This is a genomic window from Aeromonas sp. 62-46 (genome assembly GCF_001898585.1).
Lineage (GTDB): Bacteria > Pseudomonadota > Gammaproteobacteria > Enterobacterales > Aeromonadaceae > Aeromonas > Aeromonas caviae.
Genome location: NZ_MKUI01000006.1, coordinates 115343 through 164310, shown reverse-complemented (window position 1 = coordinate 164310; position 48968 = coordinate 115343). Strand labels below are relative to the sequence as shown.

The window sequence follows — 48968 nt, the reverse complement described above, 5'->3', positions numbered from 1 at the left end:
TTAGAGCACTACCTTGACATGGTAGGGGTCGTTGGTTCGAATCCAATTAAACCCACCACTCCCCTGCAATGACACACAAAGTCGCCTTGCGCACCCTGCGTCCTTAGCTCAGCTGGTTAGAGCATCACCTTGACATGGTGGGGGTCGGTGGTTCGAATCCACTAGGACGCACCAGATTTGAAAAGCCCGCTTGATAGCGGGCTTTTTGCATTGGTCGGCTCTGACACCCGCTCTCCCCCGTCATCTGCCTCCTGTCCCCTCTGGCACGCGGGCCGCCATTGTCGTGCCATGGCCGCCGCGTTTACCTCGCGTTGTCAGAAGAGATCGAGCTGCTGGCCGCAGATCCGCTCGAACGACTCCCCCACGAAGGGAAGGATGGCGTCGGCGATGGGCCTGAGCTGCTTGTCGATGTAGTGCTCGTAGTCGACGGCGCTGCGCCGGTACTCCAAAGGCTCGGGGCCGTTCAGGGTCATCAGGTAGGCGATGGTGCCCCTGTGCTGATAGCGCTGGGGCAGGCCGCGGCGCAGATTCTCCTCATCCGCCAGGCGCGCCGCCCGCACATGGGGCGGCACGTTCTTCTGATACTCCTCGAGTTTCTGGCGCAGCCGCTTGCGGTAGATGAGCAGATCGTCGTGACGGCCCGCCCGGGTCTCGTCCACCATGGTGCGCACATAGCTGCTGGGATCCTGGTCGTGGAACACCATTTCGTAGAGCCGGGTCTGGAATGCCTTGGCAAGGGGTGTCCAGTCGGTGCGCACCGTCTCCAGCCCCTTGAACACCAGGTGCTCCCCTTCCCCTTCGCCCACCAGTCCCGCATAGCGTTTCTTGCTCCCCTTCTCCAGCCCGCGAATGGTGGGCATCAGGAAACGGCGGTAGTGGGTCTCGTACTGGATCTCCAGATGGCTCGGCAGGTCGAACTCCCGCCTGATCAGCGCGGCCCAGTTGTCGTTGATCATCTTCGCCAGCCGCTGACCAATCTCGTCCGCCTGTTCGAGACGGATATCGCTCCCCAGGTGCACGAAGGTGGAGTCGGTATCCCCATAGATCACCTCGAACCCTTCTGCCTCTATCCACTCCCGGGTCTGCTGCATGATGCCGTGGCCCCGCAAGGTGATGGAGGAGGCGAGCCTCGGGTCGTAGAAGCGGCAACCCCCCGACCCCAACACCCCGTAGAAGGAGTTCATGATGATCTTGATGGCCTGGGAGAGGGCCTTGTTACTAGCGGCCTTGGCCCGATCCCGCGCCGCCCACAGGGTGGCGATGAGATCCGGCAGGAAGTGGCGGGTTCGGGAGAACAGGGCGCCGCGAAAGCCTGGAATGGCGTTATCCGGATGTTTGAGCCCCTCCACCAGCCCCATGGGGTCGATGCAGAAGGTGCGGATGATGCTGGGGTAGAGGCTCTTGAAGTCGAGCACCAGCACGTGGCGATAGAGCCCCGGCTTGGAGTCCATCACATAGCCGCCGGGGCTTGCGAGCCCGCCGTCTGCCGGCAGGTTGGGCGCCACATAGCCACCGCGGTGCAGCCGTGGCAGATAGAGGTTGGTGAACGCCGCCACCGACCCGCCCACCCGGTCGAGCTCAAGACCGGTGAGGGAGGCGCGCTCGATGGCGAAGGGGATGAGGTGGCAGAAATCGAAGATCTCCCACACCAGCCTGCAATCTTCCAGGTTGTAGCGGGCCAGCGCCTCCTTGTCGGAGTGGAACAGTTCGGTGATCTTCTCCCCCCGGTTGGCCACGTCCTCGATGTCCTTGCCCCGCCCGAGCAGCTCGCTCGCCACCGCATCCAGGCTGTAGCTCGGGAACTGCCAGGTGGCGCTCTTGAGGGTATCGATGCCGTCCAGCACCATGCGCCCCGGGATGATGACGTTGCCGCTCTGGGGGTCGTTTCGGGACGAGCGCCAGAAGCAGAGCTCCCGCCCGCGCCCGAGCCGCAGCCGCCGCTTGTGGAGTTCGGCGCGGCGCAGCAGCAGGCGAAAGTCGAAATTCACCACGTTCCAGCCGATGACGAGATCGGGATCGTGCAGGCTGAACCAGCCCTCCAGGGCACCGAGCAGGGCGGGCTCGTCCGCCACCCACTCGACGGGGGTCTCCCAGTCCTGCGAGTCCGGCTCCGGGGCACCAATCATGATGACCCGCGCGTCCTCTTCGCTATGAAGCCCCACCGAGAAGAGAGTGCCATCCATGGCGCACTCCACGTCCAGGGAGACCCAGGAGAGGGTCGGCGTCACCGCCTGCGGCGCACAGCGCGCCTCGTTTACCTCCCAGTAACCCTGCCTGCCCCCCTTGCGCCTCGCCTTGCCGTCAAAGCGCATCCCGGCGGTGATGAAGCGCTCCATGAGAAAGCGCTCGGGCAGGCGGATATCCGCCTCGAAGTGCTCCAATCCGCGGATGAGCAGCAGCTCGATGGCGCGGTGAAAGGCGCTCAGGGTGGCAAAGTAGCAGCCCACCACCCGGCTCCCCTCGAAGGTGTGCATGGGGAGGCGGCGAAAACGCCCCCTCACCCCGGCCCCCTTGAAGAGCTCTGCCGCCTCCTCCAGGTGGCGCTCCGGCAGGAAGAAGACCGGCTCCTGCCCCGGCACCACCACCCGTACCGGTCCCTGTGCGCTCCAGAGCCACATCACGATCTCGGTACGCCCCTGCACATCCCGACCATGGCGGGTCAGGATGAAGCCGTCGAGCGGCGGGGTCACGGGAGGGAGGGGCTGGATGTCGGTCATGCAGGTGGTCGGGCTCAAGAGTGGAATGGGACTATTGTACGTTCATACAGTACCCGGCTGCAATTGCCGGGCTGGGCCCTCAGGGCAGGCGCTGTGCCCCGTCTTTGCCATCCGGCGCCGGATTGGGGCATAGTAACCTCGGCATCACTCACCGGCACCGGGCGAGACGGCATGTCCAACTCCCGGCAGACGCTGCGGCCTGCGCGCGCGCCAACCTTTTCCTCGACAAGGAGCACCCCATGACACAACAGTGGCAACGCATTGCCTCCCGCCTCACCGATGTGGGCGGCATCCCGGTGGCTCGCGCCATCCCGGTCAAGGAGCGGCGCACCATCGGGCCCTGGTGTTTTCTCGATCATATCGGCCCGACCCGCTTTGCCCCCGGCGCCCCCGGCATGGATGTGGGGCCCCACCCCCACATCGCCCTGCAGACCTTCACCTGGATGCTGGAGGGGGAGATCCTCCACCGGGACAGCCTGGGCAGCAAGCAGGTGATCCGTCCGGGACAAGTGAACCTGATGACCGCAGGACGGGGCATTGCCCACACGGAGGAGTCGGTCCCGAACCAGCCCGATCTGCACGCCGCCCAGCTCTGGATAGCCCTGCCCGAGGCGGATCAGCATACCCCGCCCCGCTTCGATCACTACCCGACGCTCCCCCGCTGGCAGCAAGGGGAGATCACCCTCACCCTGCTCATCGGCGAGCACGGCGGCCGGCGCGCCCCCACTCTGCACTTCTCCCCCATTCTGGGGCTGGATCTGCACGCCCCCGAGGGAGGCGAGATCACCCTCCCCCTGGATCCCGCCTTCGAGCACGGCCTCTTTCCCCTCGCGGGGGAGACCATCGTCGCAGGGGAGGTCCTGGCCCCGGAGCAGCTGCTCTACCTGCCCCCCGGCAACCGGGAGGTGGCGCTGACCCTGCGCCCGGGCGCCCGGCTACTGCTCATCGGCGGCGAGCCCCTGCCCAGACCGCTGCAGATCTGGTGGAACTTCGTGAGCGTCGACAAGGAGGCCATTCGCACCGCCGCCGCCGACTGGGAGAGCGGTCATCCGCGCTTTGGCGAGGTGACGGGTTACCAGGGGCCCCGTCTCAAGGCACCGCCCCTGACCGGACTCTGAGCCAGGGTTCCAAAACAAAAGAGCGCCCATGGCGCTCTTGTTGATTGGAATGAAGGCCCGTCAGGACTCCTCTTCCTGCTCCGCCTGCAACCTGGCCCGGCGGGCCATGGCCTCCTCCTGGGCACTCTCTATCTCGTGCAGCACGCCATCCAGATCGATGGCCTCCCGGCTCTCTTCGAACAGGCCGGTGAGCTCGGTCTCGGGGCCCAGCTTGCCATCCTCGAACAAGGACCACATCTCCCGGGCATACCGGGTCTTGAGCAGCTCGGGGGCATACATGCCGTAGTAGTTGCGCATGTTGTCGACATCCCGCTCCAGCATGGCCCTGGCCTGGTTGTTGGCGGCGGCATCCACCACCTGGGGCAGGTCGATGATGACGGGCCCCTCTTCATCCACCAGCACATTGAACTCCGAGAGATCCCCGTGAATGAGCCCGGCGCAGAGCATGCGCACCACGTAGCGGATCACCTTGCCATGATCCACCAGGGCCTGCTCACGGGTCAGGGCCACGTCGTTGAGACGGGGGGCGACGTTGCCGTCGGCGTCGGTGATGAGCTCCATCAGCAGCACGCCATCGAGGCAGACATAGGGCCTGGGCACCCGCACCCCGGCCGCCGCCAGCTTGAACAGGGCATCCACCTCAGTGTTCTGCCACACCTCTTCGTGCTGCTTGCGACCGTACTTGGAGCCCTTCTCCATGGCGCGGGCATCGCGGCTGCTGCGTACCCGCCGCCCTTCCTGATAGACCACGGCCTGCTTGAAGCTGCGCTTTGACGCCTCTTTGTAGACCTTGGCGCAGCGGATCTCGTCGCCGCAGCGCACCACATAGACGTCGGCCTCTTTGCCGCTCATCAGCCGGCTGATGACATCGTCCACCAGGCCGTCATCAACCAGAGGTTGGATTCGATTTGGAATTTTCATGACCGCCCTTTTACCCTATTTGCACCTTGTTTGCACCTGTTTGCTGGTGGCCTGCCACCCCTGTCAGAAACGGCCCGCAAGGGGGCCGTGTCGATCAAGGTTCCGGTGGCAGCCCCTGGCGGATGCGGCGGATCCCCGCCTCGTAGAGACCGTCCTCGCCCTGATCGTGCTCCTGGGTTTCGAAGATCTTGAGAAACCACATGTACTGCTCGGGGAAGCGGCCAAGCTGCTGCTCCACCATGCGGTTCATCTGGTTGACGTCCGCCACCAGATCCGCGGTGGGATAAGGGTCGAACGGCGCCTCGATCTCCAGCCGGTAGCACCCCTCGTCCTCGTCGTAGCAGGCCAGAATGGGCACGGCGCGGGCACCGGTCAGCTTCACCAGCTTGGGCAGGGCCGGCAGGGTCGCCTTGGGGTGGTTGAAGAAGGGCACGAAGAGGCTCGCCTCCCGGCCGTGATCCTGATCCGGCAGATAGAAAAAGCTGTCGCCGCTGCGCAGGGCCTTGATGGCGGGCTTGATGCCGACGCTGCGCTCGTAGATACGCCCGCCCTTGCTGCGCTCGCGGTTGATATACCAGTCGAACACCGCATCCTTGGGGCTTTTCATCATGGTGCACATCTTGATCCCCTGGAGGGGGAAGTAGCGGCCAATCATGTCCACCGCCCAGGTGTGGGGCACCACGAAGATCATGGGGCGACCGGCTGCCCGCTCCGCTTCCACGTGCTCCCAGCCGCTCACCTTGACGCGCCCCTTGAGGAAGTCGGGGCTGCGCCAGGTCAGCTCGCCAAAGCCCAGGAAGGTCTTGAGCCCCACCCGGATGGATTTCAGCAGCAGGGCCTGACGGCCCGCCTCGTCGAGATGGGGGAAGCAGATCTTGAGGTTGGTGTCGGCGATGTAGGCCTGCTTCCTGGAGACGCGCAGCAGCAGGGGGGCCAGGTAGTCGGCCAGCTTGTCCCGTGCCCTTGCCGGCACCCAGGCCAGCAGGGAGAGCAGGGCGACGGCCAGCCAGCTGCCCCATAGACGGGGGTGCAGCAGGCGCGGATGAAAAGAGGTATCAAACACCGGATCTTGTGCGGACATGGTCGCCATCGAATCATCAAAACAGACCGTCATTTTAGTGATCCTGACAACTTTTTCTACCCTGCCCTGCACAGCACCACCGCGCCAAGTCACTGATCAGACAAGTTAGAAATAAAAAGTGGCCCGCTTGGGGCCACATTTTTGCACCGGGTGAGCGCAAGGCTCAGGGATGAGGAGCAAGGCCCCGGCGGATGCGCCGGATCCCCTCTTCGTAGAGGCCATCCGGCCCCACCTGATCCTCACGGGTGTCGAAGATCTTGAGGAACCACATGTACTGGCCCGGGTGGCGGCAGAGCTGGCGCTCCACGCTGTCGTTCATGCGGCAGGTATCCGCCATCAGATCCGCGCTCGGGTAGTCGGCGTAGGGAGCCTCGACCTCCAGCCGGTAGCCGTGCGCCTGCTCGTCATAGCAGGCCAGCACCGGCAGGGCCCGGGCACCGGTCAGCTTCACCAGCCGTGGCAGGGCCGGCAACGTCGCCTTGGGGTGGTTGAAGAAGGGGGCGAACAGGCTCGCCTCCCGGCCGTGATCCTGATCCGGCAGATAGAAGAAGCTCAGGCCGGATTTCACCGCCTTGATCACCGGCTTGATGCCGGCGCTGCGCTCATAGACGCGGCAGCCGTGCCGGGCCCGCGCGCCGTTGATGTGCCAGTCGAACACCGGGTTGCGGGCGCTCTTCATCATGGTGCACATGGGCAGGCCCCGCTGGGCGAAGTAGTAGCCCGCCGCGTCGATGGGCCAGCTATGGGGCACCACCAGGATCACCGGTCGGCCAGCGGCCTGCTCCGCCTCGATATGCTCCCAGCCGCTGACCTGGATCCGCCCCATCACGTGGGCGGGGCTGCGCCAGGTGAACTCGCCAAAGCCCAGCAGGCTCTTGAGGCCGACCCGGATGGAGGTCATCAGGATGGCCTCCCGCTCGGCCTCGCTCTTCTCCTTGAAGCAGATGGCGAGGTTGGTCCTGGCGATGTAGATCTGCTTCTTCGAGATGGCGCATACCAGGGGCGTCAGAGCATCGGCCAGGCGATCCCGCCAGCGCGGGGGAACGAAGGCGAGCACACCGATGGCGCCGAGGGCGAGCCAGCTCAACCAGTAACGGGGGTGCAGCAGACGAGGCTGGAATCGGGCGTCAAACACGGGATCAGATGAGGACATGGGCACGACAAAACAATGGGAAGATAAAGTGGCGCGCATCGTGACAGGTATTACCAGTTAACGCCAACTGAATGTCGCCTGTATGGGCAACTATTTAAGCCACTTCACGGATTGACAAAATTAATCTGCTTCATTTGATTCCCCTCTGTGTCACTGCATCACGAACGGCAGACCCCGCACGGGCGGGTTCGATGACGAGGGGGGATGAAAACCTTGTGCCTAGCGGCGTGCAGGCTGCCCCGGCAGGTCATCCTGCACGACCGGCAGGAAGAACATCAGGTAACGCAGGGCCACGTAACCCACCACCAGGGTGGCCACCCCCAGCTCCAGATAGGCCAGCTGATGGAGCTGCTCGGCATAGCGGGCCGCCTGTGGCCACTGCGACAGCAGGTGACTCACCTTGAACAGGGCGGTGGCCCCGATCACCAGGGGGAAGGTGAAAGCGGCGTAACCCGGCGAGAACGGCAGGCGCAGCAGCTTGATGAAGGCCAGGTAGATGATGCCGGTCATCAGCACGGCGATCCCGAGCAGCACCGCCACCAGCAGCAGGGAGGGGTCCTGGCTCACGGTGAGGTAGCCGGCCAGCGACAGGCTCGCCGGGGCGGCCAGGATGGCGATGGTGGGCTTGGCGGCATCCGGCACCTCGTGGCTGAAGATGAGGCGATAGAGCATCAGCGGCAGCATCAGGCCATAGCAGGCCATGCCGAACCAGAGCAGGCCGGTGGCCAGGGATGCGAAGGGACCGCCCGGGTAGGCCACGTCAGCCACGATGATCCCCACCGGCGGCACGAACCAGCTCGGCACCATGTGATGGATTTCAAACGCTCTGGCCCTGTGCCAGACGAAGGTGGCGAGGAAGACGAGGTGGATGATGACCGCAAACAGCCAGAGCCCCTGCCCCAGGGTCGGGGCGAGCAGGCCGACCGCCTTGGAGACCACCATGGTCCCCATGGCGTAGGTGGGCACCACGCTGCCCACCACGGGATGGGCGAGATCCTGCCACAGCAGGCGCGGGTGGATCAGAAACTTGAAGGTCAGGACGAGGAGCAGCACGGCGGCGATGGCGGCCCCCAGCAGTTGCAGACGGCCATCGAACTGACCGGCATTTTCCCAGCACCAGCCGAGGCTGGCGATCCCCAGAGCCAGACCGGCCATGGGGGTCGGGGCGGCGGCCAGGGAGCGGCGGGTTCTTGCGATCATGGCGGATACCCTCTTGATGATGACGATGGGTATAGGATAAAGGGGGTCTATCGTTTACGATATCTAAATGAATTGAACTTAGCGTTTAGGAAAATCAAACGATATGAAGCTCACCCTGCAACAACTCAAGGTGTTTGCCACCATCGCCCGCCACGGCAACCTGGGGGGCGCCGCCAATGAACTCTGCCTGAGCAAGGGGGCCGTCTCCCAGTCGCTGCAGGAGCTGGAGCGCCAGCTCGCCACGCCCCTGTTCGACCGGGTGCACCCGAGGCTCCAGCTCAACAGCGAGGGGCGCCTGCTGCAACCGGCCGCCGAGGAGCTGCTGACCCGAATGCAGGAGATAGAGCAGCTCTTCAGCCCCGATGCCGAGCCGAGCGGCCAGCTGCACCTCGGGGCCAGCCAGACCATCGGCAACTACCTGCTGCCCGCCCTGCTGGCGGAGGGGGCCCAGGAGCTGGGGGCCTCCCCCAGGGTCACCATCGCCAACACCCACCTCCTGTGCCATGCCCTCGCCCACTTCGAGCTGGATCTCGCCCTCATCGAGGGGGAGAACCACCACCCGGACCTGGTGAGCGAACCCTGGCTGGAGGACGAGATGCTCATCATCGCCGCCCCCGGTCACCCCCTGGCGGATCAGCTCGAGCTGCCCCTGCGCCGGCTTGCCGGGGAAACCTGGGTGCTGCGCGAGGCGCAATCCGGCAGCCGCGAGCAGTTCGAGCAGCAGCTCCAGCCCCACCTGCCCCGCTGGCAGGCGGGGATAGAGCTCAATACCCTGGAGGCGGTGATGCTGGCGGTGGAGAAGGGGCTCGGCATCTCCTTCATCTCCCGCCTCGCGGTGGCGGACCGGCTGGCACAGGGGCGCCTGGTGGCCCTCACCCCGAGTCGCCGCTTCCCCCGCCAGCTCTCCCTCGTCTGGCACAAGCAGAAGTTCCACTCCGTCGCCCTGCGCCGCTTCCTGGCCTTCTGCCGCGCCCAGACCCTGGCGTGAGAAACCCTTCGGATACGACAAGGGCGCCATTGGCGCCCTTGTCGTTCAGCCGATGCTCCCCTCGGCCCTCAGCCCTTCCCCGGCCTCAGCCGGCGAGTCCCCCTTCAATCCAGCCGAGCACCTGCCGGGTCACGGCCTGGGGCACCCAGGGGGAGTCCAGCAGCCGGTGGCGCAGGCAATCGGCAAAGTGATCCGCCTCGTGCTGCATGCCGCCCCCCTCCACCGGCAGGTAGATGTCCGCCGGCCAGATGACGGGAGCAGGCCCCCCTTGCCAGCGAATGTGCTGGGGATTCCACCACTTGCCCTCGATGACCAGGCGCCACCCCTCCCCGGACAAGGACGCTTCCCGCTCGAGATCCTCGATGATGGAGGCCCCGAGTTCGGCCCGAAACGGCTCATCGAACGTGAAGCTGGCGGCGAGATCCACCTCCCCCGGAGCCCGCGTCAGCGTCACCTCGGGGGCGGGGCAGCCCAGCCCCAGCCGATGGCAGAGGGCGGCATGGAGCCAGAGGGGATAGACCCCCACGTCCCAGGCAGCGCCGCCATCCAGCGCCGGATCGAACAGCTTGCCCACCTTCGGCTGGGCCGAACCGAACGCCGCCCGCAGCTCGCGCGGCGGCGGCAGCAGGGGCAGGCGCTGCAACAGGGCGCGCATGGCGGGGAAGCACATCACCTTCATGGCCTCGAGCAGCAGCAGGCCCCGTGCGTGGGCGAGCGCCACCAGGGCGTCCCAATCCGCCACCCGGGTCACCGCCGGTTTCTCCACCAGTACGTGCTTGCCCGCCAGCAGCATCTGCCTCACCAGGCCCGCGTGCTCCGGGTGGATGACCGCCACATAGACGGCCTCCACCTCGGGGCTGGCGGCCAGGGCCTCATAGCTGCCATAGGCGTGGGGCAGCCCCAGATCCCGGGCGAACTCGTCCGCCCGTCCCCGGTCCCGGGCGGCGATGGCCACCACCTCGGCTCCCCTGGCGTGCCCGTTCACATCGCGGCAAAAACGCCGGGCGATGGCCCCCGCCCCGGCAATGCCAAAGCGCAGGGGCGCCCTTGTCTCGTCGTGCATCGTCTCTCCTTGCTACCCAATGGTGGACCCCGGCATCACGCCGGGCGCGGGCTCCCGGCCAGGCTGCGCAGCCAGCTTATCTCCTCGCCCCAGATGGACTCGTCGATGGTCTCGAGGATAAGCGGGATGCCGTCAAATCGGTCGTCGTTCATGATGTGGTGGAACACCGCCTCGCCGAGGTTGCCCTCCCGCAGGCTGTGGTGACGGTCGACCCGACTACCGAAGGTACACTTGGCGCCGTTGATATGCATCCCCTTGAGGTACTGGAACCTCACGATGCGGTCGAAGTCGGCAAACACCGCCTCGCACCCCTCGGGGGTACGCAGATCGTAACCGGCGGCGAAGGCGTGGCAGGTGTCAAAGCAGACGCCGACCCGACTCTTGTCCTCTACCCCGTCGATGAGGGTGGCCAGGTGCTCGAACGACCAGCCGAGGTTGGTACCCTGGCCGGCGGTATTCTCGATCACCGCCGTCACCCCTTCACTGCGCTCCAGCGCCCAGTTGATGGACTCGCTCACGAGCTTGAGGCTCACCGCTTCGGGGATCTGCTTGAGGTGGCTGCCCGGGTGGAAGTTCAGGTAGCACAGCCCCAACTGCTCGCAGCGCTTCATCTCGTCCAGAAACGCATCCCGGGACTTGGCGAGGGCGTCGGGGTCGGGATGACCCAGGTTGATGAGGTAGCTGTCGTGGGGCAGGATCTGCTCGGGGCGAAAGCCCTCCTTCTCGCAGGCGGCCTTGAAGGCGCGAATGCTGGCCTCGGAGAGGGGCGCCGCCTGCCATTGGCGCTGATTCTTGGTAAACAGGGCGAAGGCGTTGGCCCCGATGGCTTTGGCCCGGGCGATGGTGTTTTCCACCCCGCCCGCCGCACTGACGTGGGCTCCGATAAATTTCATCTCATCTCCTGTGCACTGTGACCGGGTGCCTGCCGCGCTGGCCACCGCACCCGTTGCCGGGGCGCCATTATGCCCAAGCCAACCCCTTGCGCCAAACCGGGATTGTCGATGGGGACAATGGAAAAGGCGCCCGAAGGTGCCCAGGGACACTCTCTTCCCTGCCCTCGCCGGGCCTTCGCACTAGCCGGGAGTGAATTCCACCCGGTTGCGGCCCCGCCGTTTCGCGGCGTAGAGGGCATCATCCGCCCGCTTGAGAAGGGTGCTGAGGGCGCCGTCTTCAGGTGAGGAGGATGAATACCCGATGCTCGCGGTCAGCCTGATGGACTCGCCCTCGTACTCGATCACCTGGGCCTCGATGAGGGCGCGAAGGCGGTCGAGCACGGAAAACGGGGGCTCGCTGTCACCCCCCGTCATGATCATGGCAAATTCCTCTCCCCCGATTCGGGCGAAGATATCCTCCTGCCTCATGTTGCCCTTGACGAGGCTGGCCACCGCCTTCAATGCATGATCCCCGGCGACATGACCATATCGGTCATTGAGACGTTTGAAATGGTCCAGATCCAGAATGGCGATGATAAAAGGGGTGTCCGTCAGCCTGGACAATATCAGCCGCCGTTCCCCCTCATTCATGAAGGCCCGGCGATTGGCGGTCTCCGTCAGATAATCCGTGCAGGCCTGCTGCTCCATGTCGGCGATTTGAAGGTGCAGCTGGATATTGAGGGCCAGCCAGTTCGCCAGACATTGCAATACCATGGCGTGGTCGGCGGTGTAATAGCCCTTCTCGTGGTGGGCGACATTCAGGGTCCCGATACTGACCGTTCCCTGAATCATGGGGGCATCCATGCAGCAGCCCATGCCGTGCCGGGAGAGCATCTCGCAATCGAGATCCGCGGACTGGGCCAGGTCGTCGCATATTCTCAGCATGCCGGTCGAAAATACCCGGCCCACCATGGTCCCTTGAATGGGCACCAGAAAATCCATGGGAATGGCATTGTTGCCCATCACCGAATAGAGCGTCAGGGAGTCTTCATTCTCCTTGATGGTGATGCTGACCCGTTCGGCAGAAAAAAGATGGAATATCCACTTCGCCATCACGTTCAATACATCCTGAAGGGACGCGGCCCTGGTCAGGTCCTGAATAAAGGTGACCGGGATGGTGATTGTCTTGCCGGGCCCCAGGCTGGACAAAAAATCTGGATCAAATATTTTTTCGTTATTGTGATGGTGCATAGCTACCTCGCCCATTTTTATTATTACCACCCACGCTGTCCGATATGCCGGCCGCCAGGTGTCCAGATATTATTTGCCAGTGCCCCTCTCATGGGTGCCCCAGAGTATAACAACCGGGCTGGTTCTGAAATGCTCCTCATCTGGACCACATTCTCTCCCACCAGCAGCGCTGGCCAACAGGCGTGGCCATCACCACCTCCCCATGAAAAAGGCGCCCGAAGGCGCCTTGATGAGAGACAGAACATCCCTGTCCGTCAATAGGCCAGACCGGCCCCGTAGGGATAGAGCGGGCTTTGTGAGTCTTTGGCCACGTCCGGGGACTGGGCCAGCACTGCCTGCCAGCTGGAGGGCAGCTCGAAGGGGAGCTTGCCGCGTGCCTTCTGGGTGCCGCTCATGACATCGAACAGGGCCTGATCCAGGGCACCGAAGTTGGCGAGCAGCACCCGGGCCGCCGGGGCCACCTCGGTCAGGATGGCGGGCCTGTCCAGATAGACGGAAAGCACCAGGGGCACCCCGGCCTGCTCGATGGCCTGGATGGCCGCATAGTCATCCGCGCCGCGGTAGACCCCATCGTGGGCCGTCTCCTGCACCACCTGATCATTGCTGGCAAAACCGAGCTGGCCAAAGTGGATGCTGCCAAACGGGAAACGGGGATCCTGCTCGCCCGGGGCGTTGACCCGCACGATGGCAAGCTCCGCGTCGGCCAGGTTCGTCACCACCGTATAGCCGTTGGCCCTGGCCACCTCGGCGTTGACATTGTGCAGATAGACCCGCTTGCCGTCCGCCTTCAGCGGCAGCAGGGCCCCCTCGTTCTTCAGCAGTACGTGGGACGCCGCCTGGGCGGCCTGGGCCTCTTGCTGGAACTCGGCCTTGCCCACCAGGGCCACCGCGGCCTCGGCATCCACATAGGGATTCTCGAAGAGCCCGAGGGCGAACTTCTGGGCCAGGATCCGCCCGGCCGAGGTGGTGATGGCCGCCTCGGTCACCAGGCCGCTCTGCACCGCCGCCAGCAGGGGAGCCGGATCTTCCACGCCACCAAACTGATCCACCCCGGCGTCGATGGCCTTGGCATAACGCTCTGCCTTGGTGAGCTTCTCCACGCCCCAGGACATGCCAAAGGGCACGGTCCAGGGGCTCACCCCGGCATTGACTTCATCCAGGGTCAACCCCTGCTCGCAGCGGCTGTCACAGTCATTGACGATGCCCCAGTCGCTCAGCACCACGCCGTCAAACTTGAAGTGACCCCGCAACAGATCCGTGATGATCTGGCGGTTGAAGCCAAACCCCACCTCCTCGACGGGCTGCCCATCCTGGGTCAGGCCCAGGGGCATGGCGTAATAGGGCATCACGGCGGCCACCCTGGCCTCGAAGGCACCCTCGAAGGGCACCAGGTGGTAGGCGAACTGGCCGCCGGGGTAGACCTGCTCCTTGCCCCAGGGGTTGTGGGCATCCAGCCCGTCCTTCTGGGGACCGGCCCCGGCGAAGTGCTTGACCACGGTGACCACGCTCTCCTTGCCTATCCCCTCGCTCCCCTGCTGAAAGCCCTCGATGTAGGCCTTGACCAGAGACTTGGCGAGCAGGTTGTCTTCCCCGAAGGTGCCGTTGATGCGCCCCCAGCGCGGCTCGGTCGCGAGATCCGCCTGGGGCGAGAGGGCCTCGTGGATGCCGACGGCCCGGTACTCCTGACGGGCGATGTCGCCAAATCGCTGCACCAGGGCGGCATCGCCGATGGCGGCCAGCCCCAGGGTCTCAGGCCACTGGGAGAAGGCCCCGGCACCGATGCTGGTGGCGTTGGGATCATGGGTGAAGTGGTTGCGGGGATCCGTGCTCACCGTCATGGGGATGCCGAATCCCACCCCTTCCAGCAGGGCCTGCAGGGTGTTGTTGTCCGCGGCGATGGCCGCCGGATCACCGGCCATGCGGGTGATGAAGGTGTTGACCCCGTCCTCGCGCAGCATCTTGTCCATGGCCGCGAGGTTCACCCGCCCCGCCCCGTCCAGCACCAGGGTGCCGTGCATCATCAGCCCTGCCTTCTGGGCCAGGGTGAGCCTGCCCACCAGATCCCGGGCTCGCTCGGCGGCGCCGAGGCGCCAGTCCTCGTAGGGGGTCAGGGTGCCGCTGCCATCGAGATCCTTGAATTGCAGGCCGTCCTGCTCGATGAGGGTGACAGTGCGGAGGCCCAGAACCGGCTGCTCGGGCTTGGGGGTGGAATCGTTGTCGTTGCACCCTGCCAGCAGCAGGGCCCCGATGGCGAGGGCGACACGGGTTCGGGAGAGCGAGTGGTGTTTCATTGTTGTTATCTTCCTTGTGTGTGTAGGAGTCGCCACTCTATGCAAAAGCGGCCCGCCTCACTTGCCCGTCGGGTGCAGGAAGTTGCCGGTTGGGAGCAGGATTGAAAAGTGTGAAAAGGGTTGCAGGGTTACCCTTGGTTACAAATCTGAAACATGAAAGCGGCGCTGGCTCACGGCAATCCGCCGCCGTTGGTCGATGATGGTGGGCCACCGCTGACAAGGATTTTTGCCGTGAAGACCGTCTCCAACCGGATTGCCCTGCACTGCCTCAACCACTGGCAGGCCCGCGGGCGGGATCCTGCTGCCCTCCTGCACCCCTGCGGCATCGCTCACGAAGAGCTGCTGATCCCCCAGGGGCGGCTCGACACCGGGCGCCACTTCCGGCTGCTGGCCGGGGCAGCCCCCCACGTGGATCTGGCCCTCGACTGGACGCCTCCCGCCCTCCCCGGCCTCTTTGCCGACTTCATGTCGCTGGCGAGCCTGTGCTGCAACGCCGCCACCCTTCGCCAGGCCCTGCACTTCTTCCTCGCCTACCGCCCCCTTATCGGCGAGAGCGACGAGATCCGCCTGCAAGAAGAAGCGGGGCAGGCCAGGATCAGCTACCACTCGGAGTCCGATCACCCGGACGTCATCGCCCTGAGCAGCCTGGCCAACCTCTGCCACCTCTATGCCCTGCTCCAGTTCTACCACCCGGGCCAGGGGCTGCTGGTGCTGCCCACCCCGGTACGCCCCAGGCTGTGGCGTGAGCTGGCAGGCTGGCTGGAAGGGCGGTTGCAGCAGGGGGCAGCCTTCGAGCTGCGCTTTCCCGCCGCCTTGCTCGATCTCGCCCACGGGCAGTGCAACCTGCCCCTGCAACCCCTGCTGCTCGGGGAGCTCGACCGGCAGATGGCCCAGCTTCGCCCAAGCAGCCGCTACCGGGACAGGGTGATGGCACTCATCCGCCAGCAGCTGTGGCAAGAGAGCGCCGAGGCCTCCTCTCTGCTCGATGGGGTGTGCGAGCACCTCAAGCTGACCCGCTGGACCCTCAACCGCCATCTGCGGGAGGAAGGGTGCCACTTCTCGGGCCTGCTGGAGCGGGTACGCCGGGAGGAGGCCTGCCGCCTGTTGCAGGATCCCGCCCTCCCCCTGCAGACAGTGGGTGAGCGCCTGGGTTTTGCCCGCCAGAGCAGCTTTACCCGCTTCTTTCGTGAGGCGTTTGCCCTCTCGCCCCGCGAGTTTCGCTCAAGGCGCAGCCGCCTCTGAGGCGCCCCCGAGATGGGCGGCGAGCAACCCCGCCAGCCAGTGGATGAAGAGCTGGACCCTGGGGGCCAGTTGGCGGCGATGGGCATAGAGGGCGTGGATGGGGAGCGGCGGCGGCTGCCACTGGGGCAGGATGCTCACCAGCTCGCCCCCCGCGAGCAGGGATTCGACCCCCACCCGCGGCATCTGGATGATACCAAGCCCCGCCAGCGCCGCCGCCAGGTAGGTCTCGCTGTCATTGACCATGAGGGCCCCCGCCATGGGCAGCAGGGCGCGGCGGCCATCTTCTGCCAGGTATTCAAAGCCGGGCTCGCTGCGCCCCTGCCCGGCACCAAACCCGGGACCATAGTGCACCAGCCGGTGGCCCGCCAGATCCCCAAGGGTGCGGGGCACCCCGTGGCGAGCCAGGTAGCCTGCGCTGGCACAGTTGATCTGGCGATAGTGACCAAGGGGCCTGGCCACCAGGCTGGAGGGCTCAAGCGCCCCGACCCTCACCACGCAGTCAAACCCCTCGCGCACCAGATCCACCCGCCTGTCCGTGCTGCTCAGCATCAGTTGCAGGGCGGGATGCTGCGCCAGAAAGTCCGGCAGGGCCGGGATCACCAGGTGGCGGGCCATCCGGCTTGGCATGTCGACCCGCAGTTGTCCCGAGATCTGCCCCCCCTGGCGAAACAGGCCGTCAAACTCCTCCATGTCCGCCAAAAGCTCCCGACATCTGGCATAGCAGAGCTGGCCGTCCGTGGTGAGCTGCACCCGCCGCGTGGTACGCAGCAGGAGCCGGGTCCCCATGCGCTCCTCCAGCCGGCGGATGGCGGCAGAGAGGGTCGCCTTGGGGATGCCCGTCTGCTCGGCGCAGCGGGTAAAACTCTCCAGCTCGGCAACCCGCACGAAGGCTCTCATCGCATCCAGTTGATCCATGGCCTGATTGTCTCGATAAACGGAACAGTGATTCTATTATCACGCTATTTATCCAGTTTAAAAGGAACAATACAGTGATCTGGTCGGCTCGTATCGAGCCTGTGTCCGCCACCCTGACAGGAGTCATACCATGACCAGACCCATCGCCCTCATCACCGGGGCCAGCCGCGGCCTTGGCAAGCACGGGGCCCTGGCCCTCGCCGCCAAAGGCGTCGACCTTATCATCACCTATCGCAGCCAGGCCGCAGAGGCGGAGGCTGTAGTGACCCAGGCCCGCGCCCTCGGCGTTCGGGCCCATGCCCTGGCTCTGGACGTGGGCGAGAGCGCCACCTTCGCGGCCTTTGCAGAGGAGGTGACGCAACTGCTCGCCCGGGAGTGGCAGCACACCCATTTCAACTTCCTGGTCAACAACGCCGGGATCGGCATTCATGCCAGCTTCGAGCAGACCACGGAGCAGCAGTTCGACACCCTGCTCAACATCCACCTCAAGGGGACCTTCTTCCTGACCCAGGCGCTCCTGCCCCTCCTGGCAGACGGCGGTCGCATCCTCAACCTCTCCACCGGCCTCACCCGCTTCGCCATGCCGGGTTATGCCGCTTACGCCGCCATGAAGGGGGGCGTCGAGGTACTCACCCAGTATCTGGCCAAGGAGCTGGGCCCCAGGGGCATCGCGGTCAACGTGCTGGCCCCCGGCGCCATCGAGACCGATTTTGGCGGCGGCGTGGTGCGCGACAACAAGGGGGTCAACGACTTTCTCGCGAGCCAGACCGCCCTTGGCCGGGTGGGTCAGCCCGACGACATCGGTGGCGCCATCGCCGCCCTGCTCTCCGATGACTGCCGCTGGATCACCGCCCAGCGCATCGAAGCCTCGGGCGGCATGTTTATCTAGGCGGTCATGATTGCCTGCTGCACAAACAAGGAAGGCCCCCTCCGACGAGGGGGCCTTCCGGCATTGGGCAAACGAGGGGCGGCGCACCGGGCCCGTTACAGGGTCTTGCCACCGCTTGCAATGACCTGGCTGTACCAGTGGAAGCTCTCTTTCTTGATGCGACGAAGAGACCCTCCCTGCTCGTCTCTGTCCACGTAGACAAAGCCGTAGCGCTTCTGGTAGCCGTTGAGCCAGCTCAGGATGTCGGTGAAGGACCAGGCGCAATATCCAATCAGCTCGACCCCGTCCTGCATCGCCTCCTGGCACGCCTTGAGGTGGCTGTGCAGATAGGCGATACGGTAGTCGTCGTTCACCTTGTCCCCGGCTTCCAGCTTGTCGAACTCCCCCAGGCCGTTCTCGGTGATCATCAGCGGCAGGGCGTAGCGGGAGGAGAGCCGGCGCAGGGCGATGCGCATCCCGGTGGGATCGATGGCCCAGTCCCAGTTGCTGGTCTCAAGGTGCGGATTGGGGGCCGTCTTGTAGAGGCCGGGAATGCCGCTGGAGGGCGTAGTGCCCTTCTTGCCCGTGGTGTTGATGCGCTGCATCGTCTGGCCGCCGAGGGGGTTGTCGGTGAAGGTCAGGGTGTAGTAGTAGTTGACCCCGATGTAGTCGGGGGTGCCTTCGCGCAAGAGCTCGAGATCGCCCGGCAGGATCTCCGGCGCCTCGCCGGTCTCCCGCAGATAGGCGAGCGCCGCCTGGGGGTAACGGCCGAAGCAGTAGGCATCCAGCCACCAGAGGTTGGTGAACTCCTCGGCATTCTCGAACGCCAGCATGTCGCTCGGGGCGCAGGAGGCCGGATAGGCGGGGGAGTACGCAAAGCTCGGTCCGATCAGGCCGTTTGGCACGTGCTGGCGAAACGCCTTGATGACCCGGGCATTGGCGAGAAACGCGATGTGGTTGGCGGCGAAGAAACGCTTCCTGTCCTGCACCGCGGGAGGATGGGTGCCAAGCTGATAGGCGTTGGTCAGGTTGTAGTTCTGCTCGTTGAGCGACACCCAGTACTTCACCTTGCCGGCGAAGCGCTGATAGAGGGTCACGCAATAGCGCTCGAAGTCGTCGATGATGCGCCTGTCTTCCCAGCCGCCGTACTCATCCTGCAGGGCCTGGGGGAGATCCCAGTGATAGAGGGTCAGCACCGGCTCGATGCCGTGGGCCAGCAGGGCGTCGATGAGCCTGTCGTAGAAGGCGAGCCCCGCCTCGTTCACCTCGCCACGCCCCGTCGGGTAGATGCGCGGCCAGCTCACCGAGAAGCGATAGGCCTTGAGCCCCATCTCGGCCATCAGCGCCACGTCCTCTTCCACCCTGTGGTAGTGATCCACCGCCACGTCTCCGTTGCTCCCTTCAAAGGTCTTGCCCGGCAGCTTGGTGAAGCTGTCCCATACCGAGGGGCCCTTGCCCTCCTCGTTCCAGGCCCCTTCAACCTGATAGGCGGCGGAGGCGGCGCCCCAGAGGAAACCGTTCGGGAAGTCGTTGAACTTGTGATGATGCATCTGGTGTTGCTCCTTCTGCGCGGATGGCGGGGGCCATCCCGTGATACGTCGGCACCGTACAGGGGCCCGAAATGAGTTGGCACCAGCATCCAACACTTCTAGAATTCCGTCCAATGACAATTATGGCCACCTATCATTCCTATCTGGAATAAAGCGAGGCACCATGGAGTTGAGAGACCTGAAAGCCTTCGTCACCCTGGGGGAGGTATTGCACTTTGGTCAGGCGGCGGCGCGCCAGCACGTCACCCAGTCGGCCCTGAGCAAGCAGATCCGCCGGCTGGAGGCGGACCTTGGCGGCGAGCTGTTCGAGCGCAACGCCGGCAGCACCCGGCTGACGGTGCTCGGGCGCGCCCTCTACGCCGACGCCTGCACCCTGGTGGCCCAGAGCGAGCAGCTCGCCCGCAGCGCCCGCGACGTGCTGGCGGGCCACGCGGGTACCCTGCGCATCGGCTTCGGGGTCGCCACCAAGCTGCTGGTGCCCGCCGCCATCGCCCGCTTTCGGGCCAGCCGCCCCGGGGTCGCCATCGAGCTCAACGATCTCTCCACCCATCACCAGTTGCTGGCACTGGCGGAGGGTCGCCTGGATCTTGGCTTCTGCCGCCTGCCCGCCCCCAAGGGCTGGCCGGTGTTGCCCGTGGTGCGCGCCCATTTCGTCGCCGTGCTGCCCGCAGGCTATCAGGGGGTGGCAGGGCTCGCCGATCTGCAGGAGAAGCCGCTCGCCATCCTGCGCCGGGACAAGGCCCCCTCTTTTTACGATCAGTTCATCCATTACCTCGCCCAGAGCGGCCTGCGCTTTCAGGACATCCAGTACGTGAACGACTTCGCCGCCGGCATCGCCACCGCGGCGGCCGGCATCGCCTGGACCCTGGTCCCCTCCTCCACCACCATTGAGCATCCCGATGTGCTGACCCTGCCCCTCGGGGAGGCCGACGCGAGCTGGATCATCGGGCTCATTCGCCCGCCGGGCAACGACAATCCCCTCGTCGCCCCCTTTTGGCAGACGGTGGCAGAGCTGGCGGATCCCGCCCTCACCGGCCTCATGACGACAGGGGACGGGGCTGCCGCCCGGGACACCCCATGAAAGGGAACCATTCGAGAATCATATTAACGATGGCATTGGGCGGTCACCCCCCTTAAAATTGCCGCACTGCCCCGACGCCACGACAAGGATCCGTTTCGTTCATGCACTCTCACTGGCTGCTGAGGTTTGATCTGCATCGCCTCATCCTTGCGCTGGCCGTCATCGGCGTGCTGGCTACCTTTGGCAACAGCTTTTACGCCATCTATCAGGCACAAAGACAACTGCTCATCGACAGCACCCTGGAGGCAAACCGGGTCTATGCCACCAAGCTCGCCGCCTCCACCGAGACCATGCTGCGCTCGGCCCAGGGACAGCTGGCCTATGGCGCGGCCCGGCTCGCCCCCTTGCTGCAGGGCAACGACCTCCATGGACTCGAGGAGGTGGCAGGCCAGTTGCGCCAGCAGACCAACACCTTCAACTCGGTGGCCATCGTGAACACCGACTCCGTCATCGTCGCCGTCTCTCCCGAGGCATTGCATGTGAAAGGGGTCAAGCTCACCTCGGCCAATGCGAGCCGGACCCTGGCAAGCCAGCAGCCCCTCATCGCGGATCCTCTGGTCTCCCTCACTGGCAACTACCTCATCAGCCTCTCCCACCCCATCTTCTCGGCAGACAAGCGCTACCTCGGCTATGTTGCCGGCACCATCTATCTGGAGTCCGCCAGCGTGCTCTCCAGCCTGCTGGGGCAGCACTACTACCAGGATGGTTCTTATCTTTATGTGGTGGACCGCCAGCGCACCCTCATCTATCACCCGAACCCGGAGCGCATCGGCCAGAGGATTGGCAAGAACCGGGTGGTGGATGCGGTGCTCAAGGGGCAGGATGGCGCGCAAAGCGTACTCAACTCCCGGGGCAGCGAGATGCTGGCAGGCTTTGCCCCGGTGGCGGACGCAGGCTGGGGGGTGGTGGCCCAGCGCCCCCGCAGCGCCACCCTGGCCGGTCTGGATGAACAGATGCTGGAGATCCTCAAGGGGATGATCCCGGTCACCCTCTTCATTCTCTTCGTCATCTGGCTCTCGGCCACCATCATCGCCAGGCCCTTGCGGCAACTGGCCAACCGGGCCGGACTCATGGATCAGCAGGGGGCCGCCACCAGCATCTCGGGGATCCGCGCCTGGTATTTCGAAGCAGCCCAGTTGAAGCAGGCCATCCTCAAGGGGCTGGGGCTGCTCAACACCAAGATCGACAAACTGCACACCGACAGCCACACCGACCCCATGACGGGCCTGTTCAACCGCCGGGCCATGCAGCAGATGCTGGACGAGTACGAGGTCGAGCGTCAGCCCCTGACGGTGATTGCCCTGGACATCGATCACTTCAAGGCCATCAACGACCGCTTCGGTCACGACGTGGGGGATGCAGTCATCGTCTCCCTCGCCACCCTGATGCAACAGGATCTGCGTTCCGATGCCGCCTTGTGTCGAAGCGGCGGCGAAGAGTTCCTGCTGCTGCTGCCCGGGGTCTCCCTTGCACAGGCGCAGAAGATCGCCGAGCGCCTGCGTACCCGGGTGGCGAGCCACGACATGGAGGTAGCTGGCCACATCACCATCTCCCTCGGCGTCGCCCACTGGGGAGCGGATGCCACCAGCATCGCCGCCGTGCTCAAGGAGGCGGACAAGGCGCTCTATGATGCCAAGAGCCAGGGCCGAAACTGCGTGGTGGTGGCCCTGGGCTGATCGGCCCAGGCTTTGCCGGACACCGTTCGGCCATAAAAAAACCCCTGCCATGGCAGGGGTCGGACGGTATCCATGTCAGGAGATCAGAGCGTGACAGCCAGGCTCTCGACCGAGGCGGCGCTCGGGGTCACCAGTACGGGCACCGATTTGGAGGTGGGGGTGAAAGAGCCCTCCCCTATGCTCTCGATGGCCACCAGAGGGTTGGTCTCCGGGTAGTAGGCGGCGATGTTGCCTTTCGGGATCTCGTAGAAGATGACGCTAAAGCCCCGCACCACCCGCTCGCGCCCGTCGTTGCACACCGCACTCATGTCCACCCGCTGCTCCTCGGCGAGCCCCAGCCTCCTGGCATCCTCCTCGTTCATGAAGACCACGTTGCGTCGCCCCTTGATGCCGCGATAGCGGTCATCCATGCCATAGATGGTGGTGTTGTACTGATCGTGGGAGCGCAGGCTCTGAAGCAGCAGCACGGGCTGGTCCACCATCTGCTCTGCGTGGCTGGTGCACTCGGGCAGGATGGAGTCCGGCAAACGGCTCGCCCTGAATTCGGCGCGCCCGCTCGCGGTGTTCCAGCGCAGCAGGGCGGCGCTGTTCTCCAGATGGAAGCCGCAGGGCTCCTCGATGCGGCGGTTGAAGTCGCCAAAGCCCGCGATGGTCTCCTCGATGAGATCCCGCAGCCGCCCGTAGTCATCCCGCAGCGCCAGCCAGTCCACCCGATCACTGCCAAGCGTTGCCTCGGCCATGCGGGCCACGATGTCTATCTCGGAGAGACAGAGCGGCGAGACCGGCTCGTTCATCCCGGTGGAGGCGTGCACCATGCTGAAGGTGTCCTCCACGGTGATCTTCTGCACCCCGGTGCGCTGCTGATCGAGCTCGGTACGGCCCAGGCAGGGCAGGATCAGGGCATCTTTTGACACCATGAGGTGGCTGCGGTTGAGCTTGGTGCTGATCTGCACGTTGAGCTCGCTCCTTCGCATCGCTTCATAGGTGAACTCGGTATCCGGCGCGGCGGCTGCCAGGTTGCCCCCAAGGCAGATGAGCACCTTGCTCTTGCCGCCATGAAGGGCTTTGAGGGCCTCGTAGACGTTGTGCCCCGGCGTGCGCTTGAAGCCCACCGGGAAGCGGCGCTCCAGGCGATCGAGGAAGGCGGCATTGGGTTTCTCGTTGATCCCCATGGTGCGGTTGCCCTGCACGTTGCTGTGACCGCGCACCGGACAGAGTCCGGCCCCCGGCTTGCCAATCTGGCCGCACATCAGGTGCAGGTTGACGATTTCGCGAATGGTGTCGACCGAATGCTTGTGCTGGGTGATCCCCATGGCCCAGCAGCTGATCACGCTCTCGCGGCTTGCGAAGATCTGCGCCGCCCGGGTGATCGCCTCCCGACCGAGGCCGGATTGCGCCTCGATCTGCGTCCACTCCGTGGCCTTCACCTGGGCCACATACTGATCAAACTGCGTCGTATGCTGCTCGATAAAGGCGAGATCGATACGCCCACCCTCCTCTTCCAGGATGTATTTCGCCATGCCGCGAATGGCCGCCATGTCACCGCCCAGCTTTGGCGTGAGGTACTGGTGGCTGATGGTGGTGGCCGCCGGGGTCAGTAGCTCCGCCGGGCTCTGGGGGCTCGCGAAGCGCTCGAGGGCCACCTCTTTGAGGTTGTTGAAGGTGACGATCTGGCACCCCTGGCGCGCCGCCTTGCGCAGGGCGTTCATCATGCGCGGGTGGTTGGTGCCCGGGTTCTGGCCAAAGACGAAGATGGCTTTGGCGGCGTCGAAATCATCGAGCACCACGGTGCCCTTGCCCACCCCGACGGACTGGATGAGCCCCACCCCGCTCGCCTCGTGGCACATGTTGGAGCAGTCGGGGAAGTTGTTGGTGCCATAGAGGCGGCCAAACAGCTGATAGAGGTAGGAGGCTTCGTTGCTGGCGCGTCCCGAGGTGTAGAACTCCACCTCGTCGGGGCTGGCCAGACTCTTGAGTTTGTCGGCGATGAGGGCAAACGCCTGATCCCAGCTCACCGGCTCGTAGTGATCGGTGGCCGGGTTGTAGCGCAAGGGCTCGGTCAGTCGCCCCTGGTATTCGAGCCAGTAGTCGCTCTGGGTGGCGAGACGGCGCACCGAATGCTCGGCGAAGAAATCGGCCCCCACCGTCTTGCCGGTGGATTCCCAGGCCACCGCCTTGGCGCCGTTCTCGCAAAACTGGAAGGCCCCCTGCTTGTTGTCACCCCAGGCGCAGCCGGGACAGTCAAAGCCGTCGGTCTGGTTGACCCGCAGCAGGTTCTTGATGTTCTGGCGGGTCTTCTGGCTGCGCAGCACCTGCTTGAAGGTGGACTGCAAGGAGGAAAAGCCGCCGGCCTTGGCCGGTTTTTCAATATGACTGGACATGGGAGTCTCCAACGTGATCCAGGGCGCGGGGGCTGGCATAGCAGACCGGGGCATCGGATCGGGGCACATGGATCAGGGTCAGGTTGTACTTCAGGGCCAGTCGCACCGCGAGCTGACTGGGGGAAGCAAGGCTGATGAGGTGAGCGGCGCCAAATTGCACCGCCTTGTGAATGAGTTCGCTGCCGCAGCGACTGGTGATGACCAGGGTGGCAGCCTGCACCGGCTGGCGCAGCTGCATGCCGATGAGCTTGTCCAGGGCGTTGTGCCGCCCTATGTCCTCCCGGCAGGCCAGGATCTCGCCGCGATCATCCAGCGCCAGGGCGGCATGAAGGGCGCCGCTCTGGCGGGCCTTGCTCTGCCAGGGGACGATGCGCTCCCGCAGATCCTGCAAAGAGGCGGCGTCGAAGGGGGCGCCCGGGGTCAGCGGGGTGAGCACGGGCAACGCATGTTCGATGGCCTCCACCCCGCAGATGCCACAGCCGCTGGCTCCGGCCAGGCGGCGCTTGCGCTGGCCAAGCATTGCCAGACAGCGGTTGGCGATGGTGACATCGAGCACGATGCCGTGCTCGGACGGGGTGCTCTGGATATCGTGTACATCGTGGTTGCCCCCGATGATCCCCTCGCCAAACAGAAAACCGATGGCGAAATCGTCGAGATCGTCCGGGGTGGCCATCATGACGGCATGGTTGATGCCGTTGATGTTGACTGACACGGCCACCTCTTCCACCAGCTCATCCAGCCTGGGCAACCGTGAATTGAAAGGGATCATGCGAGACGCTTATAAGCTGTATTCGGGCCTCAAGTTTAGATAAGCCGCCGCGCCAAAACCAATGAAACAAATCTATTCACCAATAGATAACTTCTATTGCCATCGGGATGTCGATTGATTAAATTTGTCGCTCATTGCCTTTGCCTGCTGCCATTACCACGATGAATATCAAGCAGTTGCACTATTTCTACGAGCTGGCCCAGCACCGTCACTTCGCCAAGGCGGCCAAGGCTTGCTTCATCACCCAGCCGACCCTGTCAGCCAGCATCACCGCTCTGGAGAAGTCACTTGGCACCGAACTGGTGGTGCGCAACAGCCAGTTCGTAGCCCTGACCCAGGCGGGGGAAGTGGTGCTGCACCACGCCGAGCGGATGCTTCAGGAGCAGGATGCCATGCGCCAGGAGCTCAGCCTCTTTCGGGGCGGGCTGTCGGGTGCGCTGCGCATCGGCGTCGTGCCCCAGTCGAGCATCGACATCATGCCGCTGCTCAAGGGGTTCAATGACGCCTACCCCAAGGTGGGCCTGCACCTCTGCGTGATGACCCATGCCACCCTGATGGAGCAGCTGGATCTGCATCGCATCGACATCGGGCTCGGCTTTGACGAGTTGCTCACCGAGCATCAACGCAGGGCCCTCGACGTCCAGCTTCGCCACCCCAACCCCATGGCCCTGCTGGGCCCCCTGCCTGCCCACTGCGCCCCGACCGGGCCGCTGACCCTGGCGGACCTGCAAGATCTCCCCCTGATCCTGCCAAGCACCACCATGCAGTTTCGCCGCTACCTGGACGAGGCCGCCGCCCGCCAGCAGATCAGCCTGCGGGTGGTGCTGGAGACCGACTCCCTGTTCCACCTGGTCAACGGGGTGAGCCACGGCCTGGGCTGCGCCGTGGTCAGCGCCGGCATCGCCGCCACCGCCCAGCAGCTCTTCAAGCTGCCCTGCCACCCCTTGAGCGATGCGAGCGCAGGCACCATCGCCTTCATCACCCGAAAACACAGTATCACCCCCGCCATGAAGGCGTTTCTCGCCAAGGCTGGGGCATGAAAAAGGCAGCCCATTGGGGCTGCCTGCACTGATCAAGGGGGGAACTTGCGCTTCTCCTGGCGTCAGCCTGCCCCTTGCTGTTTGTCCAGCGCCGCGATGAAGGCGCTCGCCAGGGCGTGGTCGGAGAAGGGATTCTGGCCTGTGATGAGTTCGCGATCGATCACAACGCCAGGCTGCCAGGGTGCCACGAACTGCATGCTGCCACCGGCCTGGGCCATGGCCTTCGCCGGGTAGTAGCGCAGCTTGTCACCCCCAAGGGAGCCTTCAAACACCGCCTCTTCCTTGTCGGAGAAGATGGTCATCCTGTAACCGTCGTAGATCCACTCTCTGGCGCCGTCTGCCTTGCCTGCAATGACCGACTGCTCGAACCCGGCCGGATCCGCCTGCGCCGCCAGCAGCGCGATGGGGCCGTGGCAGATGGCGGCCGTGGGTTTGTGGTTGTCATGGAAGTGGCGAAGCAGGGTCCCCACCTCGGGATCCTTGGCAAGATCGATGAGGGGCGCATGGCCACCGGGAATGAAGAGGCCGGCATAGCGCTCGGGACCGGATGCCAGCACCTCCCTCAGGGAGAGCACCTTGCCGGCGCCAAGCAGCCCCTCCACGACGGCGCCGATGCGCACCATCTCCTGCGGGTTGCCACCAAAGTACTGGGGATCGACGGAGTGTTTGTCGACAACGGGCCGGTTCCCTCTCGGGGTCACCGGGGTCAGGGTATAATCGGCCTCCAGCAGGGCGGCGGCAGGCACCCCCAGTTCATTTTGGTAGAAGCCGGTGGTCAGGCTCTTGCCCCCTTGCAGCGGCAGTTCGGTCTCGCTCGAGAGCAGCACCAGGATCTCGCCTTTCGGGGCGGCGCTGGCCGCAGCAGAGGTCGCCAGCAGCAGTGAGGCCAACACGGCCTTGAGGGTGTTCTTCATCGTGATCTTCCTTTTGATGGCAGTGATCGATCGGGCGGCCACCGGGCCGCCCGCGATGAGCAATTTACTGATTACCCACGGACGAATAAACTCACATCATTGAACTTGATTATTTACATGGATGAACATATGTCCCGTGCCTTCGACCCCGTCCAGCTCGGCACCATAGAGCTCTTTTGCAAGGCAGCCGAACTTGGCAGCTTTACCGCCACGGCTCAGGTACTGGGGGTAACGCCCGCCTCGGTGAGCCGCTCCATCCAGCGTCTCGAGGCCAGGCTCGGCGTCAAACTCTTCCATCGCACCACCCGCAGCGTGCGCCTCACCCATGACGGGGAGCTCTATCGGGAACAGTGCCAGCAAGCGCTCGAGCAGATCGCTGAGGCCGAGCGGGCCATCACCGGTCGCCAGCGCCACCCCAGAGGAGTGCTGCGCATCAGCGTGGGCACCGTCTATGCCCACCACCGTCTGGTGCCCCTGCTGCCGGGCTTCATGGCGGCCTATCCCGAGGTCGAACTGGAGCTCAATGTCTCCAACAGGAACATCGACTTCGTGGAGGATGGTTACGATCTGGCCATCCGGCTGGGAGAGCCGCGCGATGGGCGGATCATCGCCCGCAAGCTGGAGGATGCCAGCCTCGGGGTCTTCTGCGCCCCCGATTATGCCGCCCGCCGCCCCGCGCCAATCTCCCTGGAGATGCTGTCGCAACATGATCTGATCCAGTTCATCACCCCGAGCACGGGTCGCCCCTTCCCCTGGCAGTTCGTGAACGAGCAGGGGGACCCTGTCGACCTTCATGTTCAGAGCAGACAGCGGGTGCTTGACGATGTGCTGGCGGGCCTGGGCTGGGCGGTGGCTGGGGGCGGTCTGTTCCAGATCTACCATTTCGTGGCGGCCGAGGCGCTGTTGCAAGGCAAGCTGATCGAGGTGATGACCCCCTTTGCGGGGCGATCCCGCCCCTTCTACGCCCTCTATCCACAGCACCGTCACCTCTCGGCCCGGGTCCGGGCCTTCGTGGATTATCTGCTGGCAGCGGTGCACCCCGAAGGGTCGCCTGTGCCAGGGGAATATCCCCCTCTTCGTTGACGAGGGCCCCTCATCTGCGTGCCTGCGCCCCCGATACCGGGGGCAAAAAGCAGGTGGCACTCTGGACACAATGGTTGCCTAATTAAATAAATATGCATAAAAATCAATACAGGCAGGGCTCGATATATGAACTCTTCTGCTGTTTGTATGAAGCATCGTGCTGCTGAAAATTTTCTGTGAGCCACCTCCCGCCGTTTAATTCAAGAGCCTATAACCTTGACCCGTACAATAAAAACCTGACGTGTTCCGGTTTATTTCACCATGCATCACAAAGGAGTGTCATATGTATAAAAAAGTGAAACTGGCGAGCATTATCAGCACCCTTATTCTCTCGGCCACTGCATATTCTGCAGAGATGACCGTGGGCTTCTCGCAAATTGGTTCTGAATCCGGGTGGCGAGCTGCAGAAACATCGGTCGCCAAGAGCGAAGCCCAAAAACGCGGCATCATCCTGAAAATTGCCGATGCCCAGCAGAAACAGGAGAACCAGATCAAGGCCATTCGCTCCTTTATTGCCCAGGGGGTGGATGCCATCTTTATTGCCCCCGTGGTACAGACTGGCTGGGAGCCGGTATTGCAGGAGGCGAAAGAGGCCGAGATCCCGGTCTTCCTGCTGGATCGCAATATCACGGTAAAAGATGACGGTCTCTTCATGACCGGGGTCGCCGCCGACAGCGTCCACGAAGGGGAAGTGGCAGCCCAGTGGCTCATCAAGCAGCAGGATGGCAAACCGTGCAACGTGGTGGAATTGCAGGGCACGGTGGGTGCCAGCGTGGCGCTGGATCGCAAGAAGGGCTTCCTCGACACCGTCTCGGCCGTGCCCACCATCAAGATCATCCGCACCCAGTCCGGCGACTTCACCCGCAGCAAAGGCAAGGAGGTGATGGAGAGCTTCATCAAGGCGGAAAATAGCGGCAAGAATATTTGCGCCGTCTACGCCCATAACGATGACATGGCCATCGGCGCCATCCAGGCCATTAAAGAGGCCGGGCTGAAACCGGGCAAGGATATCAAGATCATCTCCATCGATGGCGTGCCGGATATTTTCAAGGCGATGATCGCAGGCGAAGCCAATGCCTCGGTGGAGCTCACGCCGAATATGGCGGGACCGGCCTTCGATGCCCTGCTGGCCTATAAGAAAGATGGCACCCTGCCCCCCAAACATATCAAGACGGAGTCCAAACTGTTTGAGCCCGGGAGTGCCGAGGCGCAGCTCGAGCTGAAAAAAGACATGGGTTATTAATCCCGCTCCCCTGCCAGACTGTCACATAGCGCGCCATATAAGTGATTGAACTTGTATGGCGCGCTATATCGGAGAGCCAATATTCATGTCAGAGAACACTCACGATGTCGTATTGAATGCCCGCGGAATATGCAAGGCGTTTCCCGGAGTACGGGCCCTGCATCAGGTGGACTTCTCCCTGCGCCGCGGAGAGATCATGGCGCTGCTCGGCGAGAACGGGGCCGGCAAGTCCACGTTGATCAAGACCCTCACCGGTGTCTATCAGCGAGACGCCGGCCGTATCGAACTCGATGGCGTCCCCATCTCCCCGACGGACACCGCCCATGCCCAGCGTCTGGGGATAGGCACCGTCTATCAGGAGGTCAACCTGCTGCCGAACATGTCGGTGGCGGACAACCTCTTCATCGGCCATGAGCCCCGCCGTTTCGGCTTCATCGACCGGGGCGCCATGATCCGGCAGGCCAGCGCCATCATGGCCAGCCACGGCTTCGAGATGGATGTCACCCTGCCCCTCGACCACTATTCGGTCGCCATGCAGCAGATCGTGGCCATCGCCCGGGCGGTGTCACTCTCCGCCAGGATCCTGATCCTGGACGAGCCCACCGCGAGCCTGGATGCCAGCGAAGTCCAGATGCTCTTCTCCCTCATGACGCGCCTGCGGGATCAGGGGGTGAGCCTCATCTTCATCACCCATTTTCTCGATCAGGTCTACGCCATCAGCGATCGCATCACAGTGCTGCGCAACGGCGAGCTGGTCGGCACCCGCGACACCCAGGCACTGCCACAACTGGAGCTGGTCAAGATGATGCTGGGACGCGAGCTGGACGACAATGCCCTCAAGCGGGCGGGCAAGACACTGCGCAGCAACCAGCCCATGGTGTCGTTCAGGGACTATGGCAAGCGGGGAGTCATCGCCCCCTTCAGTCTCGACGTCATGCCCGGGGAGATAGTGGGCCTTGCCGGCCTGCTCGGGTCCGGTCGTACCGAGACCGCCGAGCTGATGTTCGGCATAGTGCCGAGCGACAGCGGCGAGTGCCGGGTGCGGGACAAGCCGGTGACCATCCGCTCTGCACGCCAGGCGGCCGCCAACGGCTTTGGTTTCTGCCCGGAGGATCGCAAGAGCGCCGGCATCATCGCCTCGGCCTCGGTGCGGGAGAACATGGTGCTGGCCCTGCAAGCCCAGCGGGGCTGGTTGCATCCCCTGTCTCGCAAGGAACAGGACGAGATCACCGCCCGCCTCATCGAGCAGTTGGCCATCAAGACCCCGGGACCAGAGCAGCCCATCCAGTTTCTCTCCGGGGGCAACCAGCAAAAGGTGCTGCTCGCCCGCTGGCTGCTCACCAAACCCCAGTTCCTGATCCTGGACGAGCCCACCCGGGGCATCGACGTGGGGGCCCACGCCGAGATCATCCGCCTCATCGAATCCCTCTGCGCCAACGGGCTGGCCCTGCTGGTCATCTCCTCCGAGCTCGAGGAGCTGGTGGGCTATGCCGATCGGGTGATCGTCCTTCGTGACAGAAAACAGGTGGCAGAGCTTGCGACGGACGCCCTGAGCGTCCCTGCCATCATGAACGCCATTGCATGTGAGGCCTGATATGACGTCATCCATCCTCCCCCTCACCAAGGGGTCGCGCGCCCGCAGAGAGTGGCCCACGGGCTCGGCCCAGTGCGCCGCCCTGGTGTGCGTGCTGCTCATCAATGCCCTGGTCGCCGACAACTTCTTCGCCATCCACATCCAGGATGGGCGGCTGTTTGGCAGCCTCATCGACATCCTCAACCGCTGTGCCCCGGTGGCCCTGCTCTCCCTCGGCATGACGCTGGTGATCGCCACCGGCGGCATCGACCTGTCGGTGGGAGCCGTCATGGCCATCAGCGGGGCCACCATGGCCAGCCTGGCCACCGGCGGTCACAGCCTGCCGGTCATCTTCGCCGCCGTCATCGGGGTGGGCCTTCTGTGCGGCCTGTGGAACGGCCTGCTGGTGGCGGTGTTCAAGATCCAGCCCATCGTCGCCACCCTGATCCTCATGGTGGCGGGCCGGGGCATCGCCCAGCTCATCACCGAGGGGCAGATCATCACCTTCAACAACGACGCACTCGCCTGGATCGGCAGCGGCTCCCTCTTCTATCTGCCCACCCCGGTCATCATCACCCTGGGCATGGCGCTGCTGCTCTGGCTACTGACCAAGCGCACCGCCCTCGGCCTCTTCATCGAAGCGGTGGGGATCAACATCAAGGCCGCCAAGAACGCCGGGCTCAACACCCCCATGGTGGTGATCGCCACCTACCTGTTGAGCGGCATGATGGCCGCCGTCGCCGGCATGATAGTCGCCGCCGACATCCGGGGTGCCGATGCCAACAACGCCGGGCTCTGGCTCGAGATGGACGCCATTCTGGCGGTGGTGATAGGAGGCACCTCCCTGATGGGGGGGCGCTTCAACCTCGCCCTCTCCCTGATCGGCATACTGATCATCCAGGGGGTGAACACCGGGATCCTGCTCTCCGGCTACCAACCCCAGTGGAACCAGATCGTCAAGGCCCTGGTGGTGCTGGCGGTGCTGGTCATGCAGTCACCGGCCCTCAACCACCTCTTCCAGCGAGGGACTCGCCATGTTTAAACGCAACCTCCCCCTGATGGTGACCATCATGGTCTTCGTGCTGGGCTATCTGCTCTGCCTGGCCTCCTTCCCAGCCTTCATGTCCACCCGCATCATCTGCAACATACTGACGGACAACGCCTTTCTCGGCATAGTGGCGGTGGGCATGACCTTCGTCATCCTCTCGGGGGGCATCGATCTGTCGGTGGGGGCCGTCATCGCCTTCACCGGCGTGCTGCTGGCAACCCTCATCGGGAAGCTGGGCGTCAGCCCCGTGCTGGCCATCCCTCTGGTGCTGGTACTCGGAGCAGGCTTTGGCGCCCTCATGGGCTGGCTGATCGACACCCTGAAGATCCCCGCCTTCATCATCACCCTGGCGGGCATGTTCTTCCTGCGGGGGGCCAGTTTTCTCATCTCCGAGCAGTCCCTGCCCATCGATCACCCCACCTTCACCTACCTGTCGAGCCTGTCGTGGAAGATACCGGGGGGCGGTCGCCTGAGCCTGCTGGCCCTCATCATGCTGGCGGTGGTGGTCTTCGGCATCCTGCTCGCCAACCGCACCCGCTTTGGCAACAACGTCTACGCCATCGGCGGCAACGCCACCTCGGCAGCCCTGATGGGGATCTCGGTGCGCCACACCACCATTCGCATCTACCTGCTCTCCACCACCCTGGCGACCCTGGCAGGCATCGTGTTCGCGCTCTATACCTCGGCGGGCTATCCGCTCGCCGCCGTCGGGGTGGAGCTCGATGCCATCGCCGCCGTGGTCATCGGCGGCACTCTGCTGAGCGGCGGGGTGGGCACCGTCTTCGGCTCCCTGTTCGGGGTGCTGATCCAAGGGTTGATCCAGACCTACATCAACTTCGACGGCACCCTCAGCTCCTGGTGGACCAAGATCATCATCGGCCTGCTGCTGTTCAGCTTCATCGCCCTGCAGCGCCTGCTGATCCTGGTTTCGGAACACCGCAAGGCCAACAAGCCAGGTCCCTTCAAGCGCCAGGTTGCCGCCCAGCCCGAGTGAGGTATCAGCAAGACCTGGTGGCAGAAGATAACGCGGCAAGGCGCTCCCGTGCGCCCTCCCCGCCTGGCCGTCGCGGGTCCGGCGCAGAGGATGGGGAGGCAGCGGGGGCGCTCACAGGGCCCGGCCCCAACCTCCCGCACGCCCCTTTGAGGGGTGACACCGTCTTTGGAGGGCACTCAGGTCAATCGCACCACCAGGGGCTGCCCTCATGGGGGCTCAGCACCTCCAGAGGCTCCCCCATGAGAGGCGTGGTCAGAGGTATCTGTTGCTCGGCAGCCAGTCGGGCAATCTGCTCAAGCGGGTCGTTCCAGCGGTGCATGGCCAGATCGAAGGTGCCGTTGTGCACCGGATAGAGCCATTTCCCCCCGAGATCGTGAAACGCCTGCGCCGTCTGCGCCGGGAGCATGTGCACCAGCTCCCAGCGCTTGTCGTAGGCCCCGGTCTCGAGGAAGGTCACGTCGAACGGACCGTAGCGCCTGCCAATCTCCTTGAAACCGTCGAAGTAGCCGCTGTCACCGCTGAAGAAGAGGTTGACCCCCTCGCCGCGAATGACCCAGGAGGCCCAGAGGGTCTGGTTGCCGTCCCCGAGGCCACGGCCGGAGAAATGCTGGGCCGGGGTCGCTACCAGGGTGACACCGCCCACTCGGGTCTGCTGCCACCAGTCCAGTTCGCGGATCTTCTCCTTCGCAATCCCCCAGGCCACGAGGCGCGCCCCCACCCCGAGGGGCGTGATGAAGTGGTCGACCTTCTCCTGCAGCGCCAGTATGGCCCCGTGATCGAGATGGTCGTAGTGATCATGGGAGAGGATCACCCCCTCGATGGGGGGCAGCGCCTCCAGGGTGATGGGCGGTTGATGCCAGCGCTTGGGGCCGAACCACTGCACCGGCGAGGCCCGCTCGCTGAACACGGGATCCGTCAGCCAGAACGTGCCCTGCAACTTCAGCAGCAGAGTGGAGTGGCCGAGGCGCCACACGCTGTTGTCCGGCGCCGCGATGAGCCCCTCCCGGGTCATGACCTGTACCGGAATGGCGCGATCCGGCACCGTGCCCTCAGGCTTGGCGAACAGGAAGTCCCACCAGAGCCCGGCTCCTTCCCAGAGGCTTCGCGCCTGGGGTGTCACGGCATTGTTGAACCGGCCTCCCTGATACTGCGAGGAGTCAGGGTGTTCGGGCAGGCCCGGTTTGAGTAGAGATGCGATCATGCCAATCATCAGGGCTCCTTTGAGCAACCACAGAAAACGGCACCCCTCAAGGGCGCGAAAAGAGGCTGACGGGTTCTGCAATCTGACACGCCTGCCAGCCTGGTATCTGGTGAGTCGGGAGCAACCCCTGCACGGGGCCGCACCTTCCGTAAAACAGAGTGGAAGAGCTGCACCGCATGAAACCGGTGCCCGGCGTCTCCAGCAACGGCAAGATAGCCTCTCCGAGCTCCCGCCACCAGAGGGGGTCGCGTTGCCGCGTGGCCCCGGCATGGTGTCGCGTCAAGCGCATGGCCTCACCTGCTCTGCCGGCGCCAACAAAAGGAGGCGCCGGATGGCGTACTGCAAGAGCTTGCAGTGCTGAAAGTCAGAAGATGGCTGGGCCATAGAGGCCACGGGAGGTGACTGAGGGAAAGCATGATCTCAAGGGGACAGTGGCGCGGTCTGAAGCCTGATAAAAGCCCATAGGGCACAGGCTCACCTTGCGGTAGAGCAAATAGCATGTGAAGAGAGCTGAAAATGCACTTTGAAGACTCCTGATTCATCCACATGAAGTGGATTACCAAGAGGTCTGAAGGGGGTATTAGCTGTAACTTGTTGAATGGCAGAAACAGGTGGTGGCCCTACCAGCCACATCCCGGCACTCGAGTCCCCCGCCTTGGCTGCTACCTTCCGGTCCTGACCAGGTCGACGGGTTATCAATGCGAGAGGACCAATAGGACCACCGGCGAGGAGAATAGGCAAACTGGCCCCTCAATGCAATGGCTTTCTACCGCATCACGAGCCGTTCGCCTTATTTTTCAACAATCTGGCCAAGGGTTCAGCTAAAGAGCATGAATTTGGCACCCACCAGCAACATGAGCAGGGCAAAGGCCTGCTTGAGCCGCCGGGGTGGCATTCTGTGTGCCAGTCTGGCGCCCAGACGGGCAAATTGGGTGCTGGTGAGCACGATGCCAAGCAGGGCCGGCAGATAGATGAATCCGACGCTCCACTCGGGCAGATCGGCGTCTCCCCAACCGGCATAGAGATAGCTGAGGCTGCCTGCCAGGGCGATGGGCATGCTGCAGGCGGCGGAGGCGGCCACGGCGTTGCGCATGGGCACCGAATTCCAGGTGAGGTAAGGCACGGTCAGCGAGCCGCCACCGATGCCGAACAAGGCCGACATCCAGCCGATGACGGTGCCCGCGATCCCGGTACCAAGGGGGCCCGGCATGTGTCGCTCCGCTTTTGGCCTCAGATTGAGCCCCATCTGCAGGGCCATGGTCCAGGCGAAGCAGCCGATGATGATGTTGAGGGTGCTGGCGCTGAGCAGGTTGGCGGTCATGCCGCCGAGCCAGGCACCGACCAGCATGCCGGCGCCCAGGCGCCGAATCATCCCCCAGTCCACCGCTCCTGCCTCCTGGTGCGCACGCAGGGAGCTGAAACCGGTGAAGATCATGGTGGGCAGCGAGGTGCCGAGGGCCAGATGGGTGATGATCTCCGGCGCCACGCCCTGTGCGTGAAAACTCAGGACCAGCACGGGGACGATGATGAGGCCGCCGCCGATACCGAACAGCCCGGCCAGCATGCCCGCGAAGGCGCCCAACACCAGATAGCCCACAAACAGCATAAACATTCCTTCAATAACGAAACAGCGGTCAACTTGACCGCCATTATCCATAAAAAAGAGATGGCATCTTGCCATCTCTTTATTGTGCCGATTAATGCAGGGGAATGGTACCGTCCATCACCTTGTAGAACGCCAGCACGGCGCAGCCGAGCAGGGCTGCCGTCATCCCCTGCTCTAGCCGATTGAGGCTGCGCAGGCCGTGGTGCTGGCGCGCCTTCCAGTAGATGAAGATCCCCGGGCTGTAGAGCAGCGCCACCAGCAAGAGGTACTCCACCCCGGCGGCATAGACCAGCCAGCAGCCATAGACGGTGGCCACCAGGGCCAGCAGCAGGTCGCGCTTGCGCTGATGGGGCTGGCCCGCGTAGGTCTCCCCTTTCAACGCCAGCTTGAGGCCGTAAGCACCGGAGAAGACATAGGGCACCAGGGCAGCCGAGGTGGCGATGTTCACCAACGCCAGATAGGTGCTGTTCTGGAAGTAGATGATGATGAGGAAGATCTGCACCAGGCAGGTGGAGCACCAGAGCGACACCTTGGGGGAACCGTTCTTGTTCTCCTTGGCGAACCAGGCCGGGAAGACACCGGTCTTGCCCGCGATGTAGGGCACTTCCGCCGCCAGCACGGTCCAGCTCAGCAGGGCCCCCATCACCGAGATCACCAGGCCGATGTTGATGAGCCAGGCGCCCCAGGGGCCGACCACGGCTTCCAGGATCATGGCGGTGGAGGGGTTCTTGAGGGCCGCCAGTTGCGGCTGGTTCATGACCCCCAGGGAGAACAGGGTCACCATGACGTAGAGCGCCAGGGCGCCGAGCAGCGCCAGCACGGTGGCGCGGCCCACGTCCTTGCGATGGCGGGCACGGGCGGAGACCACCACGGCCCCCTCGATGCCGATGAAGACCCAGAGGGTCACCTTCATGGTGGACTTCACCTGGTCCATCACGGAGCCGAGCTCGGGACTCCCCTGCCCCCAGAGATCCTGGGTGAAGGTCTCCATGTTGAAAGCGAGCAGGATGGCTACGCAGAAGACGATGAGGGGCACCATCTTGGCGATGGTGGTGACGATGTTCACCAGCGCCGCCACCTGGATGCCGCGCAGCACCAGGGCATGCACCGACCAGATGAGCAGGGAGGCGAGCGTGATGGCGACCGGAGTATTGCCGTCACCGAAGATGACATTGTCCGGCGTGTCGAAGAAGTAGCTCAGCGCACTGAACACCACGATGGCGTAGGAGACGTTGGCCAGCAGCTGGCACAGCCAGTAACCCCAGGCGGCGTTGAAGCCGACGAAATCCCCGAACCCTGCCTTGGCGTAGCTGAAGATGCCGCCATCGAGATCCGGTCGACGCATGGAGAGATTCTGGTAGACCAGGGCGAGGCAGATCATGCCGATCCCCGTGATGGCCCATCCCAGGGCGACTGCCCCGGCACTGGCGTGCGCTGCGATGTTTTGCGGCAGACTGAAAACCCCGGCACCGACCATAGAGCCGATCACCAGCGAAATGAGGGCACCCAGCCCCAGTTTCTTGTCCATCTCAAACCTGTTTTATTAGGCGGCGGCTGAGCATCCGTATTCATACAGCGCGCGACATGGGAGGGGCTAGAAATCCATACCCCGTGAAAAAGGCGGCAACTATATTGCATGACTATTCCGGCCGCAATCCCTCTTGCCGTCAATCATGAGCCGCCTTGACCGCGCGCAATTTTACAGCACTGACCCGGGGTGCCTGTGAGCTGGTTCAAATTAAGAAAGACCCGTTGATATTTCACGACTTTTCATGATGCCGCCCCGCTTTTCAAAAGCCGGACCTGCATGGCTATGCACCCTTGCACTGGGGCCTTTCCCCTGCAAAAACGCCCCTGCAGGAGGGGCGTCAGAGAGGGTATATGCAGGGGGGACTAGAGCCTCAAGCCGCCGTCCAGCTCGATCATCCGCCCCGACAGATAGTCGTTGGCAAGGATGAACTGCACCGTCTGGGCCAGCTGCGCCGCCTGCCCCAGGGTGCCCACAGGGATGGCCTGCTGCATGCGGGCCATGGCTTCGGGTTTCATCGCCGCCGTCATGTCGGTGGCAAAGACGCCGGGGGCGATGCCCATCACCCGGATGCCGTGACGGGCCAGTTCCTTCCCCCAGGTGACCACCAGAGAGGCCACCCCCGCCTTGCTGGCGGCATAGTTGCTCTGGCCCATGTTGCCGGCCCGGGCGATGGAGGAGATGTTGATGATGACGCCCCCCTCCCCGCCGGTGGCCATCAGCGCCGCCCCCTCGCGCCCGCACAGGAAAGTGCCGGTGAGGTTGACGTCGATGACGCTCTGCCACTGGGCCAGGCTCATCTTCTCCGTCAGTGCCCCCTCCTTCACCTTGATCAGCATGCCGTCGCGCAGGATGCCGGCACAGTTGACGAGACCGTGCAGGGCACCGAACTGATCCTTGATGGCGGCGAAGGTCGCCTCGACCTCCGGCTCGCTTGCCACGTTGCAGACGAACAGGACGCAGCGGCCGTCACGGCTGCGCACCTCCGCCTCGGTCACCTCCAGATCGGTGCGGTTGACGTCGATGAGTGCAAGCACGGCACCTTGCTCCGCCAGACTCAGGGCGATGGCGCGCCCGAGCCCCCTGCCCGCCCCCGTGATGGCAATAACTTTTTGTGTGATATCCATAAATGCTCCTGGTGAGATGGCCGGTGACTGTCGAGTCAAAGACTCTCGGGTAAAAAGGTAGATAGCGGCCCTTAACCCGGCGCTGTCTTGTCCCGATAGAGCTCGAGGATGCTGGAAAAATCCTTGTTCTCCTGGCCCTGGCTCCCGTGCAGGCTGAAGAGGTTGCGGGCCAGGGCCCCCATGGGCACGGCGCTGTGGGCATGTTCCGCCAACGCCATGGCGAGCCCCAAATCCTTGACCATCAGCCGGGTCATAAAGCCCCCTGTATACCCACGGGATGCCGGGACGTTCTCCATCACCCCGGGCCAGGGGTTGTAGCGCTCAAGGCTCCAGTTGTTGCCCGAACTCTTGCCCATGATGGTGGAGAGCACGGCGGGATCCAGCCCTTCCTTGACCCCGAGCGCCAGCGCCTCGGCGGTGCCCGCCATGTGGATGGCGAGCAGCATGTTGTTGCACATTTTGGCGATCTGGCCAGCGCCGAGGGCCCCGGCGTGAAACAGGTTCTGCCCCATGCAGGCGAGCACGGGTCTGGCCGCTTCAAAATCCGCTTGTTCGCCGCCGACGATGAAAGTGAGCGTGCCCGCCGCCGCACCGGCCACGCCTCCCGAGACGGGTGCATCGAGAAAACGGATGCCGCGCGCCTTCGCCGCCGCCCCCACCTGACGGGCCGAGGCCACGTCTATGGTGGAGCAGTCGATGACCAGGGCGCCGGGCGACAGGGCCGTCAGCAGATCCTGGCCGCCCCGCTCACCGGCACTCTCCCCCAGCCAGAGGCTGCGCACGTGCTCGCCCGCTGGCAGCATGCTGATGACCAGCTCGCAGCCGCTCACCGCTTCCCGGGCATTGCCGGTGGCGAGGCAGCCGGCCTCGATGGCGCGGGTCAGGCTCTCGGGCACCAGATCAAACACCTGCACCCTGTGCCCCGCCCTGGCCAGGTTGGCGGCCATGGGGCCCCCCATGTTGCCAAGCCCGATAAACCCAATCCTTGTCATGGTGTGCTCCTTGTGTGTGATCGCACGTCAGCGGGGGCGCAAGGGGTTGTCACCCTCGGGCCAGCGATAGAAGACATCCAGCCAGGCCTCCCCCGCCTGCGGGGCCTGCCAGCGAGGGGACTTGTCCTTGTCGATGAGCAGGGCCCGCACCCCTTCCACAAAATCCCCTTTGAGTACGCAGTTGACCGAGAGGGCCAACTCGTCGGCAAACACCTCGGCCAGGGACTGGCGCCGTGCCTGCCAGAACTGGCGCCAGAGAATGGCGCGGCTGATGGGGCTGCCGCGAAGGCAGGTCTCCCGCCCCTGAGCCAGCCCCGGTTCGTCCAGCTCGGCGCCCTCGAGGCGTGCCAGCACCCTTTGCAGGGAGCGGCCGGCCAACAGCGCATCGATGCGTTCCTGGTGGGGCAGCAGTACGGGAGGCGGCAATGCCTGACCAGGGGCCTCCTGCAAATCGGTGAGCAGCGCCTCGATCTGCTCGCAGGGGTCGCCTGCGGACCAGTCGAGGGCGGCGAGGCGCGTCGGCAGCTCCGCCAGCTCGCGGCTCCCCATGGCATGATCCGCGAGCCCCAGGCCGATGGCGTCCGCTCCGTTGAAGCGGGCCCCGGTGAGGCCGAGCCAGAGCCCGAGCCGCCCCGGCATGCGGCTCAAAAACCAGCTGGCCCCCACATCCGGATAGAGGCCGATGGTCACCTCCGGCATGGCGAACAGGCTCTTTTCGGTCACCACCCGGAATCCGGCCCCGGCAAAGAGGCCGATGCCGCCCCCCATGCAGATGCCGTCCGCCACGCAGATGAGGGGCTTGCTATAGCGATGGATGTGATGATCGAGCCGGTACTCCTGCAGGAAGAAGTCGCGAGCATAGCCAAACAGTGCCGACTCGCTCCCCTCCTGTTTGCGGTAGTAGAAGGAGCGGATGTCGCCACCGGCGCAAAACGCCTTCTCGCCGGCCCCTTGCAGCAGCACGCAGACGATGGCCGGATCCTGCTCCCAGCGGGTCAACTCCCCCTGCAACAACTGGATAATCTCAAGGCTCAGGGCGTTGAGGGAGGCGGGGCTGTCCAGGGTCAGCATGCCGATGCGGCGACCATCCGCCGTGGGGCGGGTCTCGATGCGCACGGGCTCACTCATGGGCAGCCCCCGCAGACCGGGTATCTGCCCCTGCGACATGGCGGGTCGCCATCATTACCTCATTCATCCTTCACTCCCTCAATCTTTCGGTTTGGATTGGTCGTAACGCCAGCGCGGGGCCCGCTTCTCCAGGAAGGCCGCCACCCCTTCGCGCTGGTTGGCATCGTCAAACAGGGCGAGAAAGAGGCTGCGCTCGAGTGGCAGCGCCGCGTCCCTGTGGGTGCTTCGCCCCTGATTGATGAGCTGTTTGCAGGCACGCAGGGCGCTCGGGCTCTGGCGCTCCACCAGCTGGGCCATCTGCTGCGCCGCCTCCCAGGCGTGCCCCTCGGTCACCACCTCCTCCACCAGCCCCATCTCGTAGGCCAGGGTGGCGCTCACCTTCTCGCCGCAGAGGATCATCCGCTTGGCCCAGCCCGGCCCCACCAGCTCGGTCAGGCGCTGGGTGCCGCCGGCACAGGGCAGCAAGCCCACCGAGGCCTCCGGCAACCCCAGCTTGGCCTGCTGCTCGGCGATTCGGATGTCGCAGGCCAGTGCGACTTCGAGCCCCCCTCCCATGGCATAGCCGTTGATGGCGGCGATGCTGACCCCGTGAAAGCGGGCCAGCGCCTCGAAGGCGTGGCCAAAGGCCTCGGCCACCTCGCGGGCATGCGCCAGGCTGCCGTCGGCGAACATCTTGAGATCGGCGCCGGCGCAGAAGAATTTCTCTCCGGCACCGCGGATCACCAGGGCCACCACGTCGGGACGACCATCCAGCTCCACCATCATCTGCAAGAAGGCTTTCAGGCTGGCGAGCGTCCAGGTGTTGGCGGGTGGGTGATCGAGGGTGATGTAGGCCACGTGGCCGTGATATTCGAGCCTGATCCTTGTCATTGCGTTGTCCTTGTCAAAAAAACTGCCCCATGATGACAGGGTTGAATGGAGCCAACCTGCACCTGGCTCACAAAGCCTGAGGACGTGCCGACTGCGTCCTCAGAGCAGGCCCCTACCGCTATTCCAGCGACAGGCCGGGGTCGGCCAGCAGGCGGCGGGCGATGATGAGCCGCATCACTTCATTCGTCCCTTCCAGAATGCGGTGCACCCGGGTGTCGCGCAGATAGCGCTCAAGCGGATACTCGCGGATATAACCATAGCCGCCAAAGAGTTGCAGGGCGTCGTCGCAGATGCGGTGCCCCACATCGGTGGCAAAACGCTTGGCCATGGCGCACCAGGCACTCTTGTCCGGGCTGCCCTCATCGAGTTTGGCGGCCGCCTGGCGCACCAGCAGGCGGGCGGCGGCCAGCTCGGTGGCCATGTCGGCCAGGCGAAACTGCACGCTCTGGAATTCGCTGATCGGGTGTCCAAATTGCTGGCGCTGCTGCACATGGGCCAGTGCATCGTTGAGAGCCTGCTGGGCGGTGCCCAGCGAACAGCTGGCGATGTTGATGCGCCCCCCATCGAGCGCCTGCATGGCGAACTTGAACCCTTCCCCCTCCTCCCCCAGCCGGAAGCGAGCGGGAATGCGCACTGCGTTGAAGTTCACCTCCCGGGTCGGCTGGCTGTTCCAGCCCATCTTCTCCTCCGCCTTGCCGTAGCTCACGCCGGGGGTCTGGGCCGGTACCATGAAGGCAGAGATCCCCTTGGCCCCCTTGCCACCGGTGCGGGCCATCACCACCAGCACCTGGGTGCTGCCGGCGCCCGAGATGAACACCTTGCTGCCATCGAGGAGGTAATCTTCGCCATCGCGCACGGCGCGGGTCTTGAGGGCCGCAGCGTCGGAGCCCGCCCCCGGCTCAGTGAGGCAGTAGGATCCCAGCAACTCGCCGCTGGCCAGCCTGGGTACCCACTCCTCGGCCACCTCGGCAGGCAGCCAACTGCCCAGCATCCAGCTCACCATGTTATGGATGGTGAGATAGGAGGTGGTGGAGGTGCAGCCCATGGCGAGGCGCTCGAAGATGAGGCTGGCATCGAGCCGGCTCAGGCCCAGACCGTCATACTGCTCCGGGGTATAGAGGCCGCACAGGCCCAGCGCCGCCGCCTGCTTGATGGTGGGGATGGGGAACTCGTGCTCCCTGTCCCAGCGCGCGGCGTGGGGTTTGAGCGCCAGATCGGCGAAGGCGCCGGCCGACTCGACACAGGCCCGTTGGGATTCGGTCAGGGTAAAATCCATCTTGTTCGCTTCCTTTGTATTTGTTCCGTCGATCCGTTGCTGTCAATGGGGGCACCCGGGCAAAGTGGGCAACCCCTGCCGTCAGCGCAGCTGAATGGTCATATTGGGGCCGCTGGGAATGTCTTCGTCGAACCAGCGTTCGGTGACCGTCTTGGTCTCGGTGTAAAAACGCACCGCCTGCTTGCCGTAGGCATGCAGATCCCCGTAGAAGGAGCCACGCCAGCCGGTAAAGGAGAAGAACGGCAGCGGCACCGGGATGGGCACGTTGATCCCCACCTGGCCCACCGCCACCTCGTGGCGGAACTTGCGAGCGGCGGCGCCACAGCCGGTGAAGAGGGAGGTGCCGTTGCCATAGGGGTTGGCGTTGATGAGGGCAAGCGCCTCGTCGAGGCTCTCCACCTCGAGGCAGGCCAGCACGGGCCCGAAGATCTCCTCCTTGTAGATGCGCATCTCGGGGGTCACGCCGCGAAACAGGGTCGGCCCCACCCAGTTGCCCACCGGGTAGCCGGGTACGTCGCAAAAACGGCCGTCCAAGAGGCACTCGGCTCCCTCGGCAATCCCCGCCTCGATAAGCCCCTCCACCCTGACTTTCGCCTCCGGGCTGATGAGGGGGCCATAAGCCGCCTCGGGGTCGTGCCAGACGCCGGGTTTCACCTTGGCGAACTCGGCGGCGAGCTCGGGGATCCACTCCCTGGCGCTCCCCACGAACACCGCCACGCTGATGGCCATGCAGCGCTGACCGGCGGCGCCGACCCCGGCTCCCACGAGGTTGCCGAGTACCTGCGCCTTGTTGGCATCCGGCATGATCACCATGTGGTTCTTGGCGCCGACAAAACACTGGGCGCGCTTGAGCTGTGACGTGGCGCTGCGATAGACGTGGCCGCCGACCCGGGCCGAGCCCACGAAACTGACTGCCTTGACATCGGGATGGGCCAGCAGCGCATCCACCTGCTCGGCGCCGCCATGCACCACCGACAGAATGCCCTTGGGGGCCCCCGCCTCGGTAAACAGCTCGGCCAGGCGCATGGGAGTGAGCGGATCCTGCTCGGAGGGCTTGAGCACGAAGCCGTTGCCGCAGGCCACCGCCAGCGGGAACATCCAGAGCGGGATCATGGCCGGAAAGTTGAACGGCGTGATGCCGACGCAGACCCCGAGAGGCTGCACCCAGGAGTGGCCGTCGACCCTGCGCGCCACGTTGCCCATGGTCTCCCCCAGGGTCTGGCTCGCGATGGCGCAGGCCTGCTCCACCACCTCGATGCCGCGCCAGACGTCCCCCTTGGCGTCCGCCAGGTTCTTGCCGGTTTCCTGGGCCAGCAGGGTCGCCAGCTCGTCGTGATGCACTTTCAACAGATGCTGGTAGTTGAACATCACCCGGGCCCGCTCGGAGGTCGGCACCTCTCGCCACAGCAGATAGGCCTCGTGAGCGGCGCGCACCGCCAGCTCAATTTCCGCAGAGGTCGCTTTCGGCACCCGCGCCAGCAGATGCTGGTCCGCCGGGTCGGTCACCTCTATCCACTCGTCGCTTGCGGACGGGCAAGCCTCGCCACCGATGTAGAGCGGCAGATCCCCGTACTGGGTATGATGCTGGCTCATGCCCCCCTCCTAGCCCGTTGGCAGGCGATGGCAGGCCACCCTGGGCCGGCCACATCCATGTTGCTGTTGCACATCCTGTTCACTCCTTGCGCTCCTCTGCCCGGGTAGCCCTTGCGACGGGCTGCCATCGAATTTACCTTAGACTAACAACCAATTTACGTTTACGCTAACGTAAACTTGAATCACGAATGGACTGACCAGTCATCACCCTGATGGCAGGGGAAATCGGCAGTCCACTGCACCAAGGAGAGCACGGATGCATGCCCTGATGGATGAAACCCTCCAGGCCCTGACCGAACAGGTCGAGGCTTTCTGCCAGAAAGTGATCGCACCGCGGGCCAGCGAGATCGATCAGAGCAACGCTTTCCCCCGGGATCTCTGGCCCCGCATGGGGGAGCTGGGGCTGCACGGCATCACGGTGGCGGAGGAATATGACGGGGTGAACCTCGGCTATCTGGCCCATGTGCTGGTGATGGAGCAGGTGAGCCGCGCCAGCGCCTCGGTCGGCCTCTCCTACGGCGCCCACTCCAATCTCTGCATCAACCAGATCCACCGCCACGGCACCCCTGATCAGAAGGCGAGATATCTGCCTGATCTGGTCAGCGGCAAACACGTGGGGGCGCTGGCCATGAGCGAGCCGGGCGCCGGCTCAGACGTGGTGAGCATGCGCCTCACCGCGGTGCGCGAGGGGGATCACTTCGTGCTGAACGGTAACAAGATGTGGATCACCAATGGGCCCGATGCCGACACCTTCGTCATCTATGCCAAGACCGATGCCGCTGCCGGGTCCAAAGGGATTTCCGCCTTTATCGTCGAAGCGGGCACCCCAGGTTTTTCCACCGCCCAGAAGCTCGACAAGCTCGGCATGCGCGGATCCAGTACCTGCGAGCTGGTATTCGACAACTGCCGGGTGCCACAGGAGAACCTGCTGGGCCCCCTGCACGGCGGGGTCAAGGTACTGATGAGCGGGCTCGACTACGAGCGGGTGGTGCTGGCAGCAGGCCCCCTTGGCATCATGCAGGCCTGCATGGACGTGGTGCTCCCCTATGTGCGCGAGCGCAAGCAGTTCGGTCAGGCCATCGGCGAGTTCCAGCTGGTGCAGGGCAAGCTCGCCGACATGTATACCCGTCTCGCCAGCAGCCGGGCGCTGGTCTATTCGGTGGCGAGCGCCTGCGATCAGGGCCGCACCAGCCGCAAGGATTGCGCCGCCGCCATCCTGTTTGCCGCCGAAAATGCCACCCAGATGGCCCTCGATGCCATCCAGCTGCTCGGCGGCAACGGCTACATCAACGAATACCCCACCGGCCGCCTGCTGCGGGACGCCAAACTCTACGAGATAGGCGCCGGCACCTCGGAGATCCGCCGCTGGCTCATCGGCCGTGAGCTGATGGGGGATAACGCATGAGCAGGATCCATTCCCGTCTCGACACCGCGAGCCCCGACTATGAGGCCAATCGGGCCGCCATGCAGGCCCTGGTCGACGATCTGAATACCCGCCTGGAGGAGATAGCCTTGGGCGGCGGCGCGGCCAACAACGCCCGCCATCAGGCCCGCGGCAAACTGCTGCCCCGCGAGCGCATCGACCAGCTGCTGGACCCGGGCTCCCCCTTTCTCGAGCTCTCGGCGCTGGCGGGCTGGCAGGTCTATGACGAGCCGGTGCCCGCCGCCGGCCTCATCACCGGCATCGGCCGGGTCTCTGGGCACCTGTGCATGCTGGTGGTGAATGACGCCACCGTGAAGGGCGGCACCTACTACCCCCTCACGGTGAAAAAACATCTGCGCGCCCAGGCCATCGCCGAGCGGCTGCGCCTCCCCTGCCTCTATCTGGTGGATTCCGGCGGCGCCTTTTTGCCGATGCAGGACGAGGTGTTCCCCGACCGGGAGCATTTTGGCCGCATCTTCTACAACCAGGCTCGCATGTCGGCCCAGAGCATCCCCCAGCTGGCGGTGGTGATGGGGCTCTGTACCGCCGGGGGCGCCTACGTGCCCGCCATGGCGGACGAGTCCATCATGGTCAGGGAACAGGCCACCCTCTTTCTGGCGGGCCCGCCCCTGGTCAAGGCCGCCACCGGCGAGGAGATCAGCGCAGAAGCCTTGGGCGGCGCCGAGGTGCACTGCGTCCACTCCGGGGTGGCGGATCACATGGCCCGGGACGATGCCCATGCCCTGGCCATCGCCCGCACCCTGGTAAGCAACCTGGGGGACAACCAGACGGCGGCGTCACCCGCCCCATCCGCTCCCTCCTATGATGAGCCGCACTACCCCATCGAGGAGCTCTACGGCCTGGTGGGCACCAGTCTCAAGCGCCCCTATGACGCACGAGAATTGATCGCCCGACTGGTGGATGGCTCTGTGTTTGACGAATTCAAGGCGTTGTTCGGCACTACCCTGGTGACGGGTTTTTCCCGCATTGAGGGCATGCAGGTGGGGATCCTCGCCAACAACGGCGTGCTGCACAGCGACAGCGCCCAGAAGGGAGCCCACTTCATCCAGCTCTGCAACCAGCGGGGGATCCCGCTGCTGTTTCTGCAAAACATCACCGGCTTTATGGTGGGGAGTACGGCGGAGAAAGAGGGGATCGCCAAGCACGGCGCCAAGCTGGTGACCGCCGTGGCCTGCAGCCGGGTGCCCAAGATCACCCTGATCGTCGGCGGCAGCTTCGGTGCCGGCAACTACGGCATGTGCGGGCGCGCCTATGAACCGGATTTTCTCTTCAGCTGGCCCAACAGCCGCATCTCCGTCATGGGGGGCGAGCAGGCGGCCGGGGTGCTGGTGCAGGTGCGCCGGGACAAGCTGGCCGCCGAGGGCAAGACTCTGGGCGAGCCGGAGGCGGCCGCCATTCGCGCCCCGGTGATCGCGCAGTACGAGCGCCAGGGTCACCCCTATTACGCCAGTGCTCGCCTGTGGGATGACGGCGTCATCGACCCGGCCCAGAGCCGCACCGTGCTGGCCCTGGCGCTGGCGGCCTGCCAGGGGGCCGAGCCGGGCCCCCGGCAGTACGGCATCTTCCGGATGTAAGGAGTTCATATGTCAGACCCGCTCTTCAACGATCCCCTTGCCCATTTTCGCCTGGAGCGCCACGGCCCGGTGATCGAGCTGGTGCTCGCCCGCCCGGCCCGCCACAACGCCCTCGATGCCGACCTGATGCAGGGGCTGCTCGACTGTCTCGACGAGCTGGCCCACGGCCAGCCGCTGGCCGACCGCCCCCACGTGCTGCTGCTGCGCGCCGAGGGGCCGCATTTTTGCGCGGGCGCCGATCTCGAGTGGATGCGCAAGATGGCCGGGGAGGCATTCGACCCCCGCGCCTTTGACAAGAATCGCGAGGACGCCCGGGTGCTGGCCCACCTGATGCAGGCACTGGACGAGCTGCCCTTCCCCACGGTGGCCCTGGTGCAGGGGGCCGCCTACGGCGGAGCCTTGGGACTTATCTGCGCCTGCGACATCGTGCTGGCCAGCGAAAATGCCCGCTTCTGCCTCTCCGAGGTGACCCTGGGACTGGTGCCTGCGGTGATCAGCCCCTACGTGGTGCGCGCCATGGGGATGCGCCAGGCTCGCCGCTACATGCTGAGCGCAGAGCCTTTCGATGCCATCACCGCCTGCCGACTCAACGTGGTGCACAGGCTCAGCCAACCTGATCAGTTGCTGGCGGAGGGACGCGCCATGGCCCTGCGGTTGTGTCGCAACGGCCCCCAGGCGATGAAGGAGACCAAGCGGCTGCTGGCCGCCCTCGAAGGGCGCCCAGGCCACCAGCACGAAGAGCAGACCGTCGAGACCATCGCCCGGGTACGGGTCGGTCTCGAGGCCCAGGAGGGGATCCAGGCCTTCTTCGACAAACGCCCCCCAACCTGGCGCCCCCGTTTCAAGGACGAAGCATGACTCAATACCACCCCATCAAGCCCCTGCTGATCGCCAACTGTGGTCAATATAACTGGAATGTGGATCAACACGTTTCGCACTTTTGCACCTTGAACAACAGGGAGGCAGCATGACTCATCACACTCCCATCAAGCGCCTGCTGATCGCCAATCGCGGCGAAATCGCCGTGCGCATCATCAAGACCGCCCGGCGCCTCGGCATTCACACCATCGCCCTCTACTCGGACGCCGACGCCCACACCATGCATGTGCGGGAAGCCGACGAAGCCTGGCATCTGGGACCCGCACCGGCCAGAGAGAGCTATCTGGACACTGGCAAGGTGCTGAAGATTGCCAAAGAGGCGCGGGCCGATGCCATCCATCCCGGTTACGGTTTCCTGTCCGAGAACAGCGATTTTGCCACCGCCTGCGAGCAGCGGGGCCTGCGCTTTGTCGGCCCAAGCGGCGCCGCCATCCTCGCCATGGGGGACAAGTCGGGGGCCAAGGGGCTGATGCAGGCAGCCGGCGTCCCCGTGCTGCCCGGTTATCACGGCGCGGATCAGCATCCCGACTTTTTGCGCGATCAGGCGAGCCAGGTGGGCTTCCCGCTCCTTATCAAGGCGGCCAGTGGCGGCGGTGGCAAGGGGATGCGCCGGGTCGATCAGCTGGCCGACTTTGACGACGCCCTGGCGGCGGTCAAGCGGGAGGCGAGTGCCGCCTTTGGCGACGACCATGTGCTGCTGGAGCGCTATCTCCCCCGC

The 48968-nt window shown here is 64.6% G+C and carries 39 protein-coding genes, 1 tRNA gene and 1 other RNA gene (1 of these 41 cut by a window edge); 17 read left to right on the top strand and 24 right to left on the bottom strand.

The genetic code is table 11. From position 1 onward, the window contains the following. The first annotated feature begins 97 nt into the window (after positions 1 to 97). Positions 98 to 174: transfer RNA gene (locus tag BGO64_RS03410), tRNA-Val, on the top strand. 140 nt (positions 175 to 314) lie between these two features. Here the strand turns inward: BGO64_RS03410 and BGO64_RS03405 are convergent. Next, a complete protein-coding gene (locus tag BGO64_RS03405) occupies positions 315 to 2717 on the bottom strand; it encodes a DNA polymerase II (protein ID WP_039039090.1) in 2403 nt (800 codons plus the stop codon). A gap of 239 nt (positions 2718 to 2956) precedes the next feature. Here BGO64_RS03405 and BGO64_RS03400 point away from each other — a divergent pair, with 239 nt between their 5' ends. After that, a complete protein-coding gene (locus BGO64_RS03400) occupies positions 2957 to 3835 on the top strand; it encodes a pirin family protein (protein WP_201894059.1) in 879 nt (292 codons plus the stop codon). A gap of 60 nt (positions 3836 to 3895) precedes the next feature. On the opposite strand, the gene BGO64_RS03395 is transcribed toward BGO64_RS03400, so the two are convergent. From BGO64_RS03395 to BGO64_RS03380, 4 genes are all read right to left on the bottom strand, one after another. Next, positions 3896 to 4756 carry a PA4780 family RIO1-like protein kinase gene (locus BGO64_RS03395; RefSeq protein ID WP_029314478.1) on the bottom strand — a complete coding sequence of 287 codons (861 nt, stop codon included), beginning with the start codon at positions 4754 to 4756 and terminating at the stop codon, positions 3896 to 3898. A gap of 94 nt (positions 4757 to 4850) precedes the next feature. Then, a complete protein-coding gene (locus BGO64_RS03390) occupies positions 4851 to 5846 on the bottom strand; it encodes an LpxL/LpxP family acyltransferase (RefSeq protein WP_029314477.1) in 996 nt (331 codons plus the stop codon). A gap of 154 nt (positions 5847 to 6000) precedes the next feature. Then, complete coding sequence (locus BGO64_RS03385; RefSeq protein WP_045524804.1) at positions 6001 to 6990, bottom strand: lipid A biosynthesis (KDO)2-(lauroyl)-lipid IVA acyltransferase; 990 nt, start codon at positions 6988 to 6990, stop codon at positions 6001 to 6003. 219 nt (positions 6991 to 7209) lie between these two features. Next, positions 7210 to 8190 carry a TDT family transporter gene (locus tag BGO64_RS03380; protein ID WP_128274437.1) on the bottom strand — a complete coding sequence of 327 codons (981 nt, stop codon included), beginning with the start codon at positions 8188 to 8190 and terminating at the stop codon, positions 7210 to 7212. 103 nt (positions 8191 to 8293) lie between these two features. On the opposite strand from BGO64_RS03380, the gene BGO64_RS03375 reads away from it, so the two are divergent. Next, positions 8294 to 9178, top strand: a complete 885-nt coding sequence (locus tag BGO64_RS03375; RefSeq protein WP_286700164.1) for a LysR substrate-binding domain-containing protein — start codon at positions 8294 to 8296, stop codon at positions 9176 to 9178. 85 nt (positions 9179 to 9263) lie between these two features. Here the strand turns inward: BGO64_RS03375 and BGO64_RS03370 are convergent, their stop codons facing one another. The 4 genes from BGO64_RS03370 to BGO64_RS03355 all read right to left on the bottom strand — a co-directional run bounded on the left by BGO64_RS03370 (position 9264) and on the right by BGO64_RS03355 (position 14655). Next, on the bottom strand, positions 9264 to 10241 hold the full coding sequence (locus tag BGO64_RS03370; RefSeq protein ID WP_286700163.1) for a Gfo/Idh/MocA family protein: 978 nt from the start codon (positions 10239 to 10241) through the stop codon (positions 9264 to 9266). 35 nt (positions 10242 to 10276) lie between these two features. Further along, entirely contained in the window at positions 10277 to 11134 is an 858-nt protein-coding gene (gene nfo, locus BGO64_RS03365; RefSeq protein ID WP_286700162.1) for a deoxyribonuclease IV, read from the bottom strand. A 180-nt stretch (positions 11135 to 11314) separates the two neighbouring features. Next, positions 11315 to 12364, bottom strand: a complete 1050-nt coding sequence (locus tag BGO64_RS03360) for a sensor domain-containing diguanylate cyclase (protein WP_080769898.1) — start codon at positions 12362 to 12364, stop codon at positions 11315 to 11317. Positions 12365 to 12618: 254 nt separating this feature from the next. After that, complete coding sequence (locus BGO64_RS03355) at positions 12619 to 14655, bottom strand: glycoside hydrolase family 3 protein (RefSeq protein WP_286700161.1); 2037 nt, start codon at positions 14653 to 14655, stop codon at positions 12619 to 12621. A 231-nt stretch (positions 14656 to 14886) separates the two neighbouring features. Between BGO64_RS03355 and BGO64_RS03350 the strand changes: the two genes are divergently transcribed. Further along, positions 14887 to 15897, top strand: a complete 1011-nt coding sequence (locus tag BGO64_RS03350) for a helix-turn-helix transcriptional regulator (RefSeq protein ID WP_286700160.1) — start codon at positions 14887 to 14889, stop codon at positions 15895 to 15897. Here the strand turns inward: BGO64_RS03350 and BGO64_RS03345 are convergent. Continuing rightward, complete coding sequence (locus BGO64_RS03345; protein WP_048207600.1) at positions 15877 to 16812, bottom strand: LysR family transcriptional regulator; 936 nt, start codon at positions 16810 to 16812, stop codon at positions 15877 to 15879. The genes BGO64_RS03350 and BGO64_RS03345 overlap by 21 nt on opposite strands. Positions 16813 to 16942: 130 nt before the next feature. Between BGO64_RS03345 and BGO64_RS03340 the strand changes: the two genes are divergently transcribed. Then, on the top strand, positions 16943 to 17701 hold the full coding sequence (locus tag BGO64_RS03340; RefSeq protein WP_261999972.1) for an SDR family NAD(P)-dependent oxidoreductase: 759 nt from the start codon (positions 16943 to 16945) through the stop codon (positions 17699 to 17701). A 95-nt stretch (positions 17702 to 17796) separates the two neighbouring features. Here the strand turns inward: BGO64_RS03340 and BGO64_RS03335 are convergent, their stop codons facing one another. Next, positions 17797 to 19230, bottom strand: a complete 1434-nt coding sequence (locus BGO64_RS03335) for a glycoside hydrolase family 1 protein (RefSeq protein ID WP_041215229.1) — start codon at positions 19228 to 19230, stop codon at positions 17797 to 17799. A 163-nt stretch (positions 19231 to 19393) separates the two neighbouring features. Here BGO64_RS03335 and BGO64_RS03330 point away from each other — a divergent pair, with 163 nt between their 5' ends. Then, positions 19394 to 20311, top strand: coding sequence for a LysR family transcriptional regulator (locus BGO64_RS03330; protein WP_128297473.1), 918 nt, complete (start codon positions 19394 to 19396; stop codon positions 20309 to 20311). A gap of 101 nt (positions 20312 to 20412) precedes the next feature. Beyond that, positions 20413 to 21987: a sensor domain-containing diguanylate cyclase gene (locus BGO64_RS03325; protein WP_045524796.1), complete on the top strand. Its 1575-nt coding sequence runs from the start codon at positions 20413 to 20415 to the stop codon at positions 21985 to 21987. Between the two features lie 83 nt (positions 21988 to 22070). Here the strand turns inward: BGO64_RS03325 and BGO64_RS03320 are convergent, their stop codons facing one another. Then, the gene (locus BGO64_RS03320; RefSeq protein WP_286700159.1) at positions 22071 to 24368 is read right to left on the bottom strand and encodes an FdhF/YdeP family oxidoreductase; all 2298 of its coding nucleotides are present in this window, start codon (positions 24366 to 24368) and stop codon (positions 22071 to 22073) included. Next, positions 24352 to 25137: a formate dehydrogenase accessory sulfurtransferase FdhD gene (gene fdhD / locus BGO64_RS03315; protein ID WP_286700158.1), complete on the bottom strand. Its 786-nt coding sequence runs from the start codon at positions 25135 to 25137 to the stop codon at positions 24352 to 24354. Before fdhD ends, BGO64_RS03320 begins: the two co-directional genes overlap by 17 nt. A gap of 161 nt (positions 25138 to 25298) precedes the next feature. Here fdhD and BGO64_RS03310 point away from each other — a divergent pair, with 161 nt between their 5' ends. Beyond that, the gene (locus BGO64_RS03310) at positions 25299 to 26177 is read left to right on the top strand and encodes a LysR family transcriptional regulator (RefSeq protein WP_069651446.1); all 879 of its coding nucleotides are present in this window, start codon (positions 25299 to 25301) and stop codon (positions 26175 to 26177) included. Between the two features lie 62 nt (positions 26178 to 26239). On the opposite strand, the gene BGO64_RS03305 is transcribed toward BGO64_RS03310, so the two are convergent. Further along, positions 26240 to 27091: a type 1 glutamine amidotransferase domain-containing protein gene (locus BGO64_RS03305; RefSeq protein ID WP_286700157.1), complete on the bottom strand. Its 852-nt coding sequence runs from the start codon at positions 27089 to 27091 to the stop codon at positions 26240 to 26242. A 117-nt stretch (positions 27092 to 27208) separates the two neighbouring features. Here BGO64_RS03305 and BGO64_RS03300 point away from each other — a divergent pair, with 117 nt between their 5' ends. The 5 genes from BGO64_RS03300 (at position 27209) to yjfF (ending at position 33032) form a co-directional block, all read left to right on the top strand. Next, entirely contained in the window at positions 27209 to 28174 is a 966-nt protein-coding gene (locus BGO64_RS03300) for a LysR family transcriptional regulator (protein WP_286700156.1), read from the top strand. A gap of 283 nt (positions 28175 to 28457) precedes the next feature. Beyond that, positions 28458 to 29417, top strand: a complete 960-nt coding sequence (ytfQ, locus tag BGO64_RS03295; protein ID WP_010674607.1) for a galactofuranose ABC transporter, galactofuranose-binding protein YtfQ — start codon at positions 28458 to 28460, stop codon at positions 29415 to 29417. An 85-nt stretch (positions 29418 to 29502) separates the two neighbouring features. Next, positions 29503 to 31011 carry a galactofuranose ABC transporter, ATP-binding protein YtfR gene (gene ytfR, locus BGO64_RS03290; RefSeq protein ID WP_279982989.1) on the top strand — a complete coding sequence of 503 codons (1509 nt, stop codon included), beginning with the start codon at positions 29503 to 29505 and terminating at the stop codon, positions 31009 to 31011. A gap of 1 nt (position 31012) precedes the next feature. After that, positions 31013 to 32032: a galactofuranose ABC transporter, ATP-binding protein YtfT gene (ytfT, locus tag BGO64_RS03285; protein ID WP_045524792.1), complete on the top strand. Its 1020-nt coding sequence runs from the start codon at positions 31013 to 31015 to the stop codon at positions 32030 to 32032. Continuing rightward, positions 32025 to 33032, top strand: a complete 1008-nt coding sequence (yjfF, locus tag BGO64_RS03280; protein ID WP_010674604.1) for a galactofuranose ABC transporter, permease protein YjfF — start codon at positions 32025 to 32027, stop codon at positions 33030 to 33032. Before ytfT ends, yjfF begins: the two co-directional genes overlap by 8 nt. 181 nt (positions 33033 to 33213) lie before the next feature. Here yjfF and BGO64_RS03275 read toward each other — a convergent pair whose 3' ends face one another. From BGO64_RS03275 to BGO64_RS03230, 10 genes are all read right to left on the bottom strand, one after another. Continuing rightward, positions 33214 to 34233 carry an MBL fold metallo-hydrolase gene (locus BGO64_RS03275; protein ID WP_286700155.1) on the bottom strand — a complete coding sequence of 340 codons (1020 nt, stop codon included), beginning with the start codon at positions 34231 to 34233 and terminating at the stop codon, positions 33214 to 33216. A 618-nt stretch (positions 34234 to 34851) separates the two neighbouring features. After that, positions 34852 to 34948: signal recognition particle sRNA small type (gene ffs, locus BGO64_RS03270), an RNA gene on the bottom strand. Between the two features lie 102 nt (positions 34949 to 35050). After that, positions 35051 to 35839: a sulfite exporter TauE/SafE family protein gene (locus BGO64_RS03265; protein WP_042878545.1), complete on the bottom strand. Its 789-nt coding sequence runs from the start codon at positions 35837 to 35839 to the stop codon at positions 35051 to 35053. A 91-nt stretch (positions 35840 to 35930) separates the two neighbouring features. Continuing rightward, positions 35931 to 37367 carry an arginine-ornithine antiporter gene (gene arcD, locus BGO64_RS03260; RefSeq protein WP_286700154.1) on the bottom strand — a complete coding sequence of 479 codons (1437 nt, stop codon included), beginning with the start codon at positions 37365 to 37367 and terminating at the stop codon, positions 35931 to 35933. A 365-nt stretch (positions 37368 to 37732) separates the two neighbouring features. Beyond that, the gene (locus BGO64_RS03255; RefSeq protein WP_286700153.1) at positions 37733 to 38494 is read right to left on the bottom strand and encodes an SDR family oxidoreductase; all 762 of its coding nucleotides are present in this window, start codon (positions 38492 to 38494) and stop codon (positions 37733 to 37735) included. A gap of 71 nt (positions 38495 to 38565) precedes the next feature. After that, positions 38566 to 39486, bottom strand: a complete 921-nt coding sequence (mmsB, locus tag BGO64_RS03250) for a 3-hydroxyisobutyrate dehydrogenase (RefSeq protein ID WP_286700152.1) — start codon at positions 39484 to 39486, stop codon at positions 38566 to 38568. 27 nt (positions 39487 to 39513) lie between these two features. Beyond that, positions 39514 to 40614 carry an enoyl-CoA hydratase/isomerase family protein gene (locus BGO64_RS03245; protein ID WP_286700151.1) on the bottom strand — a complete coding sequence of 367 codons (1101 nt, stop codon included), beginning with the start codon at positions 40612 to 40614 and terminating at the stop codon, positions 39514 to 39516. Positions 40615 to 40692: 78 nt separating this feature from the next. Next, on the bottom strand, positions 40693 to 41484 hold the full coding sequence (locus tag BGO64_RS03240) for an enoyl-CoA hydratase (RefSeq protein ID WP_286700150.1): 792 nt from the start codon (positions 41482 to 41484) through the stop codon (positions 40693 to 40695). Positions 41485 to 41602: 118 nt separating this feature from the next. Beyond that, positions 41603 to 42760, bottom strand: coding sequence for an acyl-CoA dehydrogenase family protein (locus tag BGO64_RS03235; protein ID WP_286700149.1), 1158 nt, complete (start codon positions 42758 to 42760; stop codon positions 41603 to 41605). An 81-nt stretch (positions 42761 to 42841) separates the two neighbouring features. After that, the gene (locus BGO64_RS03230; RefSeq protein WP_286700148.1) at positions 42842 to 44353 is read right to left on the bottom strand and encodes a CoA-acylating methylmalonate-semialdehyde dehydrogenase; all 1512 of its coding nucleotides are present in this window, start codon (positions 44351 to 44353) and stop codon (positions 42842 to 42844) included. A 256-nt stretch (positions 44354 to 44609) separates the two neighbouring features. On the opposite strand from BGO64_RS03230, the gene BGO64_RS03225 reads away from it, so the two are divergent. The 4 genes from BGO64_RS03225 to BGO64_RS03210 form a co-directional block, all read left to right on the top strand. Next, positions 44610 to 45758 carry an isovaleryl-CoA dehydrogenase gene (locus BGO64_RS03225; protein WP_286700147.1) on the top strand — a complete coding sequence of 383 codons (1149 nt, stop codon included), beginning with the start codon at positions 44610 to 44612 and terminating at the stop codon, positions 45756 to 45758. Beyond that, positions 45755 to 47371 carry a carboxyl transferase domain-containing protein gene (locus BGO64_RS03220; RefSeq protein ID WP_286700146.1) on the top strand — a complete coding sequence of 539 codons (1617 nt, stop codon included), beginning with the start codon at positions 45755 to 45757 and terminating at the stop codon, positions 47369 to 47371. The genes BGO64_RS03225 and BGO64_RS03220 overlap by 4 nt, the downstream gene beginning before the upstream one ends. Before the next feature lie 9 nt (positions 47372 to 47380). After that, entirely contained in the window at positions 47381 to 48229 is an 849-nt protein-coding gene (locus BGO64_RS03215) for an enoyl-CoA hydratase-related protein (protein WP_048207575.1), read from the top strand. 109 nt (positions 48230 to 48338) lie between these two features. Continuing rightward, a protein-coding gene (locus BGO64_RS03210; protein WP_286700145.1) for an acetyl/propionyl/methylcrotonyl-CoA carboxylase subunit alpha crosses the window boundary here: on the top strand, positions 48339 to 48968 show its 5' end (the start). Its footprint extends 1335 nt past the window's final position; 630 of the gene's 1965 nt are visible here — the first part of the coding sequence; its start codon is at positions 48339 to 48341; its stop codon lies off the right edge, out of view.

Excerpts from the sequence above, each read along its gene's own strand:
- BGO64_RS03240 (WP_286700150.1), bottom strand. The coding sequence starts at position 41,484 with ATGACAAGGATCAGGCTCGAATATCACGGCCACGTGGCCTACATCACC.
- BGO64_RS03370 (WP_286700163.1), bottom strand. The coding sequence starts at position 10,241 with ATGCACGACGAGACAAGGGCGCCCCTGCGCTTTGGCATTGCCGGGGCG.
- BGO64_RS03385 (WP_045524804.1), bottom strand. The coding sequence starts at position 6,990 with ATGTCCTCATCTGATCCCGTGTTTGACGCCCGATTCCAGCCTCGTCTG.
- arcD (WP_286700154.1), bottom strand. The coding sequence starts at position 37,367 with ATGGACAAGAAACTGGGGCTGGGTGCCCTCATTTCGCTGGTGATCGGC.
- BGO64_RS03360 (WP_080769898.1), bottom strand. The coding sequence starts at position 12,364 with ATGCACCATCACAATAACGAAAAAATATTTGATCCAGATTTTTTGTCC.
- BGO64_RS03335 (WP_041215229.1), bottom strand. The coding sequence starts at position 19,230 with ATGCATCATCACAAGTTCAACGACTTCCCGAACGGTTTCCTCTGGGGC.
- BGO64_RS03245 (WP_286700151.1), bottom strand. The coding sequence starts at position 40,614 with ATGAGTGAGCCCGTGCGCATCGAGACCCGCCCCACGGCGGATGGTCGC.
- BGO64_RS03220 (WP_286700146.1), top strand. The coding sequence starts at position 45,755 with ATGAGCAGGATCCATTCCCGTCTCGACACCGCGAGCCCCGACTATGAG.
- BGO64_RS03320 (WP_286700159.1), bottom strand. The coding sequence starts at position 24,368 with ATGTCCAGTCATATTGAAAAACCGGCCAAGGCCGGCGGCTTTTCCTCC.
- BGO64_RS03325 (WP_045524796.1), top strand. The coding sequence starts at position 20,413 with ATGCACTCTCACTGGCTGCTGAGGTTTGATCTGCATCGCCTCATCCTT.
- BGO64_RS03265 (WP_042878545.1), bottom strand. The coding sequence starts at position 35,839 with ATGCTGTTTGTGGGCTATCTGGTGTTGGGCGCCTTCGCGGGCATGCTG.
- BGO64_RS03395 (WP_029314478.1), bottom strand. The coding sequence starts at position 4,756 with ATGAAAATTCCAAATCGAATCCAACCTCTGGTTGATGACGGCCTGGTG.
- BGO64_RS03405 (WP_039039090.1), bottom strand. The coding sequence starts at position 2,717 with ATGACCGACATCCAGCCCCTCCCTCCCGTGACCCCGCCGCTCGACGGC.
- BGO64_RS03300 (WP_286700156.1), top strand. The coding sequence starts at position 27,209 with ATGGATGAACATATGTCCCGTGCCTTCGACCCCGTCCAGCTCGGCACC.
- BGO64_RS03235 (WP_286700149.1), bottom strand. The coding sequence starts at position 42,760 with ATGGATTTTACCCTGACCGAATCCCAACGGGCCTGTGTCGAGTCGGCC.
- BGO64_RS03355 (WP_286700161.1), bottom strand. The coding sequence starts at position 14,655 with ATGAAACACCACTCGCTCTCCCGAACCCGTGTCGCCCTCGCCATCGGG.
- mmsB (WP_286700152.1), bottom strand. The coding sequence starts at position 39,486 with ATGACAAGGATTGGGTTTATCGGGCTTGGCAACATGGGGGGCCCCATG.
- ytfT (WP_045524792.1), top strand. The coding sequence starts at position 31,013 with ATGACGTCATCCATCCTCCCCCTCACCAAGGGGTCGCGCGCCCGCAGA.
- BGO64_RS03400 (WP_201894059.1), top strand. The coding sequence starts at position 2,957 with ATGACACAACAGTGGCAACGCATTGCCTCCCGCCTCACCGATGTGGGC.
- yjfF (WP_010674604.1), top strand. The coding sequence starts at position 32,025 with ATGTTTAAACGCAACCTCCCCCTGATGGTGACCATCATGGTCTTCGTG.
- BGO64_RS03375 (WP_286700164.1), top strand. The coding sequence starts at position 8,294 with ATGAAGCTCACCCTGCAACAACTCAAGGTGTTTGCCACCATCGCCCGC.
- BGO64_RS03390 (WP_029314477.1), bottom strand. The coding sequence starts at position 5,846 with ATGGCGACCATGTCCGCACAAGATCCGGTGTTTGATACCTCTTTTCAT.
- fdhD (WP_286700158.1), bottom strand. The coding sequence starts at position 25,137 with ATGATCCCTTTCAATTCACGGTTGCCCAGGCTGGATGAGCTGGTGGAA.
- BGO64_RS03345 (WP_048207600.1), bottom strand. The coding sequence starts at position 16,812 with ATGGATCAACTGGATGCGATGAGAGCCTTCGTGCGGGTTGCCGAGCTG.
- BGO64_RS03310 (WP_069651446.1), top strand. The coding sequence starts at position 25,299 with ATGAATATCAAGCAGTTGCACTATTTCTACGAGCTGGCCCAGCACCGT.
- BGO64_RS03230 (WP_286700148.1), bottom strand. The coding sequence starts at position 44,353 with ATGAGCCAGCATCATACCCAGTACGGGGATCTGCCGCTCTACATCGGT.
- BGO64_RS03255 (WP_286700153.1), bottom strand. The coding sequence starts at position 38,494 with ATGGATATCACACAAAAAGTTATTGCCATCACGGGGGCGGGCAGGGGG.
- BGO64_RS03330 (WP_128297473.1), top strand. The coding sequence starts at position 19,394 with ATGGAGTTGAGAGACCTGAAAGCCTTCGTCACCCTGGGGGAGGTATTG.
- BGO64_RS03305 (WP_286700157.1), bottom strand. The coding sequence starts at position 27,091 with ATGAAGAACACCCTCAAGGCCGTGTTGGCCTCACTGCTGCTGGCGACC.
- BGO64_RS03215 (WP_048207575.1), top strand. The coding sequence starts at position 47,381 with ATGTCAGACCCGCTCTTCAACGATCCCCTTGCCCATTTTCGCCTGGAG.
- BGO64_RS03225 (WP_286700147.1), top strand. The coding sequence starts at position 44,610 with ATGCATGCCCTGATGGATGAAACCCTCCAGGCCCTGACCGAACAGGTC.
- BGO64_RS03275 (WP_286700155.1), bottom strand. The coding sequence starts at position 34,233 with ATGATCGCATCTCTACTCAAACCGGGCCTGCCCGAACACCCTGACTCC.
- ytfR (WP_279982989.1), top strand. The coding sequence starts at position 29,503 with ATGTCAGAGAACACTCACGATGTCGTATTGAATGCCCGCGGAATATGC.
- BGO64_RS03340 (WP_261999972.1), top strand. The coding sequence starts at position 16,943 with ATGACCAGACCCATCGCCCTCATCACCGGGGCCAGCCGCGGCCTTGGC.
- BGO64_RS03380 (WP_128274437.1), bottom strand. The coding sequence starts at position 8,190 with ATGATCGCAAGAACCCGCCGCTCCCTGGCCGCCGCCCCGACCCCCATG.
- nfo (WP_286700162.1), bottom strand. The coding sequence starts at position 11,134 with ATGAAATTTATCGGAGCCCACGTCAGTGCGGCGGGCGGGGTGGAAAAC.
- ytfQ (WP_010674607.1), top strand. The coding sequence starts at position 28,458 with ATGTATAAAAAAGTGAAACTGGCGAGCATTATCAGCACCCTTATTCTC.